The organism is Mycobacterium deserti, assembly GCF_025345615.1.
Taxonomy (GTDB): Bacteria; Actinomycetota; Actinomycetes; order Mycobacteriales; family Mycobacteriaceae; genus Mycobacterium; species Mycobacterium deserti.
On record NZ_JAODWD010000001.1, the window covers coordinates 499304 to 555833 of the forward strand.

Annotated in this window: 54 protein-coding genes, 2 tRNA genes and 1 pseudogene (1 of these 57 only partly in view); 30 read left to right on the top strand and 27 right to left on the bottom strand. The window is 67.8% G+C overall.

What is annotated here, in order from left to right; translation table 11 throughout:
* Together N4S67_RS02525 and N4S67_RS02530 are read right to left on the bottom strand one after the other, a co-directional pair.
* A pseudogene (locus N4S67_RS02525) lies at positions 1-1068 on the bottom strand (hypothetical protein); the annotation flags it as partial.
* A gap of 1206 nt (positions 1069-2274) precedes the next feature.
* The gene (locus N4S67_RS02530; protein WP_260991356.1) at positions 2275-2910 is read right to left on the bottom strand and encodes a TetR/AcrR family transcriptional regulator; all 636 of its coding nucleotides are present in this window, start codon (positions 2908-2910) and stop codon (positions 2275-2277) included.
* Between the two features lie 94 nt (positions 2911-3004).
* Here N4S67_RS02530 and N4S67_RS02535 point away from each other — a divergent pair, with 94 nt between their 5' ends.
* Together N4S67_RS02535 and N4S67_RS02540 are read left to right on the top strand one after the other, a co-directional pair.
* Positions 3005-4315, top strand: a complete 1311-nt coding sequence (locus N4S67_RS02535) for an NAD(P)/FAD-dependent oxidoreductase (RefSeq protein WP_260991357.1) — start codon at positions 3005-3007, stop codon at positions 4313-4315.
* A 429-nt stretch (positions 4316-4744) separates the two neighbouring features.
* Entirely contained in the window at positions 4745-5527 is a 783-nt protein-coding gene (locus N4S67_RS02540) for a hypothetical protein (protein WP_260991358.1), read from the top strand.
* Between the two features lie 332 nt (positions 5528-5859).
* On the opposite strand, the gene N4S67_RS02545 is transcribed toward N4S67_RS02540, so the two are convergent.
* Positions 5860-5933, bottom strand: a tRNA-Leu gene (locus N4S67_RS02545).
* A 163-nt stretch (positions 5934-6096) separates the two neighbouring features.
* On the opposite strand from N4S67_RS02545, the gene N4S67_RS02550 reads away from it, so the two are divergent.
* The 5 genes from N4S67_RS02550 to N4S67_RS02570 all read left to right on the top strand — a co-directional run bounded on the left by N4S67_RS02550 (position 6097) and on the right by N4S67_RS02570 (position 9087).
* Positions 6097-6564 carry a MarR family winged helix-turn-helix transcriptional regulator gene (locus N4S67_RS02550; protein ID WP_260991359.1) on the top strand — a complete coding sequence of 156 codons (468 nt, stop codon included), beginning with the start codon at positions 6097-6099 and terminating at the stop codon, positions 6562-6564.
* Positions 6565-6590: 26 nt separating this feature from the next.
* Positions 6591-7163, top strand: a complete 573-nt coding sequence (locus N4S67_RS02555) for an NADPH-dependent F420 reductase (RefSeq protein ID WP_390893185.1) — start codon at positions 6591-6593, stop codon at positions 7161-7163.
* Positions 7164-7185: 22 nt separating this feature from the next.
* Complete coding sequence (locus tag N4S67_RS02560) at positions 7186-7335, top strand: hypothetical protein (protein WP_260991361.1); 150 nt, start codon at positions 7186-7188, stop codon at positions 7333-7335.
* A 34-nt stretch (positions 7336-7369) separates the two neighbouring features.
* On the top strand, positions 7370-8269 hold the full coding sequence (locus N4S67_RS02565) for a TIGR03620 family F420-dependent LLM class oxidoreductase (protein WP_260991362.1): 900 nt from the start codon (positions 7370-7372) through the stop codon (positions 8267-8269).
* A gap of 134 nt (positions 8270-8403) precedes the next feature.
* Entirely contained in the window at positions 8404-9087 is a 684-nt protein-coding gene (locus tag N4S67_RS02570) for a nitroreductase (protein WP_260991363.1), read from the top strand.
* A 163-nt stretch (positions 9088-9250) separates the two neighbouring features.
* Here the strand turns inward: N4S67_RS02570 and N4S67_RS02575 are convergent, their stop codons facing one another.
* The 4 genes from N4S67_RS02575 to N4S67_RS02590 all read right to left on the bottom strand — a co-directional run bounded on the left by N4S67_RS02575 (position 9251) and on the right by N4S67_RS02590 (position 13063).
* Positions 9251-10837, bottom strand: a complete 1587-nt coding sequence (locus N4S67_RS02575) for a phytoene desaturase family protein (protein WP_260991364.1) — start codon at positions 10835-10837, stop codon at positions 9251-9253.
* Positions 10834-11304 (bottom strand): SRPBCC family protein, encoded by a 471-nt coding sequence (locus N4S67_RS02580; protein ID WP_260991365.1) that lies wholly within the window; start codon positions 11302-11304, stop codon positions 10834-10836. Before N4S67_RS02580 ends, N4S67_RS02575 begins: the two co-directional genes overlap by 4 nt.
* A 12-nt stretch (positions 11305-11316) precedes the next feature.
* A complete protein-coding gene (locus N4S67_RS02585; protein ID WP_260991366.1) occupies positions 11317-12102 on the bottom strand; it encodes an SDR family NAD(P)-dependent oxidoreductase in 786 nt (261 codons plus the stop codon).
* Positions 12103-12172: 70 nt separating this feature from the next.
* A complete protein-coding gene (locus tag N4S67_RS02590; protein ID WP_260991367.1) occupies positions 12173-13063 on the bottom strand; it encodes an alpha/beta fold hydrolase in 891 nt (296 codons plus the stop codon).
* A 43-nt stretch (positions 13064-13106) separates the two neighbouring features.
* Here N4S67_RS02590 and N4S67_RS02595 point away from each other — a divergent pair, with 43 nt between their 5' ends.
* Positions 13107-14987 (top strand): propionyl-CoA synthetase, encoded by a 1881-nt coding sequence (locus N4S67_RS02595; protein WP_260991368.1) that lies wholly within the window; start codon positions 13107-13109, stop codon positions 14985-14987.
* 73 nt (positions 14988-15060) lie between these two features.
* Here the strand turns inward: N4S67_RS02595 and N4S67_RS02600 are convergent, their stop codons facing one another.
* On the bottom strand, positions 15061-16374 hold the full coding sequence (locus N4S67_RS02600; protein ID WP_260991369.1) for an MFS transporter: 1314 nt from the start codon (positions 16372-16374) through the stop codon (positions 15061-15063).
* Between the two features lie 110 nt (positions 16375-16484).
* Between N4S67_RS02600 and N4S67_RS02605 the strand changes: the two genes are divergently transcribed.
* From N4S67_RS02605 to N4S67_RS02615, 3 genes are all read left to right on the top strand, one after another.
* The gene (locus tag N4S67_RS02605) at positions 16485-16769 is read left to right on the top strand and encodes a hypothetical protein (protein WP_260991370.1); all 285 of its coding nucleotides are present in this window, start codon (positions 16485-16487) and stop codon (positions 16767-16769) included.
* 86 nt (positions 16770-16855) lie between these two features.
* Positions 16856-17341, top strand: a complete 486-nt coding sequence (locus N4S67_RS02610) for a DUF4383 domain-containing protein (RefSeq protein ID WP_260991371.1) — start codon at positions 16856-16858, stop codon at positions 17339-17341.
* A gap of 72 nt (positions 17342-17413) precedes the next feature.
* The gene (locus tag N4S67_RS02615) at positions 17414-17842 is read left to right on the top strand and encodes a DUF4383 domain-containing protein (RefSeq protein WP_260991372.1); all 429 of its coding nucleotides are present in this window, start codon (positions 17414-17416) and stop codon (positions 17840-17842) included.
* 10 nt (positions 17843-17852) lie between these two features.
* Here the strand turns inward: N4S67_RS02615 and N4S67_RS02620 are convergent, their stop codons facing one another.
* From N4S67_RS02620 to N4S67_RS02655, 8 genes are all read right to left on the bottom strand, one after another.
* Positions 17853-18791, bottom strand: coding sequence for a Ppx/GppA phosphatase family protein (locus N4S67_RS02620; protein WP_313959918.1), 939 nt, complete (start codon positions 18789-18791; stop codon positions 17853-17855).
* Positions 18788-19279 (bottom strand): DUF501 domain-containing protein, encoded by a 492-nt coding sequence (locus N4S67_RS02625; protein WP_260991374.1) that lies wholly within the window; start codon positions 19277-19279, stop codon positions 18788-18790. Before N4S67_RS02625 ends, N4S67_RS02620 begins: the two co-directional genes overlap by 4 nt.
* Positions 19272-19952 carry an FtsB family cell division protein gene (locus N4S67_RS02630; protein WP_260991375.1) on the bottom strand — a complete coding sequence of 227 codons (681 nt, stop codon included), beginning with the start codon at positions 19950-19952 and terminating at the stop codon, positions 19272-19274. The genes N4S67_RS02625 and N4S67_RS02630 overlap by 8 nt, the downstream gene beginning before the upstream one ends.
* A 3-nt stretch (positions 19953-19955) precedes the next feature.
* Entirely contained in the window at positions 19956-21245 is a 1290-nt protein-coding gene (gene eno, locus N4S67_RS02635; protein WP_260991376.1) for a phosphopyruvate hydratase, read from the bottom strand.
* Between the two features lie 74 nt (positions 21246-21319).
* Positions 21320-22048, bottom strand: a complete 729-nt coding sequence (locus tag N4S67_RS02640; RefSeq protein ID WP_260991377.1) for a lytic transglycosylase domain-containing protein — start codon at positions 22046-22048, stop codon at positions 21320-21322.
* A 105-nt stretch (positions 22049-22153) separates the two neighbouring features.
* Positions 22154-23257 (bottom strand): nucleoside triphosphate pyrophosphohydrolase, encoded by a 1104-nt coding sequence (locus tag N4S67_RS02645; RefSeq protein ID WP_260991378.1) that lies wholly within the window; start codon positions 23255-23257, stop codon positions 22154-22156.
* Between the two features lie 43 nt (positions 23258-23300).
* On the bottom strand, positions 23301-26945 hold the full coding sequence (gene mfd / locus N4S67_RS02650; protein WP_260991379.1) for a transcription-repair coupling factor: 3645 nt from the start codon (positions 26943-26945) through the stop codon (positions 23301-23303).
* Between the two features lie 113 nt (positions 26946-27058).
* A complete protein-coding gene (locus N4S67_RS02655; protein ID WP_260992022.1) occupies positions 27059-27664 on the bottom strand; it encodes a TetR/AcrR family transcriptional regulator in 606 nt (201 codons plus the stop codon).
* Positions 27665-27750: 86 nt separating this feature from the next.
* Here N4S67_RS02655 and N4S67_RS02660 point away from each other — a divergent pair.
* The 8 genes from N4S67_RS02660 to pth all read left to right on the top strand — a co-directional run bounded on the left by N4S67_RS02660 (position 27751) and on the right by pth (position 33718).
* Positions 27751-27822 (top strand) — tRNA-Gln (locus N4S67_RS02660).
* A gap of 19 nt (positions 27823-27841) precedes the next feature.
* Positions 27842-29353 (top strand): bifunctional UDP-N-acetylglucosamine diphosphorylase/glucosamine-1-phosphate N-acetyltransferase GlmU, encoded by a 1512-nt coding sequence (glmU, locus tag N4S67_RS02665; protein ID WP_260991380.1) that lies wholly within the window; start codon positions 27842-27844, stop codon positions 29351-29353.
* A 75-nt stretch (positions 29354-29428) separates the two neighbouring features.
* Positions 29429-30409 (top strand): ribose-phosphate diphosphokinase, encoded by a 981-nt coding sequence (locus tag N4S67_RS02670; protein ID WP_260991381.1) that lies wholly within the window; start codon positions 29429-29431, stop codon positions 30407-30409.
* 1 nt (position 30410) lies between these two features.
* Positions 30411-30758, top strand: a complete 348-nt coding sequence (gene arsC / locus N4S67_RS02675) for an arsenate reductase (glutaredoxin) (RefSeq protein ID WP_260991382.1) — start codon at positions 30411-30413, stop codon at positions 30756-30758.
* Positions 30755-31417, top strand: a complete 663-nt coding sequence (locus N4S67_RS02680) for an LpqN/LpqT family lipoprotein (protein WP_260991383.1) — start codon at positions 30755-30757, stop codon at positions 31415-31417. The genes arsC and N4S67_RS02680 overlap by 4 nt, the downstream gene beginning before the upstream one ends.
* Positions 31418-31436: 19 nt before the next feature.
* Complete coding sequence (locus N4S67_RS02685; protein WP_260991384.1) at positions 31437-32306, top strand: oxidoreductase; 870 nt, start codon at positions 31437-31439, stop codon at positions 32304-32306.
* A 134-nt stretch (positions 32307-32440) separates the two neighbouring features.
* The gene (locus N4S67_RS02690; RefSeq protein WP_260991385.1) at positions 32441-33133 is read left to right on the top strand and encodes a 50S ribosomal protein L25/general stress protein Ctc; all 693 of its coding nucleotides are present in this window, start codon (positions 32441-32443) and stop codon (positions 33131-33133) included.
* A gap of 6 nt (positions 33134-33139) precedes the next feature.
* Complete coding sequence (gene pth / locus N4S67_RS02695) at positions 33140-33718, top strand: aminoacyl-tRNA hydrolase (RefSeq protein WP_260991386.1); 579 nt, start codon at positions 33140-33142, stop codon at positions 33716-33718.
* Here pth and N4S67_RS02700 read toward each other — a convergent pair.
* From N4S67_RS02700 to N4S67_RS02720, 5 genes are all read right to left on the bottom strand, one after another.
* Complete coding sequence (locus N4S67_RS02700; protein ID WP_260991387.1) at positions 33715-34407, bottom strand: cutinase family protein; 693 nt, start codon at positions 34405-34407, stop codon at positions 33715-33717. The genes pth and N4S67_RS02700 overlap by 4 nt on opposite strands.
* Positions 34408-34448: 41 nt before the next feature.
* Positions 34449-35297, bottom strand: coding sequence for an ABC transporter permease (locus N4S67_RS02705; protein WP_260991388.1), 849 nt, complete (start codon positions 35295-35297; stop codon positions 34449-34451).
* The gene (locus tag N4S67_RS02710; protein ID WP_260991389.1) at positions 35294-36259 is read right to left on the bottom strand and encodes an ATP-binding cassette domain-containing protein; all 966 of its coding nucleotides are present in this window, start codon (positions 36257-36259) and stop codon (positions 35294-35296) included. The genes N4S67_RS02705 and N4S67_RS02710 overlap by 4 nt, the downstream gene beginning before the upstream one ends.
* A 65-nt stretch (positions 36260-36324) precedes the next feature.
* Complete coding sequence (locus tag N4S67_RS02715; protein ID WP_260991390.1) at positions 36325-37959, bottom strand: fatty acyl-AMP ligase; 1635 nt, start codon at positions 37957-37959, stop codon at positions 36325-36327.
* 313 nt (positions 37960-38272) lie between these two features.
* Positions 38273-39295, bottom strand: a complete 1023-nt coding sequence (locus N4S67_RS02720) for a 4-(cytidine 5'-diphospho)-2-C-methyl-D-erythritol kinase (RefSeq protein WP_390893242.1) — start codon at positions 39293-39295, stop codon at positions 38273-38275.
* Between N4S67_RS02720 and N4S67_RS02725 the strand changes: the two genes are divergently transcribed.
* Complete coding sequence (locus N4S67_RS02725; RefSeq protein WP_260991392.1) at positions 39290-40087, top strand: serine/threonine-protein kinase; 798 nt, start codon at positions 39290-39292, stop codon at positions 40085-40087. The two genes, N4S67_RS02720 and N4S67_RS02725, sit on opposite strands and share 6 nt — an antisense overlap.
* A 6-nt stretch (positions 40088-40093) precedes the next feature.
* On the opposite strand, the gene rsmA is transcribed toward N4S67_RS02725, so the two are convergent.
* The 3 genes from rsmA to N4S67_RS02740 form a co-directional block, all read right to left on the bottom strand.
* The gene (gene rsmA / locus N4S67_RS02730; RefSeq protein ID WP_260992023.1) at positions 40094-41026 is read right to left on the bottom strand and encodes a 16S rRNA (adenine(1518)-N(6)/adenine(1519)-N(6))-dimethyltransferase RsmA; all 933 of its coding nucleotides are present in this window, start codon (positions 41024-41026) and stop codon (positions 40094-40096) included.
* A complete protein-coding gene (locus N4S67_RS02735) occupies positions 41023-42150 on the bottom strand; it encodes a resuscitation-promoting factor (protein ID WP_260992024.1) in 1128 nt (375 codons plus the stop codon). Before N4S67_RS02735 ends, rsmA begins: the two co-directional genes overlap by 4 nt.
* A gap of 73 nt (positions 42151-42223) precedes the next feature.
* Positions 42224-43078 (bottom strand): TatD family hydrolase, encoded by an 855-nt coding sequence (locus N4S67_RS02740; RefSeq protein ID WP_260991393.1) that lies wholly within the window; start codon positions 43076-43078, stop codon positions 42224-42226.
* A 24-nt stretch (positions 43079-43102) separates the two neighbouring features.
* Between N4S67_RS02740 and metG the strand changes: the two genes are divergently transcribed.
* The 6 genes from metG (at position 43103) to N4S67_RS02770 (ending at position 50334) form a co-directional block, all read left to right on the top strand.
* A complete protein-coding gene (metG, locus tag N4S67_RS02745; RefSeq protein ID WP_260991394.1) occupies positions 43103-44686 on the top strand; it encodes a methionine--tRNA ligase in 1584 nt (527 codons plus the stop codon).
* Positions 44687-44735: 49 nt separating this feature from the next.
* Positions 44736-45974: an NAD(P)/FAD-dependent oxidoreductase gene (locus tag N4S67_RS02750; RefSeq protein WP_260991395.1), complete on the top strand. Its 1239-nt coding sequence runs from the start codon at positions 44736-44738 to the stop codon at positions 45972-45974.
* Positions 45971-46885 (top strand): RNA polymerase sigma factor SigJ, encoded by a 915-nt coding sequence (gene sigJ / locus N4S67_RS02755; RefSeq protein ID WP_260991396.1) that lies wholly within the window; start codon positions 45971-45973, stop codon positions 46883-46885. The genes N4S67_RS02750 and sigJ overlap by 4 nt, the downstream gene beginning before the upstream one ends.
* A gap of 105 nt (positions 46886-46990) precedes the next feature.
* Positions 46991-48166: an NAD(P)/FAD-dependent oxidoreductase gene (locus N4S67_RS02760; RefSeq protein ID WP_260991397.1), complete on the top strand. Its 1176-nt coding sequence runs from the start codon at positions 46991-46993 to the stop codon at positions 48164-48166.
* A complete protein-coding gene (locus N4S67_RS02765) occupies positions 48163-49068 on the top strand; it encodes an RNA polymerase sigma-70 factor (protein ID WP_260991398.1) in 906 nt (301 codons plus the stop codon). The genes N4S67_RS02760 and N4S67_RS02765 overlap by 4 nt, the downstream gene beginning before the upstream one ends.
* A 12-nt stretch (positions 49069-49080) precedes the next feature.
* On the top strand, positions 49081-50334 hold the full coding sequence (locus tag N4S67_RS02770; RefSeq protein ID WP_260991399.1) for an aminodeoxychorismate synthase component I: 1254 nt from the start codon (positions 49081-49083) through the stop codon (positions 50332-50334).
* On the opposite strand, the gene rsmI is transcribed toward N4S67_RS02770, so the two are convergent.
* Positions 50290-51126, bottom strand: coding sequence for a 16S rRNA (cytidine(1402)-2'-O)-methyltransferase (gene rsmI, locus N4S67_RS02775; RefSeq protein ID WP_260991400.1), 837 nt, complete (start codon positions 51124-51126; stop codon positions 50290-50292). The two genes, N4S67_RS02770 and rsmI, sit on opposite strands and share 45 nt — an antisense overlap.
* Here rsmI and N4S67_RS02780 point away from each other — a divergent pair.
* Together N4S67_RS02780 and N4S67_RS02785 are read left to right on the top strand one after the other, a co-directional pair.
* Positions 51125-52693 carry a dolichyl-phosphate-mannose--protein mannosyltransferase gene (locus tag N4S67_RS02780; RefSeq protein ID WP_260991401.1) on the top strand — a complete coding sequence of 523 codons (1569 nt, stop codon included), beginning with the start codon at positions 51125-51127 and terminating at the stop codon, positions 52691-52693. The genes rsmI and N4S67_RS02780 overlap by 2 nt on opposite strands.
* A 130-nt stretch (positions 52694-52823) precedes the next feature.
* Complete coding sequence (locus tag N4S67_RS02785) at positions 52824-53678, top strand: type IV toxin-antitoxin system AbiEi family antitoxin (RefSeq protein WP_260991402.1); 855 nt, start codon at positions 52824-52826, stop codon at positions 53676-53678.
* 59 nt (positions 53679-53737) lie between these two features.
* Here the strand turns inward: N4S67_RS02785 and arcA are convergent, their stop codons facing one another.
* Positions 53738-54949 (bottom strand): arginine deiminase, encoded by a 1212-nt coding sequence (gene arcA, locus N4S67_RS02790; protein ID WP_260992025.1) that lies wholly within the window; start codon positions 54947-54949, stop codon positions 53738-53740.
* Between the two features lie 37 nt (positions 54950-54986).
* Between arcA and soxR the strand changes: the two genes are divergently transcribed.
* Together soxR and N4S67_RS02800 are read left to right on the top strand one after the other, a co-directional pair.
* Positions 54987-55421, top strand: coding sequence for a redox-sensitive transcriptional activator SoxR (gene soxR, locus N4S67_RS02795; protein WP_260991403.1), 435 nt, complete (start codon positions 54987-54989; stop codon positions 55419-55421).
* A 32-nt stretch (positions 55422-55453) separates the two neighbouring features.
* Entirely contained in the window at positions 55454-56050 is a 597-nt protein-coding gene (locus N4S67_RS02800) for an alpha-ketoglutarate-dependent dioxygenase AlkB (RefSeq protein WP_260991404.1), read from the top strand.
* 23 nt (positions 56051-56073) lie between these two features.
* Here N4S67_RS02800 and N4S67_RS02805 read toward each other — a convergent pair whose 3' ends face one another.
* Positions 56074-56530: the 3' portion of a DUF5642 family protein gene (locus tag N4S67_RS02805; RefSeq protein ID WP_260991405.1), read on the bottom strand. Its footprint extends 209 nt past the window's final position; only the last 457 of its 666 coding nucleotides appear in the window; its start codon lies off the right edge, out of view; the stop codon is at positions 56074-56076.

Genomic DNA, 56530 nt, shown 5'->3' on the forward strand with positions numbered 1-56530 from the left:
GAGCGCGAACTCGCCCGCTTCACCGAACTCACCGAGACCGAACTGCGTCAGATCACCAAGGCCACCCAGCACGAACTGCGTGAAATCACCAGTACTGCCAATCCCGAACTGCCCCAGCTCACCCAACGAGCCGAGGACGAACTGCAGGAAGTCACCGACCTCACCGGGACCGACCAGCTGCGCCGACGGCGCCGCGGCAGCCGCGGTGGTGGTCGCCGCCAACGGCGAGAACCCGACCAGCGCGTTGAGCACCGCCTGCACGATGTCGCCCAGCTCACCGAGCGCGAACTCGCCCGCTTCACCGAACTCACCGAGACCGAACTGCGTCAGATCACCAAGGCCGCCCAGCACGAACTGCGTGAAATCACCAGTACTGCCAATCCCGAACTGCCCCAGCTCACCCAACGAGCCGAGGACGAACTGCAGGAAGTCACCGACCTCACCGGGACCGACCAGCTGCGCCGACGGCGCCGCGGCAGCCGCGGTGGTGGTCGCCGCCAACGGCGAGAACCCGACCAGCGCGTTGAGCACCGCCTGCACGATGTCGCCCAGCTCACCGAGCGCGAACTCGCCCGCTTCACCGAACTCACCGAGACCGAACTGCGTCAGATCACCAAGGCCACCCAGCACGAACTGCGTGAAATCACCAGTACTGCCAATCCCGAACTGCCCCAGCTCACCCAACGAGCCGAGGACGAACTGCAGGAAGTCACCGACCTCACCGGGACCGACCAGCTGCGCCGACGGCCCACTGGCCGCTGCCGCGGTCTGCGACATGGTTCCGCCGAAGTTCCCCAAGAAGCCTTGGAGCGCATCGCCCGCGGAGCCGAGCCCGAACTGGGTGAGGTCACCCGCGGACCCGATCGCGAACTGCGTGAGGTCGCCCGTGCCCCCGATGGCGAACTGGGTGAAGTCGCCGGCGCTGCCGATCGTGAACTGGGTCAGCTGACCAAACGAGCCGGCGAAGTAGTTCAGCGCCTCGCTGAGGCTAGTCAGCTCGACCGTCTGGTCGGTGACAGATCTCGACGAGTCGTTCCGCAGAGGATCTGCGGCAGAGACGACGGTCACTGGAGCAACGGTCAGGACGCTTGCTCCGACGATCGCAATGCCGGTAGTGATGTATGGACGAAGTGTAAGTTGCATGTGTTCCCCCTCAATTGGGCAACCGGTAGATAGCAAAGAACTTAGCACGCCGATCAGCGATTTGCGCAACACTGCCACGTCCAATCTCGAATTCGTCACAAATTGGCCATAGCACTCGGCGCCTCCTTAACCGGCGAAGTTAGCCGAAAGCTTTGACCTGCGCGCATGCGCCGACAAGGGGCTCCGACACGGCCCACCGCTGCGATATCAAGATCGCCGTGATCTCCCCGGCTGTCGCGAATAGGGCAGTTTTGCTGTGTCTAATCCATTGCGCGCTTTTTCGGGGAAATCCGCACCGTCGGCCTCGCGCACCGTTTGCCGTCCGTCGACGACGCCCGCGCTTCGCTCGGTCGCAGTGGATCAGACCCGACTCGAGGAGATGGCGCTCCAACATGGACTTTTGTCCTCCCAGGTGCGCCAGGCGGACGCGAAGCCGGTTTGCTGACTGCGCAAGCTGGGGTGGACGACGGGACGGACTCTGATTTCTCGTGCGCGGAGTGCGATCTGAGGCCGAATGCTTAGCCGAGTCAACTGCCGAACAGGTTGCGTTTCACAACCTCGGCCGCTGGCGTTCAGCGGCCAGCAACTATTGGCGCACGGCCTGCTTCCTGCGACGATGCCGCCCATCGCCGGCCATTGCGCCAAGAATGGGTTAACTGATCGACGCCGTCGATCTCAGATTTGCATGCGAACCCGATATCACGCGTTCGCTCGGGGTTGCCACGTCAAGATTTTAGATCGAATTACTTTCCTCTGAGCAAATATGTCGCGTGCAATTTGGGCACATGGATTACCCCGGCGGAGGACCCGCCAAACGTCGATGTTCGAGCCGGGACACCGGTGGCGTCTCGGGTTGCTACTCCAGGGGCGACAGGGGGTGGTCACGACCCGTGCCGCGAGCGGTCGTGGCCGAACCGTCCCGATGGATCAAACAGTGTGCGTAGCGCCTGCGTCGGACCACTGGACGATAGACAGGGGCGGCACAGCGTCGGGACGGTTGCGCGCAATCAGCCGACACTCGACATCGCACGACCGATAGCAAAGAGCTTGGGGCTGTCATTTGGCCAACGGCTGCTGAACCACAGTCGGTCACGTTTGTGAACAGTCCGATTTCGTTGCCGGACAGCGAATTCAGTCCGCTTGAGTTCGTACGCCGCCGGCGTGTGTTTCGAGGTACCGCCGGGCCAGTTCCCCGATACCGACGATTCCCTCGGCAATTTGGACGGCGAGTTCTGTCGCGTCGTCACCGATCCGACCGCGCAGATTGCCGGTACGGGTGAGGCCCGCGAACCCATGTGACAACGACCACCCGGCTACCACAACACCGGTGACATCCTCGTCGGGTGCGGCGTCCAGGCTAACGCGGGCCCCGCCGTACAGAACCGCGAAAGCGGCATCGCGAGCCTCGACGAGTTCCGGATCGTCGGCGCGGTGCAGGTCCGGGCGGAACATCACTTCGAAGTGTCCGGGGTGGGCCAAAGCGAAAGAGATGTAGGCGATCCCGCCCTGAATGAAACCGTCGGGGCCGGTCGCCACGGGCCCGATCGCGGCCGTCGCGAGACGGAATCCTTCGGTGGCGATCGCGGTGAACAACCCGGACTTGTCACCGAACTGGTAGGCCAGCGCGGCATGTGTCACGCCCGCGCGGCGCGCGATTGCACGCATTGACACCCCGGTTGCGCCCACCTGCCCGACTTCTTCGAGCGCGGCCTCAATGGCTGCCTCGCGCAGTCGGCCGTGGTGGTAGGGGCTTGATGTCACGGACATGGTGGTGATCTTAGCCGTCAATCTAACCATTGATAAGTTCCCACGTAAGAGGCAGACTTACCACTGGTTAGTTCGGTACAGGGAGGACAAGGCAATGCGCGGTTTCGATGTGGTGATCGTGGGCGCACGCTGCGCAGGTTCGCCGCTGGCGGTGTTGCTGGCCCGGCGCGGATTTCGGGTGTGTGTGGTGGACAAGGCGCGGTTCCCCTCCGACACGCCGTCGACGCACGTGATCCAACCGGCGGGGGTCGCTGCTCTGGAACACATCGGCGTCCTGGGTCCCGCGTTGGCCGCCGGAGCGGTGCCGCTGGACCGGTTGACCTTGGTCAACGAGGACGTCCGCATCGACGCCACGCTCGACCCCACGGTGTTCCCGCAACCGGGATTGTGTGTGCGCCGCGTGACGCTGGATGCGCTACTGGTCGACGCGGCAGCGACGGCCGGAGCGGACGTGCGCACGGGGGTGCGGGCCACGGACCTCATCGCCGATGGGGACCGGATCGTCGGCGTCGAGACCGACCGTGGGCCGATTCGTGCACGCCTGGTGGTCGGCGCCGACGGCCGCGGGTCTGCGGTGGCGACGGCGGTAGACGCGCGGGAATATCACGTCGTCCCGGGCGGCCGCGTGCCAATCTGGGCGTACTTCGAGGGCGTCGATGACCGGGAGGGCCGCCTACGGCTGGGACGTCTCGGCGAGCACGCTTTCCTTGCCGCACCTAGCGATTCCGGGTTGTACATGGCCGGTATCACCACCGCTCGCCGGCGCCATCTCAGCGGCGATGACGCTTTGCAGGCCGGTATCGCCGGATGGCCGGAGCTTGCCGACGTACTCGCCGGCGGGCGCCGGGTCGGTCCGGTCAGGGTTATGACGCGCTGGCACAGCTACTTTCGGCAGTCCGCCGGCCCCGGATGGGTCTTGATCGGGGACGCAGGCCACTTCAAGGACTTCACCCCTGCCCAGGGCATCGCCGACGCCCTCCGACAAGCCGAACGGCTCACAGCCGACCTGCCCGACGATCTCGCTGCGCCGGCGCTGGTGGACACGGCAACCCGACAATGGTGGCGGTGGCGAGACACTGACGCACATCCGATGTACTGGTTCGCCGCCGATATGGGCGCGCCCGAAACGTCGACCCCGCTGGTCACCAGCGTCCTGCGCGACATCGCGGCCGACCGCCGCGCGATTGTCACGCTGCTACGGGTTCTCAACCACGAGGTTTCGCCGGCGCGACTGCTGCCGCCTGACCGACTTGCCCGCGCCGCCATGCAAGCGCTGCGCGATCGGCCAGACCGGTTGCGTGCCACCGGATCCGAGATCGTGACTGCACTGCGCAGCGAACTTCGACGCCTCCGCGCGCGCCGCGAGACACCGCCGGGGGCGTCGTCGGTACCGGCGCACAGGTAGCCGCCAGGACCGTGACCGGCTTGCGTAGAAGTGCGGTGGAGGTGGAGTAGCGGGCTACTAAAGCCTGCGCCGCAGACCCGTCCTTACGTTGAGGCCGTCCGGCAGGCAGCAACGAAGGGAGGTCCAATCGCGCACCGGTGTGTCTGTTACCGGCGCAGACAGGAATCGACGCTGTATCCAAGAAAGCTTAGGGAAACACCTGATTCAGCGAATCCAGTTCGACCATAGGCTCCAGAAATGCTTGCCCGGGGGGTTCGGAACTGATCCGACCGGTTGAGTAACGCCACGCCAACCACGACTAAGGGAGATGCGATGACGAAAAAACGAATGCCCAAACTCTTTGCCATTGGGGCCGCCGCGGCCTGTATTTTCGGGCTCTTGATGCTAGCGCCGAGCGCTAGCGCCGAAAATCTGCCCAACGGGCTGATTGTGAACTGCACCAAAGACAGCGAGGTGCACGTAACGTGCGTCGTTTCCGGTTGTCCGCGGGTGGACGGCGATTACGTCGTCGACAAGTTGCATTACAGGATCAACGGGGGCGGGCAAGTAGAGCCCAGCTTCAAGTGCATCAACGGTGAGACCGCCAGGGTGGGCTTCGACAACAACAATCAGCCGTTCGACCTCGGCGTTCAGGCCTGCCGCCATCGGGATCTCAGCGAGAACCCGTGCACCCCATGGTCGAACTTCCGTTACACGCCTCCAGCGGCCGCGGAGGTCAAGTGCGGACCGAACGATCAAACTCCGACCGTTCCGGCGGGCAGCAAGTGCGTTCCGAAGACTCAGCCCCCGGTGCAGTGCCCGGCGGGTTCGGCAACGCCGACTGTTCCCGCCGGCGCGCAGTGCGCGCCAGCGGCACTGAAAACCTGCCCTCCGGGTTCGGCCAAAGCGCAGGTCCCGGGTAGCGAGAGCTGCGCTCCGCCTGCGAATGCCGTCACGATGAACATCGGCGGTGGTGCTCTGACGCGGACGGTGTCCGTCACGAACAACTCGGCACTGGCCGCTTCCTGTGCGTACGACGCGAAGGGCACGGGTGGGGTGTTCGCACCCGGGCTGAATCGTCAGATCAACGTCGGGCCCAACGGCAGCACGTCGATCGACGTTCCGGCTCCGCCGCTCGGTAGCACGTATCAGGTGACGCTGACGTGCACCGGCAACTGGGACGGTAAGCAGGTCGAGATCGGCCGCGTCGTGCAAAACGTGAGCAGCTTCTGAAAGTAGGCTGCTAACGGTTAAGATCGCCTGCCCCGGTCCGGCTCCGCCGGGCCGGGGCAGACGCTTCTGTCGCTGTTCAAGTAATCAGCTAGGCCGACAACGGATTTCGCGCTCCCCCCACGTACCTGACCTTCGGCTCGCCTGGCATGTTGGTGTACCTTTCGGGCCGCTCTTCTGCCCGCTCAGTTTTCCATCGACCACCCACGCGCCACTGTCCGGCGCCGTGCGTTCGCTGTAGCGTGGCCGCCGCCTCTAGCTCCCGCAGGGTTGCGCAACGGACGTGACCCGCCCACATGCCGCGCGCGGTATCAGGCCGTCCATCGCCAATACCGTGCCCCCAGTCGGACTCGAACCGACACTGTGCGGATTTTAAGTCCGCTGCCTCTGCCAATTGGGCTATGGGGGCGTCGCAGTCCAAAGGGTAGTTCGGACCAAGTCATCCTCATTCTGACGCTCTGATACCGAGTGCTTCGATCGCCTTGCCCAGCGCATCGGCCACGCCGTTCAAATCGTCGTGAGCAGGCGACCCGCAGCACCAATACATCTCTAGTGCTAGTATCTAGAGCACTATGGAATCGCGCGCTGGAGATCGCCCCACGTCCAAGCAGACGGCCTCGAACAACACGCTGGGCGAGCAACTGTCGTTCGCGCTTTACGGTGCTGCGAACCGGATGATTCGCCTGCATAAGCCCTTCCTCGAGCCGTTGGGCCTGACCTTTCCGCAGTACCTGGTCATCCTGGCGCTGCTCGACAGTGCCCCCCAGACCGTCGGTGCACTTGGTGCCCGATTGGACATGGACACGGGCACGATCACACCCCTGGTCAAGCGCCTGGAAGCCGCCGGAATGGTGTCGCGCGTTCGCGACCGCACCGACGAGCGGCGGGTACTGGTCGACCTGACCGCTGCGGGGCGCGCGCTCGAGTCGGAGGTCCGCAGCGTCACCGACAAGATCAAGTCGGCGTGCCAGCTCGACGACGCCGGCCTTCACGACCTTCGGCGCACGCTCGAAGGCCTCGCATACCCGGCCGTCGACTGACGAACCACCACAACGACGGAGCAAGAATGAAGATTGGCATCGTAGGCGCCGGCAACATCGGCAAGACGTTGAGTCGAACGTTGAGCGCAGCAGGGCACGACGTGAAGGTCGCCAACTCCCGCGGCCCGGAGACGATCGACCCCGTGGCGCTGTCGACCGGTGCCCGCGCCGTCGACGCGGCAGATGCGGCGCGCGACGTCGAGGTCGTCATCTTGTCGATGCCCTTCAACCGCGTGCCAGCGTTCGCAACCGCGCTCTCCGCGGCGCCCGCTGACGCCGTCGTCATCGACACCTCGAACTACTACCCGCTCCGCGATGACCGCATCGAAGCCATCGACGACGGCGAGGTCGAGAGCGTGTGGCTGGCGCAGCAAATCGGACGCCCGGTCATCAAGGCATGGAACGCCATCGGGTCGGCATCCCTGGCCGAGAAGGGCGCACCCGCGGGAACTCCCGGTCGCATCGCCATACCGGTCGCCGCCGACGACGCCGACGCTCGCAAGCTCGGGATGATGTTGGTCGATCAGACCGGTTTCGACGGCTTCGACGCCGGCCCGCTGTCCGAGTCGTGGCGTCGGCAACCGGGCGGCCCGTGCTAGCACCGACCTCACCAGCGAGGAAATGGGAGATGCCCTCGCTACGGCCGAGAAGAATCGACTGCCCAAGCGCCGCGACATCTCCATCGCCGCCATCGCCGAACGCGTTGGCGACGGGACCACGAATCCCGACTCGGACTACGCCGTCCGACTGATGCGCGCAATCTTCATGTGAGCCTGCGCCCCATCCACGAACGAAGGTATAGACGATGACGAACAAGCCTGGCACCATTGACTTTCCATCCAAGATCGGTGTGTTTTGGAACAGCGAGCCCTGGCCGATCCGCGAGGCGCAGAACATGGCTCGCGAGATCGAGGCGCTCGGCTACGGGTCGCTGTTCATGCCCGAGGGCGGCGGCAAGGACGTGCTGGTCGAGTCCGCGGCCTTCCTGAGTGCCACCGAGCGCCTGGTGGTCGGTACCGGCATCGCCAACGTCCACGTTCGGTTGCCCTTGATGGCGGAAAGTGGCGCCCGGATGCTCACCGCCCTGTACCCGGGACGGTTCGTCCTCGGCTTGGGCGTCAGCCACGCTCCCTTCGTCGAAGGCTCGCTGGGCGGTGCCTATCGCAAGCCGCTAGCCATGATGCGCACGTACCTGGACCGCATGAACGCGGTGCCGGCCGAACTCGAGTCCGGCTCACGGCCGACGCGTCTGCTGGCTGCACTGGGGCCCAAGATGATCGAACTCTCGGACGAGCTTGCCGACGGCGCCCATCCGTATCTGGTGCTGCCCGAACAGACGCGAACCACCCGCGCCATCCTCGGTGACGACCGGTGGATCGTCACCGAGCAGGCGGTCGCCATCGGGGGCAGTGTCGAAGACCAACTGCGGCGCGCGCACAGCCACTTGGATCTGTACTCGCGGCTGGACAACTACCGGAACTCCTGGCTGCGACAGGGATTCGACGAAGCCGACCTGGTGATCGGCGGGTCCGAGCGGTTGGCTCGCGCGCTGGTCGGGATGGGGTCAGCCGAGGAGGCGGCCGCCTCGGTCACCGCACATCTGGACGCCGGTGCCGACCACGTCGTCGTGCAGGTTGCCGTCGATGCGCCGACCGATGACCCGCTGCCCGATCTGCGCGCACTCGCAGCGGCATTGGACCTGTGATGCGCGTTGGAGTGACCTACCCGCAAACGGAACTCGGCGGTGACCCAACCGTCCAGCTCCGGTACCTGCCGGAGGCCCACATAGGTGGCAGAACAGCGGCGTTCTCCCGGACTACGAGTGATGAAAGAGATGAAATGACCAGTACCACAACGCCGTTCGTGGACGTCATCCGATCCCGGCGGTCGGCCCGAAAGTTCCTGCCGACTCCCCTGCCGGCGTCGGACATCCGCGCCGTGCTCGAAGATGCACAGACTGCGCCCTCAAACAGCAACACCCAACCGTGGGAGGTGCATGTCGTCTCAGGCGCGCTGCGGGATGCCATCAGCGACGAACTGCTGCGAGCCTACGAAGATGGGCGCGAGTCAGCCGATTTCACGTTCGACTACGGTGACGGCACCTACCTGGAACGGTCACGCGCCCACGGGGCCACGCTGTACCAGGCGTGGGGGATCGGCCGCTCGGACGTTGAAGGCAGACGCGAGGTGGTGCGTGACAATCTGCGTTTCTACGGCGCCCCCCATGTCGCGTTCCTGTTCATGCCCAAGCTTGGTGACGGGGTGCGCACCGCCGGTGATCTCGGTATGTATGCGCAGACGTTGCTGCTCTCGCTGACGGCTCGGGGATATCACAGCATTCCGCAGACCATCCTCGGTATGTACGCCGATGTCGTACGCGACGCCCTCGGCCTGTCTGACGAGCTCAAGTTGCTGTTCGGAATCTCCTTCGGCACAGCTGATCCGGCGGCGCCCGTGAACGACGTGCATATGCACCGCTTGCCCCTCGACGAAAGTGTCGTGCTGCACGGAGTCGCGGACTGATGGCCACTCACTCGTCCAAAAGAGGCGCACAGCAATGACTCTCGACCTCTCTGCCGATGAGGTTCTCGAACTGGCACTGCAGGCACCGACGGGAGCAACGACCCCGTCGGCATCATCGCGACGACATCGCCGACGTCGTGCAATTCGCTGCGGCCCGTCGACGTCACCGGGTGACCAACGACAGCACAGCCTGGTTCAGCCGCCTGCGCGGCCAGCCAAGCAGACCGTCGCCGGCAAGTGCGGCGCGCGCCGCATTACGGCCGCAGATGCCGTGCACCCCGCCCCCGGGTATCGCGGCGGCGCTACCCAGATACACGTTCTGGACCGGTGTTTCGGCCCGACCGAATCCAGGCGCGGGCCGAAAGATCAGCTGCTGAAACAGCTGAGAGGTGCCGCCGTTGACGGCACCCGTGTGCAGGTTCGCGTCACTGGCCTCCAGATCCGACGGCCGCTGCACCGACTTGCCGACCACGCGGTCGGTGAAACCCGGGGCGTGCTCCTCCAGGACGTCGTCGACCCGGGCGGCCAGTCGGTCGGCCGACGCGTCGTCGGCGACACCGCGTGGCAGATGCGTGTACGCCCAGGCGCTTTCGGTGCCCGCAGGCGAGCGGCTCGAATCCGCAGTGGTCATCTGGCCGAACAACATGAACGGCCGCTCGGGCAGCGTCGCGGTGTTCAGGTCCGCCATCCACCTGATCAACCCGTTGTGGTCGGCCCCGAGGTGCACGGTGCCCGCCTCGTTCAGGCTCTTCGAGCGCCAGGGTATCGGCTCGTCGAGCGCATAGTTGATCTTCAACACCGGTGTGTCCCAAACGAAGTGGTCCATGCTCCGTAACACGCCCGCCGGTACGGCCTCGGAGGGCAGCAGGTCGCGGTACAGCCGCGGCGCGGATGTATCGGCAATGACGGCGCGGCGCACCTGGACGGTGTCGCCGCCCGCGGTGTGCACTGCGACCGCCCGGCCACCGCGGACCTCGATGTGATCGACGCGTTGCCGGTATTCGATGCGCGCGCCCGCGGCGCGAGCCCGGTTGACCAACGCGGCGGCCAGCTGGCCCGCCCCGCCCACCGGTACCGGGAAGCCGCCGTCCTGAGCCATCATGATCAACATGTAACCCATCACGCCGCTCCCGGGCGCGTCGATCGGCACGTCGGCGTGCATGGCGTTGCCCAGCAACAAAAGTCGTGCCGCGTCACCGTCGAACAACTGCTCAGCCATCACACCGGCGGGCAGCAGCATCAGGTGCGCCAGCCGCAGCGCTTCGGAGGTGCCCAGCTTGCGCAGTAACGCCGCGGGCCCACGCACCGGAGGGAACGGCGAGAACAGCGTCGAGAGCAACGCCTCCCTGATGAGCAGCCACTGGTCGAACAGCGTCCGCCACCGGTCACCGTCGCCAGGGTGGTGCCGGTCCAATTCTGCTGCGGTGCGGTCGATGTCGCGGAAGATGACCGGCGCATCGTCGTCCTCGGCCGAGCGCGCATGACCCACCACCGCCGGGGAATGCGACCAGACCAGCCCGTGGTCCTCCAGGTGCAGCGCCAGCAGGGCCGGCGAGACCACCGACAGCGGATAGAACGCGCTGTAGAGGTCGCTGACATAGCCAGGGAACAGTTCGGCACTCTTCACCGCGCCGCCGGGTCCGTCCTGCGCTTCGAGCACCACGACGTCCCAGCCTGCATCGGCGAGCATCGCGGCGGCGACCAGCCCGTTGTGGCCAGCGCCGATGACGACCGCGTCCGCGGTGGTCATTCCGGTTCGACGCGCCGCTCGGCGAGCGCAGCCAGTCGATAGGTGCACTCGCGGTTGCGCGGGAACGCGGCCATCAGGGCCAGTCGGCGGGGCACCAGGTTGAGCGGCCCGCCGATGGGTACCTCCGCCATCTCGATGCGGCATCCGTTGTCGGTGTCGTACAGACGCAACGTGATTCGGGCACCTCCGAACGGTCGTCCCCTGGCGTGCAGGACGAGCTCTTCCTCGGGCGTGCACGACTCGACCTCGGTCTCGTCGTCGATCACCACGGGCCAGACGCCGATCGTGTGGTGGATCTTGCTGCCCGGTGCGGGCCAACTGCGGTCGACGGCGCGCATACGGGTGTTGCCGACCACCCATTGCGAGTAGGTCCAACCGTCCGCGATCACGTCCCATACCTGTTTGCGCGTCGCGGTGGTGTCGCGCTTGACCGTCAGCGAGCTGTCTGCTGCGGCGGGTCCCGTCATGGGATCTTCCTTTCAGTTGCTTCCTGTGCGGGTGACGATCAGCCGGTTCGCCGCCGACTTGACTGAGTCGGGCAAGAACGCGTTCGAGATTCCCATCGCCTTGGAGAACAGCGATGCCGCAACGACCTTGCGGTCACCCCTCATCAACGCGTCGTAGCCCTGTTTGGCGACTCGCGCCGGCTCATCTTTGGGCATACGCCCGAGCACGGTGTCGGTCATACCGGCGCGACGGAAGAACTCGGTGCGCGTCGGGCCCGGCATCAATGACGTGACGGTGACGCCGGTGCCGCGCATCTCGTCGTGCAGCGCCTCGACGAACGACTGGACGAACGACTTCGACGCGTTGTACATCGTCTGATTCCAGCCGGGCATGCCCGCGACGATCGACGATGTGAACAACACCTTGCCCTCGCCGCGCTCGGCCATGTCGCGCAGCACGAGTTTGGCCAAGTGCACCGTCGACCGCACATTGAGGTCGACGATCGCGAGATCCTCGTCGAGATCCCGGTCGACGAACGGACCCTCGCCGCCGATGCCGGCGTTGAGCGCGGCCACGTCGATGCGGCGACCGCCCGCGGTGACGCTTCGATAGAGCCGCTCCACCTCTTTGGGTTTGCGCAGATCGACTTGGACCGCCTCGACCTCGACGCCGCCGCCTCTGAGCTCTTCGGCGCTGGTCGCGATGGCGGGATCGTCGGCGGCCACGATCAGGTCATAACCATCGGCGGCGAGCAGTTTCGCCAGTTCCAACCCGATACCGCTGGAGGCGCCGGTGATCAGGGCACAGCGTTTATCCACGTAGGCGGGCTACCCGACGCGGGGGACGGTAAACGCCTCGCAGGCCGGTACGGACGGTTTGCGGGCAGTCTCAGGCAGTTTCGGCGGCGAGCGCGATCAGCTTCGCCCGCACCAGATCGGGCCGTTCGTCGAGGATGAAGTGCCCGGCGTCGACGCCTTCGAAGGTGTAGTCGTCCGCATTCGCGGTCTCCGCTGCGGCCAGCGACGGGTGCACCGCACTGTCGCCCAGCCCGAACAACGCGCGGATGGGCACGGTCGCGCGGCGGCTCTCCCGACTGCGCGCTCCGGCGGGCACTTCGCGCAGCAGGAACGTGCGGTACGTGTCGGTCGCGGCGCGGGCGGCCACCGGGTCGCGAAAGCGGTCGACGTACACCCGAGCGGTCTCGCGATCCAGTGCGGACGCCGACGAGAAGACCCGGTGAAGGAAGTCACTGCGACGTTGCAGCAGGACTCCGATCGTCGATACGGGCACCTGATACCAGAACCGCCACGCGTGCGGCGCCACCGTCTTGAGGTCCACCCACGGGTGAGCCATGTTGAGCGCGAGATAACCGTCGATGCGCTCCGGCGCGCGCAGCACCATGAGGTGCCCGACGAACCCGCCCCAGTCGTGGCCGACCAGCAACACCCTGTCGAGGCCGAGCGCGTCGAGTAGCGCGAGCACATCGCTGGCCACGTCCTCCTTGGCCCACCGGTGCGGCGGTGGCCCGGACCAGCCGTAGCCGGGCAGATCCGGCGCGATGATGCGCAGCCCATCCGGCGGGTCGGCGAGCAGATCGCGATAGACCCAGTGGTGTTGCGGCCAGCCGTGCAACGCGACGACCGGACGGGCATCCGGCGGGCCGGCCTCGGTGACGTGAAACCGCACGCCGCGAGCCTCGACGAAGGATCGGCGCACCCCCGGGATCGACGGCGGGCCGTCAGTGCTCGGTTGTTGCTCGCGCGAGCGCTGGTCGGCCATGGATCGGACTATAGAGAAGAGCCCGTCGCGCTACCGTGCCGGTATGGGCGGATACCGAGAATTGTTTGAGGCCAGCCTCGCGGATCCGGCGTCGTTCTGGGCCGATGCGGCGGCCGCGGTGACCTGGACCCGCGAACCGCAGCAAGTGCTCGACGACACCAACCCGCCGTTCTACCGGTGGTTCCCCGACGGGGAGCTCAACACCTGCGCCAATGCGCTCGACCGCCACGTCGAGGGTGGCCGCGCCGAGCAGCCCGCGCTGATCTACGACTCCCCGGTCACCGGGTCACAGCGCACGTACACCTACCGGGAACTGCTCGACGAGACGCAGCGCTTCGCGGGCGCGTTGGCCAACCTCGGCGTCGGCAAGGGCGACTGCGTCGTGATCTACATGCCGATGGTGCCCGAAGCGGTGATCGCGATGCTGGCCTGCGCGCGGCTGGGCGCTGTGCACTCGGTGGTGTTCGGCGGGTTCGCCGCGCACGAGCTCGCGGCCCGCATCGACGACGCCCGCCCCGTCGTCGTGGTGTCGGCGTCGTGCGGTGTTGAACCGACCCGCACCGTCGACTACAAACCGATGCTCGACGCGGCGCTGGAGATCGCCGAACACGACACCGCGACATGCGTGATCCTGCAGCGCGAGCAGCGGCCGTCCGAGTTGATCACCGGCCGTGACCACGACTGGCGCGAGCTGATGGCTTCCGAAGACACGGCGCCCCCGCACGCCCCCGTGCCGGTGGCCGCCAACGACCCGCTGTATGTGCTCTACACGTCCGGCACGACGGGCAAGCCGAAGGGCATCGTCCGCGACAACGGCGGGCACGCGGTCGCGCTGCTGTGGAGCATGCGCAACATCTACGACACCGAACCGGGAGACGTGTACTGGGCGGCGTCCGACGTCGGCTGGGTCGTCGGCCACTCCTACATCGTCTATGGCCCACTGCTTCTCGGCGCGACGACCGTGCTCTACGAAGGTAAGCCCGTCGGCACACCGGACGCGGGCGCGTTCTGGCGCGTGGCCGCCGAGCACCGCGTCAAGGTGATGTTCACCGCGCCGACGGCCATCCGCGCGATCAAGAAGGAGGATCCCGACGGCGCCGCGCTCGCCCAGTACGACCTCTCGGCGCTGCGGTACCTGTTCCAGGCCGGTGAACGCCTGGACCCCGGCACCTACCACTGGGCCTCGGAGCGGCTCGGCATCCCGGTCGTCGACCACTGGTGGCAAACCGAGACCGGCTGGTCCATCGCGGCCAATCCGATGGGGCTCGAGGTGCACGAGGTCAAGCCCGGCTCGGCGACCGTACCGATGCCCGGCTACGACGTGCGGATCCTGCGTCCCGACGGGTCGCGGTGCGACGCGAACGAGGAAGGTGCGATCTGTGTGCGCCTGCCGCTTCCGCCGGGGACGCTGCCGACGCTGTGGGGCGACGACGACCGGTACGTCGCGGCGTACCTGTCCGCATTCGACGGCTACTACCTCACCGGCGATGGAGGTTACCTCGACGAGGACGGCCACCTGTTCGTGATGGGTCGCACCGACGACGTCATCAACGTTGCGGGACACCGTCTTTCGACGGGATCCATCGAAGCGGTGTTGGCCACCCATCCCGCCGTTGCGGAGTGCGCGGTGATCGGGGTCGCCGACGACGTCAAGGGTCAGGTGCCGCGCGGTCTCGTCGTGCTCAAAGCGGGCGCATCGGCCGATCGCCTGGAGGACGAGCTCGTCGCGGCGGTGCGCGAGAACATCGGCGCGGTGGCGAGTTTCAAGACCGTCGACGTGGTGGCGGCGCTGCCGAAGACACGGTCGGGAAAGATCCTGCGCAAGACCATGCGCGGCATCGCCGACGGCCGCGAGGAGCCGGTGCCGTCGACCATCGAGGATCCAGGTGTGCTGGACAAGCTCAAACCTATTCTGCGCGCCTAGACATCCCTCGCGAGCAGACGCAAAACTGCCTGAAATTCGCTAGAAACGTGCAGGTTTGCGTCTGCTCGGCCGGTTACGTGAGGGACGTACGCGCAGGCGCCTTTACTCCGAGCATCAGGACCAGCCCGAGAACCAACACCGTGCACAGTCCACCGAGGCCGGCCCGGTCGCTGCCGAACATATCGATGAAGGTGAAGAACAGCCACGGCGCCAAGAACGACGCCGCCCGCCCGGTCATCGTGTACAGGCCGAAGGTCACGCCTTCCTTGCCTTCGGCCGAAAGCCGCAGCATCAGCGCTCGCGCCGACGCCAGGATGGGGCCGACGCACAAGCACAACAGCAGTCCACAGATCCAGAACGGCAGCGGCCCCGACTGCGTCAGCAGCACCAGGCCGACGGCGATCATCGCGACGAGCGCGGCGATGATGAGCGGCTTTGAGCCCACCCGGTCGTCGAGCAAACCGCCGAGCACGGCGCCGGCCGCGGCGATGACCGACGCGCACACCCCGAACACCAACACGTCCGCCTGCGACACCCCGTATACCGAGACTCCCAGCACGGCGCCGAATGCGAACACGCCTGTGAGCCCATCGCGGAACACCGCGCTCGCACCCAGGTAGTAGACGACGTTGCGGTCGCGTCGCCACTCGTTCCTCACCTCGTTGAACACCGCGACGTAGGCGCCGAGAAGTCCGGGCGTGCTGCGGGGTTCGACGGAGGCGGTGGCGCCTCGGGCGGCTAGCAGCAGCGGGCACGCCAGGCCGGCGAACCATGCCGCCGCCAGCACCATGGCCGCCCGCACGTTCTCGCCGTCGGCGGCCGCAACGCCGAGCAGGCCGCGCGTGTCGCCATCGCCTGCGATGAAGCCGACGTAGACGATCAGCAGCAGCACGACGCTGCCGACGAACCCCGCGCCGGAACCGAGGCCGGATATCCGGCCCGAGTTCTTCTCCGTCGACAGCTGGCTCAGCATCGCGTTGTACGGCACCGTCGCCAGGTCACTGCATGCCGCGGTACCGGCCAGCAGCACCAGGCCGGGAAGCAGATAGTGATAGTCGGCCCGAATCAGGCTCATCGCCGCGGTCAGCGCGACGACCATCCCGGTGAGCACTACGAGGGCGGTGCGACGGCGCTTCGGGTCGTTCACCCAGACGCCGGTCACGGGCGCGAGCGCCGCGATGACCACGCCCGCAACGGTCATGACTTTGCCGAGCCAGCTCGCGGGCGTAGTCGATCCCGGCAGACCCGATCCCACCTGCTCAGTCAGGTAGACCGAGAACACGAACGTGATCACCACGGCGTTCACACCGGTGGCGCCGCAGTCCCACAGCGCCCACGCCAGCACGCGGGATCGCGAGGTCAGCGGTTCGGTGGAGCGCAGGATCATGAGCGGACGCTACCGTCTGATGCCCGCGGCGGGCCGCCGACATGACTGTCCCGGCTTCGCGTTCGGCGGTCGATTGGCCTGCGGACATAGGCTCGGTTACGGTTGCCGCGATGGCCGGTTTCAGCGTGCTCACCGACGACGACGCGGCGCGGGCGTCCGATCTCGCACAAGCGGCATACTTCAGGGACGCCCTGGCCGATCACCGGTCGCTGATTCACGCCGAGATCGTGAGGCAAACCCGAGCGTTGGACGCGCTGTCGACGAAGTCGGACGCTATCGCGATCACCAGACTGCGTCGCGAGATCCGGGCGAACGAGGCCGAATGCCGGGATCTGGACCGGATGATCGAGGCACTGGACCAGCGGTTCTCGGTTGCGGGCGCGAACCGCCCCTAGCACCTGCAGATTCGACCGCTGCGCCCGGTTTGCGGCGGGCTCCCCCGGGTAGTTCTCAGCTCGCTACTTCGAGGGAAGGAACGACCATGGCAACCAATCGATCAGCCGGCTCACTCCGCGGATACACCACGCCACTGCAGAAGGCGGCAGCCGCTGTCGGCGCGGTGTTCCTGCTCGTCGGAATCCTGGGCTTCATTCCGGGGATCACCACGAACTACGACACCATGACTTTCGCCAGCCACCACTCCAACGCGTTGCTGCTCGGCATCTTCGCGGTGTCGATTCTGCACAACCTCGTCCACCTCGCCTTCGGCGTCGCCGGGTTGCTGATGGCGCGCACCTTCGGCGGGGCCCGCGCGTACCTGATCGGCGGCGGCGTCATCTACCTGGTGCTGTGGCTGTACGGCTTGCTCGTCGACCGGCACAGCCCCGCCAACTTCGTGCCGGTCAACATGGCCGACAACTGGCTGCACCTCGCTCTGGCGGTCGGCATGATCGGCCTCGGAGTGCTGTTGTCGCGCAACGTGACCGCACACCGGACGGCCAGGGGCACCCCGCCGAACGTCACATAACGGCGCCGGATTAGCCGCCGACAGGGCGGGGTATCTCTTGGTCTGCGTATCCGTCAATAACCGGAGATGGTGATGAGGGACAAGCCTAAGTACATGGCCGTCCAGGGGGCCGCCTTGATCGTCGGCGCGGCGTTGATCGTGTTGGGCGTCTTGGGCTTCATCCCTGGCATCACCACCGACTACGACCGCCTTGAGTGGACCGTCCCGCAGTCCACGGCGAAACTGTTCGGGCTGTTCGTCACCTCCGGTGCGCACAACATTGTGCACGTGGGGATCGGCGTTCTCGGACTGATCATGGCGCGCACTTATGCGGCCGCGCGGGCGTACTTCCTCGGCGGCGGGGTGGCCTACCTCGCCCTGTGGGGCCACGGCCTGATCATCGACCACGGCACCTGGCTGTACTTCGCGCTCGGGGTCACCATGGTGCTACTCGGGCTGACGCTCGCCGGCCAGCATGACCCGACGAAGCGCCGAGGCCGGGCCAGGGCCACCCGTAGTTGAGTGCCGCCGCTCAGGCGATCGACAGCGCGATGCCGTCGAGGATGTCGTGCTCACTGACCACGAGTTCGTCGATGCCCGCCCGCTGCCCCAACACCTGCGCCAGTTCCTCGACGATGATCGCCCCTCCGCCGATGACGTCGACTCGGCCCTCGTGCATCGGGCCCAGCGCGGCACGCTGGGCGCGCGTCATCGCGATCAACTCGTCGCAGACGGCCGTCAGCTCGCTGAACGGCACGCGTGAGAGGTGGATGGCCTCGGGGTCGTAGGTCGTCATCTTCTGCGCCAGCGCCGACAGGGTGGTCATCGTGCCCGCGACGCCGACCCAGGTGTGCGCGCGTTCGACGGGCACCTCTTGCAGCGCGGTGGCCAGGCCGTCGCGGACCACCGCGCGCGCCCCCGCGATTTCGTCGGCGGTCGGCGGGTCGGAGTGCAGGCAACGCTCGGTCAGGCGCACGCAGCCGATGTCGGCCGAGAAGCTGGCCTGCACGTCGTGCTCGCCGAGCACCAGCTCCGTCGACCCGCCGCCGAGGTCGACGACGACGAAAGGTGCCGCGGCCGGGTCCAAGTCGTCCACGGCACCGTGGAACGACAACGCGGCCTCCTCGGTGCCGGTGATGACCTCGGCGACCGCGCCAGGCGCGACGGTGCTCAGCGCCGCGGTGGTCATCGCGAAGAAGTCGTCGCGGTTGGCGACGTCGCGGGCTGCCGATGTGGCGACCATCCGCACCGCGGACACCTCGAAGTCCCGCATGAGCGCGGCGTAGTCGGCCAGCGCGGCCTGGGTGCGCGCCAGCGCATCGGGTGCGAATTGTCCAGTGGCGTCGACACCTTGGCCGAGCCGCACGATCCGCATCTCGCGGTGTACGTCGCGCAGCCTGCCGTCGACCACGTCGGCGATCAGCAGCCGGATCGAATTGGTCCCGCAATCCACGGCTCCCACGCGTTTCATGCCCACCGCCCCTTCTCGATGATGCCCGCCATCTGCGGGTCGTCGGCCAACAACGCCAGCGCCTCGTCCCCGAACGGGTTCACACCCGGCCCCTTGGCCAGCGAATGCGCGATGAGCACGTGAAGACACTTCACCCGGTCGGGCATTCCGCCACCGGAGAACGTGGTGCCCAGCGGGTCGATCGCGTCCCGCTCGGCGAGGTAGGACTCGTGCGCCCTGCGGTACGCGGCGGCCACGTCGGCGTCGGTCTGCAGCCGCTCGCTCATCTCGCGCATCAGTCCCGACGACTCGAGTCTGCTGGCCGCCGCCGTCAGCACCGGGTGGGTCAGGTAGTACAACGTCGGAAACGGGGTTCCGTCAGGCAATCTCGGCGCCGTCTTGACCACGCCCGGCTCGCCGTTGGGGCATCGGTACGCGATGTCGAGGACGCCGCGGGGTTCCCGGCCCAGCTGCCGCGCGACGGCGTCGAGATCGGGCTGCTCAACCACCGGGACCGGGCGGGGCGGGTAGCGGCGGCGGCGCGCCGGGTGCGGGCGGCGGAACGGGCGGGGCGACGCCGGGCGAAATACCGTGTGGCTCATCGGCGATGGTGTGCCACAGCGCGGTGTACCACGGCTGGTCGGGATCGGCGGCCTGCGGTTCGGAACCGGGCGTGCCCGGAACCGCGGTGCCGGGCGGCAGCTGCACCTGATACGGGATCTCGCCGGGCATCACGAACCCGAGCCGCTCACGCGCCTGTGCCGCGATGAACACCGGATCGGCGAGCTTCACCTTCTGCTGTTCCAATTCGGTGATCTGCGCGCGCAATTGCGCTTCGGACGCCTTCAGCTGCTGCATTTCGGTGCGCTGTCCGAAGTACGTGCGGACCGGGCCGGCGATGGTCAGCGTCAGCACGCACACCACCGCGGCGAGAATGGCCGCCCGCCGCGCCGCGGACCCGAACCGCTGCTCGGACTGCTGTTCGGCCGACACCGCAAGGGATTCGGTGATCGTCGGCTTCGACTCCACATCCGCAGGAGGACGCTTGTCCACCGTCCTCGGCTCACGACGCGCGGTGACACCGGGACGACCGCGGCCCGAGTCGGCGGCCTTGCCCGGCTTCCCCGGTCGGGAGGAAGCCGATGACCGTCGCTTCGGGTCAGGCCGCTTCGACTCGGGCACAGGCTATTTCGTCTCCAAGGAATAGCGTGGGAACGCAAGGTCGCCTGCGTAGCGGGCGGCGTCGCCGAGGGTTTCCTCGATGCGCAGCAACTGGTTGTATTTGGCGACCCGCTCGCTGCGAGCAGGCGCACCGGTCTTGATCTGTCCGCTACCGACCGCGACGGCGAGATCGGCGATCGTGGTGTCCTCGGTCTCGCCACTGCGATGGCTCATCATCGTCCGGTAGCCGCTGTTGTGCGCCAGCGCCACCGCGTCGAGCGTCTCGGTCAACGTGCCGATCTGGTTGACCTTCACCAGGAGTGCGTTCGCGGCGCCGCGTTCGATGCCGTCCTCGAGGCGTTCGGGGTTGGTGACGAACAGGTCGTCGCCGACGAGTTGGACGCGGTCGCCGATGGCTGTCGTCAGCGCCACCCAACCGTCCCAGTCGTCCTCGGACAACGGGTCCTCGATCGACACCAGCGGGTAGGACTCCAGAAGTTCGGCGTAGAACTGGCTCATCGCCTCGGCGGTGCGCACCTCGTTCTCGAACGTGTAACCCTGTCCGTCGGTGAAGAATTCGGTTGCCGCGACGTCGAGCGCCAGCGCCACATCCGAGCCCGGGGTGAACCCGGTCGCGTCGATGGCCGACAGAATCAGGTCCAGCGCCGCCTTGGTGTTAGCGACGTCGGGGGCGAATCCGCCCTCGTCGCCCAGACCCGTCGCCAGGCCCTGCTTCTTGAGCACCGACTTCAGTGCGTGGTATACCTCGGTGCCCCACCGCAGCGCCTCTTTGAACGACGGTGCGCCGATCGGGGCGACCATGAACTCCTGCACGTCGACACCGGTGTCGGCGTGGGCGCCGCCGTTGAGGATGTTCATCATCGGCACCGGCAGGATGTGTGCGTTCGGACCGCCGATGTAGCGGAACAGCGGCAGCGCCGCGGACTCCGCCGCGGCCTTGGCCACCGCCAGCGATACCCCGAGAATCGCGTTGGCGCCCAGCCGCGACTTGTCGGGTGTGCCGTCGAGGTCGAGCAGCGCCTGGTCGATCAGCCGCTGGTCGTCGGCGCTCAGGCCGATGACCGCGGGCGCGATCTCGTCGAGCACCGCCTGCACCGCCTTGTCGACGCCCTTGCCGCCGTAGCGGGTGCCGCCGTCGCGCAACTCGACCGCCTCGTGCTCACCGGTGGAGGCGCCCGAGGGCACCGCGGCGCGGGCGAAGGTCCCGTCGGTCAGGGCCACCTCGACCTCGACCGTCGGGTTTCCCCGGGAATCGAGGATCTCGCGAGCTCCGACCTGCTCGATGATGGGCACTGGCGCCTCCAGGGTTGCGTTTGAACGGGTGTCAGCGGCTTTGAGCCTAGAGGTTGTGGGCTGGACCGGCGTGCTCAGAGGGGGCGTCCATCGGCGTAGGCCGTCGCCCAGTCGCGAACCGTGCGGGCGTAGGAGTCCGACAGGTTGTAGGCGCGCAGCGCGTTCATCCAGCCGCGTGGGGAGGCGAGGTCCTCGCCGCGGAAGCACAGGTAGCCGGCCGCCGACAGCGCCGCGTCGTCGAAGTTGTCCGGGCTGATCACGCCGTCGTTGTTGGCGTCGACGCCGTAGAGCTTCCAGGTGTCGGGGATGAACTGCATCGGGCCCATCGCCCGCGCGTACGTCGGGTCGCCGTCCTGGCCCCCGTCGTTGTCGACGATCTCGAGGTTGCCGTTGGTTCCGTCGAGGCGCACGCCGCGGATCGGGGGCTCCACATCGCCGTTCGGCTCGATCGCCGCGCCGCGGTAGGTGCCGTGGTGGCTTTCCACCTGACCGATGCCCGCCAACGTCGTCCACTCGAGGCGGCAGTCGGGGTTCTCCACCTCCGCGACCCGCGCCGCGTACGCGTAGGCCTCCAGCGCGGCCACCGGCATGCCGAGCGCGGGCGCGCGCTCGGCCGCCCACTCGCGCAGCTGATCAGCCGGCCGACCCTTGGCGTGGGTGTCGACCTTCGGCACCGGGTCGCCCGCGGGCGGGGGAATTCCTTCGGGAATGGGTGTGCCGAGCTGCCACGAACAGCTCGAAGCCAACAGCAGTGCCGTCGCGGCTAACACGGCGACAGCCCGCAGCCAACGCACTGGCGACACCGGACTCCCTCGCACCCCAACTTCGTTCCTGCCATAGTCCCACGCGCGCGCAGCGGTTCGGCAACGACGTACCGGTCGACGACATGAAAGGCCAGGTGAGCGCCCTTATTTGGACTCGGCGATCTCCGCCTCGTCGGGTGTCGCGGCGTCGGAGCGGGTGCCGTTGGCATCCGTGACGTCGTCCGCGGCGCTGTCGTCGAGCGCCGGTTCCGGCACCTCGGCCGGCGCCGGCTCGGTCGACTCGACGGTGGCGTCCTCGGTGCCCTCGTCGGTCGGCCAGTGGGCGCGCCACTCCTGTTCGGTGATGTCTCCGAGAGGGGCGGAGTCGAGTTCCTCGGGCACGTCGTCGCTGCGGCGTCCCGCGGCGACCGCCTGCTCGGTGTGGCGCACGGTGTCCATGAACTCCAGAACCGCCGACCGCAGGACGTTCTCCGCGTCGACGCCCGCGGTCACACTGACCGAGGTGATGCCGGCCGGGATCAGGTCGGCGGGCAGACCCGCCTGCGTGACGCGTTCGATCACCTTCTGCGCCAACATCAAAGCGGGTTGACCGGTCGGCACGTCGTCCATCGACGAGTTCCGCCTCTTCTCCAGCGCCTTGCGCTCCTCCCACTGCGCCAGCTGCTCGTCCAACGAGATGGCCTCGCCGGCCAAGACGGCGGGCACCCGGTTGCCGAGCTTGCGCACCAGCGAGTCCGCGACGTCGTCGATCGTGAACGAGTTCTGCGGCGCATCCTCGGCGATGCGGGCGTGGAACAGCACCTGCAACAGCACGTCACCGAGTTCGTCACGCAACTCCTCGGCGTTGCCGCCGCGCACGGCGTCGAACACCTCGTAGGTCTCCTCCAGCAGGTAGCGACGCAGCGAATCGTGCGTCTGCTCGCTTTCCCACGGGCCTGCGGTGCGCAGCTTGTCCATCATCGCGACCGCGTCGACCAGCCGCTCCCCCGACGCGGGCTCCGGCGCCGCGATCAGCTTGTCCCCGGCCGCCAACCGCGCTTTGACCGCGGGATGGTCGGGATCCGACGACAGCAGCACCGGCGCCGGGTCTTCTTCGTCGGCGCCGGTCATGCACGGCCGCGCCGCGGGCAGCGACCACGGCACCTTGATGGGCATCTCCTCGGTGTATTGCACGTCACCGGTGAGCAGGTCGATCGCGTCGACGGGGATCAGGGCCGGGCGGCGGGGGTCGACCAACACGACGGTCATCGGGATGACCTCCTCGCTGTGCATGCTGCGCGCGAACGGCAGCTCATCGCCGCAGTTCCTGACCCGACCCCGACTTCGTTATATCAACACTTTCCAGCGGTTTTCCATCGAGGGCCAACACCAGGCCTGCGACCATCCGCACCAGGTCAAGATCACGAATGCGGGGTGCGCCGACGCTGTCGCCGGTTCGCGGAATCGGCACTTGAATCGTCGATGTCGTCGCCCGGTAGCTCGCGCTCGGGTACATCCGCTTGAGCCGGAGTTGCTGAGAATCCACCAACTGCAACGGCGAGAGACGCAGCGTCGACGCGGACACCGAACTGATCTCGGTGATGCCGTAATGGCGGCACAGCAGCCGTAGCCGCGCCATCGCGACCAGTCGCTGCGCCGGTTCGGGCAGCGGTCCGTAACGGTCCACGAGTTCGTCGATCACCGCGTCGACACCGGCGTCGTCCGGCGCCGCCGCCAGCCTGCGGTACGCCTCCAACCGCAGCCTGTCACTGCCGATGTAGTCCGGCGGCAGATGGGCGTCGACCGGAAGGTCGATGCGGACGTCCTTCGGTTCCTCGGCCGTGGCAACGGTTTTGCCGTCCGCGGCCGCGCGGTATGCCTCGACCGCCTCACCGACCAGCCGGACGTAGAGGTCGAAACCCACGCCTGCGACGTGGCCGGACTGTTCGGCGCCGAGCACGTTGCCGGCACCGCGGATCTCGAGGTCCTTCAACGCCACGGCCATCCCCGCGCCGAGTTCGTTGTTCTGCGCGACCGTCGCCAGCCGGTCGTAGGCCGTCTCGGTGAGCGGAACCTCGGGCGGATACAGGAAATAGGCGTAGCCACGTTCGCGGCTGCGGCCCACCCGGCCACGCAGCTGATGTAGCTGGGACAGGCCGAACGTGTCGGCCCGCTCGACGATCAACGTGTTGGCGTTGGAGATGTCCAGGCCGGTCTCGACGATCGTCGTGCACACGAGGACGTCGTATTCGCGGTTCCAGAAGCCCTCGACCGTGCGTTCCAGTTGTTCCTCGGGCATCTGTCCGTGCGCGACGACGACGCGGGCCTCGGGCACCAGTGCGCGCACCCGTGCGGCGGCCTGGTCGATGGAGCGGACGCGGTTGTGGATGTAGAACGCCTGCCCGTCACGCAGCATCTCGCGGCGCAGCGCCGCGGCGACCTGTTTGTCGTCGTGCGGCCCGACGTAGGTGAGCACTGGATAGCGCTCTTCGGGCGGGGTCAGGATCGTCGACATCTCGCGGATGCCCGCCAGGCTCATCTCCAGCGTGCGCGGGATCGGGGTCGCGCTCATGGTCAGCACGTCGACGTGGGTGCGCATCGACTTGATGTGCTCCTTGTGCTCGACGCCGAATCGCTGCTCCTCGTCGACGACGACCAGGCCGAGGTCCTTCCACGTCACGCCGGTCTGCAGCAGCCGGTGCGTGCCGATCACGATGTCGACGCTGCCGTCCTTCATGCCCGCGAGCACGGCTTTGGACTCGGCGGGCGTGGTGAACCTCGACAGCCCCTTCACGGTGACCGGGAAGCCGGCCATCCGTTCGGAGAACGTCTGCAGGTGCTGGTCGGCCAGCAGCGTCGTGGGCACGAGCACCGCGACCTGTTTTCCGTCCTGCACCGCTTTGAACGCGGCCCGCACCGCGATCTCGGTCTTGCCGTAGCCGACGTCGCCGCAGATGACCCGGTCCATCGGAACGGGCTTTTCCATGTCGGACTTCACTTCGGTGATGGCGGTCAGCTGGTCGACGGTCTCGGTGAACCCGAACGCGTCCTCCATCTCGGCCTGCCACGGGGTGTCGCGGCCGAACGCGTGGCCTGCCGAAGCCTGCCGTTTGGCGTACAGCGACACCAGTTCGGCGGCGATCTCGCGCACCGCGCGGCGGGCTTTGGTCTTGGTGTTGGTCCAGTCGCTGCCGCCGAGCCTGCTCAGCGTCGGCGCTTCACCGCCGACGTAGCGCGACAGCTGATCCAGCGAGTCCATCGGCACGTAGAGCTTGTCGGTGCCGCCGCCGCGCTTGCTCGACGCGTACTCGAGCACCAGGTACTCGCGGCGGGCGCCGCCGACGACGCGCTCGGTCATCTCGACGAACCGGCCGATGCCGTGCTGGTCGTGGACCACCAGGTCGCCCGCGGTGAGCGCCAGCGGGTCAACGACGTTGCGGCGTTTGGCGGCCAGCTTCTTGCCCTCGGTGGCTGTCGCCCGGTTTCCGGTGAGGTCGGTCTCGGTGATCACCACGAGGTTCGCGCCCGCGATGACGACGCCGTCGTGCAGCGGCCCCTTGAGCACACCGACGACGCCTTCCTTGAGTACCGATCCGGGCTCCAGAAGACCTGCGGGCGTGTCTGATTCGGCCAGCTGCTCGACGATGCGCTGTGCGGTCCCCGCGCCGGGGGTGACTACGGCGGCGTAACCACCCGTCGCGACGTGGGCGCGCAGCATCGCGAAGATGTCGTCGATGTTGGACTGCTGGCCGCGCGCCGACGGCGCGGTGCGGATGTCGAGTTCAAGCGCGGACTCGTCGGACAACTGGCTCAGCGTCCACCACGGGTGCTCACCCTCGCGGGCCGCCGTGCGCGCCTCGTCGATGCCGATGAAGCCCGAGGCGCCCATCGCCTCCAGGTCGATCGGTGCGTCGCCGCCGACCGCCGCCGTCGACCACGACGCCTCGAGGAACTCGCGGCCGGTCTTGATCAGGTCGGCGGCGCGGGTTCGGACCTTCTCGGGGTCGCAGATCAGCAGCGGCGTGCCCGGGGGCAGGTGAACGGGCAGCGTGACGAGTTCGGTGGGACGCAACAGCGGCAGCAGCGCCTCCATCCCGTCGACGGGGATGCCCTCCGCCAGCTTGGCCAGCATGTCGGGCACGCTGCCGTGCACTGCGTTCTCGTACGCGGGGTGCTCGCGGGCCAGTGCCGCTGCCCGGGTGCGCACGTCGTCGGTCAGCAGCAGTTCGCGGCACGGCACAGCGATCAGCGCCTCGACGTCGACCTCGGCGATCGACCGCTGGTCGGCGACGGCGAACATCCGCATCTCGGAGACCTCGTCGCCCCAGAACTCGACCCGCACGGGGTGTTCGTATGTGGGCGGGAACACGTCGAGGATGCCGCCGCGCACTGCGAACTCGCCGCGCTTGGCGACCATGTCGACGCGCGTGTAGGCCCGTTCGACGAGGCGGAAGATGACGTCGTCGAATTCGACCTCGGCGCCGACGGTCAGCGTCACCGGTTCGATGTCGGCCAGGTCGGGGGCCATCGGCTGCAGCAGCGAGCGGGCCGTGGTGACCACGACACGCAGCGGCGGCCCGAGGCGCTCGTCGTCGGGGTTCGCCAGCCGGCGAAGCAGCATCATCCGCGCGCCGACGGTGTCGACCCCCGGGGACAGGCGCTCGTGCGGCAGCGTCTCCCAGGACGGGAACATCGCCGCCGCGTCGCCGAACACGCCGCGCAGTTCGGCGGTCAGATCGTCGGCTTCGCGGCCGGTGGCGGTGACGACGAGAAGCGGGCCGGCCTGCGCGAGGGCGCACGCCGCGAACAGCCGGGCGCTGGCCGGGCCGTTCAGGGCGAGATCGGCGGGCCTGTCGGCGGCACGGCGGGCGACCTCACTCAGGGAGGGGTCACGCAGCGCCAGGTCAACGAGGCCCGCGATCGGGGTATGGACACGAATGGTCCCCGATGCGGTCATGATGCATCCATCGTAGGCAAGTCCCCGTCGTCGCTGATTTCTGCGTCAGCGTCGCTCTTCGGGCGAAAACACAACGCTGGTGCAGAATTCGGCGATACCCGGCAGGCGGGGTCCTACTCGTCGACCAGTTGCGGGTCGTCCTCCAGATGCATCAGCCCGTTCCAGCACAGGTTGACCAGATGCGCGGCGACGACCTCCTTCTTCGGCTCGCGCACGTCGAGCCACCACTGCGCGGTCATCGACACCGAGCCGACCAGCGCCTGGGCGTACAGCGGCGCCATGTCCGGATCGAGGCCGCGGCGGGAGAAGTCACCGGCCAAAATCGACGAGACCTGGTTGACGGCCTCGTTGAGAAGAGTCGAGTAGGTGCTGCCGGATGTGATAGCCGCCGGGGAGTCGCGGATCAGGATGCGGAACCCGTCGGTGCGCTCGTCGACGTAGGTCAGCAACGCGAGCGCGACGCGTTCGATGCGCAGCCGCGACCGATTGTTGGTCATCTTGGTCAGCGACGAGGTGATGCCGTCGAGCAACGCCGACATCTCGCGGTCGACGACCACGGCGTACAGGCCTTCCTTGCCGCCGAAATGCTCGTACACGACGGGCTTGGACACGTTGGCCCGCTGCGCGATCTCCTCGATCGAGGTGCCCTCGTAGCCGCGCTGGGCGAACAGCGATCGCGCCACGTCGATCAGCTGATGGCGCCGCTCCGCACCGGTCATCCTGGCGCGGGGCGCACGCACTTCCTTGTCCAGCGCAGCCACGCCTTCGAGGGTAGTTGCTTCGACTAGCATCACTAGCTGATCAATCCGTCGTGGTGTAATCGGCAGCACCTCTGATTTTGGTTCAGATAGTTCAGGTTCGAGTCCTGGCGACGGAGCAAGCTAAGGATCTCTCTCATGACGAACCAGCATCGCGAAGCCGCGGTCGTGGTCTTGGCGGCCGGCGCCGGGACCCGCATGCAGTCGGACACCCCGAAGGTGCTGCACACCCTGGCCGGCCGCAGCATGGTCGCCCACGCGCTGCACGCGGTGGCCAAGGTCGCCCCGCAGCACCTGGTCGTGGTGCTGGGCAAGGATCGTGAACGCATCGCACCGGCTGTCGACGAACTCGCCGGTGACCTGGGCCGCAGCATCGACATCGCCGTGCAGGAGGAACAACTCGGCACCGGTCACGCCGTGGCGTGCGGGCTGGCCTCGCTGCCGGAGCAGTTCGCCGGCGTCGTGGTCGTGACGTCAGGCGACGTGCCGCTGCTCGACGCCGACCTGCTGGCCGACCTGATCGAGACTCACAGCGCCGAACACGCCGTCGCGACCGTGCTCACCACCACGCTGCCGGACCCGACCGGTTACGGCCGCATCCTGCGCACGCAGGACCGCGAAGTGATCGGCATCGTCGAGGAATCCGACGCCAGCCCGTCGCAGCGGGCCATCACCGAGGTCAACGCCGGGGTATACGCCTTCGACGTCGGCGCGCTGCGCTCGGCGCTGGGCCGGCTGGGCAGCGACAACGCCCAGCACGAGCAGTACCTGACCGACGTCATCTCGATCATCCGCTCCGACCACCAGATCGTGCGGGCCAAGCACGTGGACGACTCCGCGCTGGTGGCCGGCGTCAACGACCGCGTGCAGCTGGCCGAACTGGGCGCCGAGCTGAACCGCAGGATCGTGGCCACCCATCAGCGCAACGGGGTGACCGTCATCGACCCGACGACCACGTGGATAGACGTCGACGTGACCATCGGCCGCGACACCGCGATCCAACCCGGCACCCAGCTGCTCGGCGCGACCCGCATCGGTGCGCGGTGCGTCATCGGACCCGACACGACGTTGGCCGACGTCACCGTCGGCGACGCGGCGTCGGTGGTCCGCACCCACGGCGGGCAGGCGGTGATCGGCGCGGGCGCGGCGATCGGCCCGTTCGCCTATCTGCGGCCGGGGACGGTGCTGGGCGATGCCGCCAAGGTGGGCGCGTTCGTCGAGGTGAAGAACTCGACGATCGGCGCGAGCACCAAAGTGCCGCACCTGACCTACGTCGGGGACGCCGACATCGGCGAGCACAGCAATATCGGCGCATCGAGTGTCTTCGTCAACTACGACGGCGAGACCAAGAGCCGCACCACCATCGGCTCGCACGTGCGCACCGGCTCGGACACCATGTTCGTGGCGCCGGTGACGATCGGCGACGGCGCCTACACCGGCGCAGGCAGCGTGATCCGCGAGGACGTGCCCCCCGGCGCGCTGGCGGTGTCGGCGGGTCCGCAGCGCAACATCGAAGGCTGGGTCGAGCGCAAGCGGCCGGGATCGGCGGCAGCCGCCGCAGCGGCGGCGGCATCGGGCCGCGCACCTGGCGAAGCGGTGGGCCGCGCATCTGGCGAAGACGACAACGCGGACGACGCCGCCAGGCCGTGAACCGGTTGCCGATCGTTCGCGCTCTGGCTACCCGTACGATGAGGCCGTATCGATCCCCCAAGCAATGAGGGCACCGTGGGCACCGAGTGGACCGACAATCGCAAAAATCTCATGCTCTTCTCGGGTCGCGCGCACCCCGAATTGGCCGAGCAGGTAGCCAAAGAGCTCGACGTGCCGGTCACCGCGCAGACCGCCCGCGACTTCGCCAACGGCGAGATCTTCGTCCGGTTCGACGAGTCGGTGCGCGGCTGCGACGCGTTCGTCCTGCAGTCCCATCCGGCGCCGCTGAACACGTGGTTGATGGAACAACTGCTGATGATCGACGCGCTCAAGCGCGGCAGCGCCAAGCGGATCACCGCGATCCTGCCGTTCTACCCGTATGCGCGGCAGGACAAGAAGCACCGCGGCCGCGAACCGATCTCGGCCCGCCTGGTCGCCGACCTGCTCAAGACCGCGGGTGCCAACCGAATCCTCACCGTCGACCTGCACACCGATCAGATCCAGGGCTTCTTCGACGGCCCGGTCGATCACATGCGCGCGCAGAAACTGCTGACCGGTTACATCGCCGAGAACTACGCCGACCACGACATGGTGGTCGTCTCCCCCGACTCCGGCCGCGTCCGCGTCGCGGAGAAGTGGGCCGACTCACTCGGCGGCGTTCCGCTGGCGTTCATTCACAAGACGCGAGATCCGTTGGTGCCCAACCAGGTCGTGTCGAACCGCGTCGTCGGTGACGTGCGCGGCAAGACGTGCGTCCTGACCGACGACATGATCGACACCGGCGGCACCATCGCCGGTGCGGTCAACCTGCTGCGGCAGGACGGCGCCAGCGACGTGATCATCGCCGCCACGCACGGGGTGTTGTCGGATCCGGCGGCTCAGCGTCTTGCCGACTGCGGCGCCCGCGAGGTGATCGTGACCAACACCCTGCCGATCGGCGAGGAGAAGCGGTTCCCGTCGTTGACGGTGCTGTCGATCGCGCCGCTGTTGGCCAACACCATCCGCGCGGTGTTCGACAACGGTTCGGTCACCAGCCTGTTCGACGGGTCCGCCTAGCGTGCCTGCCGAAACGCGTATCTACCACAACCCGAAGTGCTCGACCTCACGCAAGACACTGGACCTGTTGCGCGACAACGGCATCGAGCCCGAAGTCGTGCAGTACCTGAAGACGCCGCCGACGCGCGCGGAGCTGGCGACGATGATCGCCGACGCGGGTATCGGCGTGCGAGCCGCGGTGCGCAAGCGTGAGTCGCTCTACGCCGAACTGGGTTTGGCCGACGCGTCCGACGACGAACTGCTCGACGCCCTGGCCGAGCACCCCATCCTGATCGAGCGGCCCTTTGTGACGACGCCCAAGGGCACCCGGCTGGCGCGGCCGATCGACACGGTGCGCGAGATTCTGTGACGGCTCGGCACTGCGTGATCGCGGCGCTGATCGTCGTAGGCGCCTCGGGCTGCGCCACGGAAGCCCCTGACTACCAGTCGATTCTGTCGACCACCCCCACTACGGCTACGACGTCCGCCACGGAAGCGCCAGAACCCGTCGCGGCGTATCTCGACCGCGTAGGGGTGTCGGGTGACCCCGTCGTCGCCCCCGACAAGATGCCCGACCTGACGGTGACCTTGCCGATGCCCGCGGGCTGGCAGCCGTACCACAACCCGAACTTCGCGCCGGGCACCAAGGTGATCGCCAAAGGCGAGACGTATCCGATCGCGATGCTGGTCGCGCTGCGGCTCAACGGGAACTTCGATCCCAACGAGGCGGTCAAACACGGTTATGCCGACGCCGAGATGTCGCAGAACTTCAAACGCCTCAATGCGTCGACGGACAACTGGAAGGGTTTTCCGTCGTCGATGATCGAGGGCAGTTACGACCTCAACGGCGCGCGGATGCACAGCTACAACCGCATCGTGTTCGCGACCGGCGCCGCGCCGGCCAACCAGCGTTACCTCGTGCAGTTCACGGTCACCGGTTATGCCGAGAAGGCCGTCGAGGAGGCGCCTGACATCGAGAAGATCATCGGCGGCTTCAATGTCGCGGTGCCCAAAGCGCCACCGAAGTGACCGCATTAGGGTTTGCGTCATGAGTCAGTGGACCTCTTCGGATCTGCCGTCATTCGCCGGACGCACCGTCATCGTGACGGGCGCCAACAGTGGCCTGGGCCTTGTCACCGCAAGCGAGTTGGCCCGCGTCGGCGCCAAAACGATCCTCGCCGTGCGCAATACCGCCAAAGGTGACGAGGCGGCCGCGAGCATGACCGGCGATGTCGAGGTCCGCAAGCTCGATCTGCAGGACCTGGCGTCGGTGCGCGCATTCGCCGACGGCGTGGACCACGTCGACGTGCTGGTGAACAACGCCGGAATCATGGCGGTGCCGTATGCATTGACCGTCGACGGCTTCGAGAGCCAGATCGGCACCAACCACCTCGGTCACTTCGCGCTGACGAACCTGCTCCTGCCCAAGATCACCGACCGCGTGGTGACGGTGTCGTCGCAGATGCACATGCTGGGCTACGTCAGCCTCAAGGACCTGAACTGGAAATCGCGGCCGTACTCGGCATGGCTGGCCTACGGGCAGTCCAAGCTGGCGAACCTGCTCTTCACCAGCGAGTTGCAGCGACGGCTCGACGCGGCCGGATCGCCGTTGAAGGCGCTGGCCGCCCATCCCGGATACTCGGCGACCAATCTGCAGGGTCACACCGGAAACCGGTTCGGCAGCAGGATTTGGGACGCCGGTAACCGGTTGCTGGCCACCCCCGCCGAGTTCGGCGCCCGCCAGACGCTTTACGCCGTCGCACAGGATCTTCCCGGCGACACGTTCGTCGGCCCCAAGTTCTCGATGTGGGGCACGACGGGCAACCACTGGCGCAGCCCCCTGGCCCGCGACGCCGGCAAGGCCACCGGACTGTGGGAGCTGTCCGATCAGCTCACCGACACCAAATTTCCGCTCTAGGCGGCATCTGCGCTACCCTCGGCAGCGCGTCACGGCGAGGGTGGTAACGACCACCGTTATCGACGGAACACGCAGCTTCGAGCTTGCGACCCTGGCCGTGCCCGACACCAACGACCGGCACAGGAGCAACGCACATGGCCAAGACCGCGGCCCGCAACACCAACAATCTGACCGCTTCGGTTCGCACCGAGACGGGTAAGGGCGCCTCGCGCCGCGCCCGCCGCGAGGGCAAGGTGCCCGCGGTGCTCTACGGCCACGGGACCGACCCGCAGCACCTGGAACTCAACGCCCGCGACTTCGCCGCCGTGCTGCGCCACTCGGGAACCAATGCGGTGCTGACCCTCGACATCGACGGCAAGGAACAGCTCGCGCTGACCAAGTCGCTCGAGATCCACCCGATCCGCCGCAACATCCAGCACGCCGACCTGCTCGTCGTGCGTCGCGGCGAGAAGGTCACCGTCGAGGTCACCGTCGTCGTCGAGGGCGAAGCCGTCCCGGGCACTCTGGTGACCCAGGACGCGAACACCATCCAGATCGAGGCCGACGTGCAGTCCATTCCGGAGCAGTTGACCGTTTCCATCGAGGGCGCCGATGTCGGCACGCAGTTCACCGCCGACGCCATCGAGCTGCCGTCGGGCGTGTCGCTGATCTCCGACCCCGAGACGCTCGTGGTCAACGTGGTCGCCGCGCCGACGGAAGAGGAGCTCGAGGCCGAGGGCGGCGGCGCATCGGTCGAGGAGCAGGCCGCCGAGGTCGCCGAGGCAGAGGCCGAAGCCGAGGGCGAGGGCGAGGACGCCGGGGCGGCGGCCGCCGAAGAGTCCGAGTAAGTCGGCATGGCCGATTCACTACTCGTGGTCGGCCTGGGCAACCCGGGGCCGCAGTACGCGACCACCCGGCACAACCTCGGATTCCTCGTCGCCGACATCCTCGCCGACCGCATGGGCTCGGGGTTCAAGGTGCACAAGAAGTCGGGCGCTGAGGTGGTCACGGGCCGCCTCGGCGAACGCCCGGTGGTGTTGGCCAAGCCGCGGACCTACATGAACGAGTCGGGACGCCAGGTGGGCCTGCTGGCCAAGTTCTATTCGATCCCGCCGGCGGACGTGGTGGTGATCCACGACGAACTCGACATCGACTTCGGCCGCATCCGGTTGAAGTCCGGCGGTGGAGTTGCGGGCCACAACGGCCTGCGGTCAGTCGCCTCTGCGTTGACTAGCAACGACTTTCAGCGCGTCCGCATCGGCATCGGGCGTCCGCCCGGCCGAAAGGACGGGGCGTCGTTCGTGTTGAGCACCTTCACCTCGGCCGAATGGAAGGACGTTCCGACGATCTGCGAACAGGCCGCCGACGCCACCGAACTTCTTGTGACGCAGGGGCTGGAGCCCGCGCAGAACACCGTGCACGCCTGGGGCTAGCCGGTCCGACCCGCCAGCGTGGTGACCGGCGCCGTAGTGGCGAGCCGGTCGGCGACGAACTGCGCTGCCTGCGTTGCCATTCCGGACTGGACATACAGGCTGTGCGCGGCGACGTCGTTGCCGTTCGAACACACCGGGTCGGCGCCGTTGCACAGGTCGATGGTCTTACCGCCGTAAGCCGGGCTCAGCGTGGTGAGCGGACCGCCGAGCAGCCGGATCGACGGGTTGCCGAAGACCGCGACGGCGGCGACATGGTCGGCGACACCGGCAGGTAGGGGTCGGGTGAACCCCAGTGTCGGGGTCTGAGCCAGCGCGAGCGCGTCGATGACCGCGGCACCCTGCGAGTACCCGCCGAGCACGATGCTGGTGTCGGGGCAGGTGGTCGCGATGTTCTGCACGAACAGGCTGGCATCGTTCGCCCCGTCGGCGGCACGCAGGAAGTCGCGCGTGGCCGGGTAGTTGACGGCGTACACGTCGACGGACTTGTCGGGCACGCGCGAGCGCAGTTCGTCGACGAACGCGTCGCCCACCCGCCCGATACCGACCGGCTCGCCGGTACCCCGGGCGAACACCACCTGAACGTCAGGACACGAATCTGCATGTGCGGTCGCGGTGACCGCGGGTGCGACGAGCGTCGCACACGAAACAATCGCTGCGGCAACGCCGATCAGCACCCGATTCATCTTCATGATCGGAGCAAACGCCGGAGCCGGTAGTTTTCATCCCGGGCCTAGTCGGCCGTGCGGCGGGCATAGGCCCGCAGCGCGAACGGCGCGATCACGGCCGTCATGGCCAACGACCACAGGATTGTGGCGAGCACGGGATGGTGCAGCGGCAACTGCGCCTCGGGCGGGGCGGGCGGACCGTTACCCCACAACTCCCGCATCGCCTGTGCCAGCGACGAGACGGGATTCCACTCGGCGATGACCCGCAGCCAGTGCGGCATCGGCTCGGTCGGCGCAAACGTGTTGGCCAGGAACGTCACCGGGAACAGCACGGTGAACATCACGCCGTTGACCGCCTCGACCGAGCGCATCAGCGAGCCGATGAGAATCCCGAACCAGATCATCCCGAAGCCGAACACCAGGATCAGCGCGAACGCCAGAACCGCCTCGGCCACACCGCCGCGGATGCGCCAGCCGATGCACAGTCCGGTGATGGCCATCACCACCACACCGAGCGACGAATGCAGGAGGCTGGCGACGCTGCGGCCGATGAGCACCGCGGAGCGTCGGATCGGCAGTGACCGGAACCGGTCGATGATGCCCTTCTCGACGTCGGCGGTGATGCCGGTGGACACCACGAATGCGGTGAAGACGATGGTCTGCGCCTGGATTCCCGGCAGCAGGAACTCCCGGTAGGACGCGCTACCCCTGGTCGCGATCGACGCACCGAAGACGAACGCGAACAGCAGCACGAACATGATCGGCTGCACGGTCACGTCGCTGAGCATCTCCGGCATCCGCTTCGTGTGAATCATGTTGCGCTTGACCATAATCCATGACTGCTGAGCGATGTTGGTCGGCCGGATCTGCGGTCGGTCGGTAGCGATACGTGGCTTCTGTTCGGTGACCGTCATGCGCCCGCCACCTCCGCTTGCTGCTCTGCGCGGTGGCCGGTGAGCGACAGGAAGACGTCGTCGAGGCTGGGCCGCGACAGTCCGATGTCGTCGACCTCGATCGCGCTCTCCTGCAGCCAGCCCGCCACCCGAGTCATGTCGGCGATGCCGTCGGCCGCCGCGGTGAGCTTGCGAGCACCCACATCGACGTGAACTTCCGCGCCGGTGCGGGCCAGCAGCTCACGGGCCGCGGGCAGGTCGGTGGCGCGCGAGACCGTCACCACCAGACTGGAGTTGCCGGCCTGCTCCTTGAGTTGCAGTGGCGTGCCCTGCGCGATGATCCGGCCGTGGTCGATCACGACGATGTCATCGGCCAATTGGTCAGCCTCCTCGAGATACTGCGTGGTCAACAGCAGCGTGGTGCCTTGGGCGACCAGGTGGCGCAACATGTCCCACAGGTCGCTGCGGCTGCGCGGATCAAGTCCGGTGGTGGGCTCGTCGAGGAACAGGACCGGCGGCGACGCGATGAGGCTGACCGCCAGATCGAGCCTGCGCCGCATGCCGCCCGAGTACGAGCGCACCGGCCGGTCGGCAGCATCGGCGATGGCGAACTGTTGGAGCAGTTCATCTTCCAACCGCGCCAGGTCCTTGCGGCGGATGCCGTACAGGCCGCCGATCATCCGGATGTTCTCGCGACCGGTCAGCAGTTCGTCGACGGTGGCGACCTGTCCGGTGAGCCCCATGTTGCGGCGCACCATGTCCGGCTCGTCACGCACGTCGTATCCGGCGACGCGGGCTGTGCCGCTGGTGGGCTCGGACAGCGTGGTCATCATCCGCACCGTCGTGGTCTTGCCCGCGCCGTTGGGCCCGAGCAGGCCCAGCACGGAGCCGGGCGGGACGGTGAAGCTGACCCCGTCGACCGCGCGGTTCTCGCCGAACTGCTTGACGAGATCGATCGCCTCGATGGCGGGTGCAGTGGACATGACACCGACGGTATCGACAGCCCCCGACACGGGGCCAGTCGATTAAGAACCGGGCGTCGGCGCGACTAGGTGACGAGCGACACCGAGTTGGAACGGCGCAACTTGCCCGACGGGGTCTTCGGGATCGTGCCCGGCCCCAGCACCACGACGTTGCGCGGCCGCACATCGACCTCGGCCACCACCTCGTGAGCGACCTGTCGTTCGATGCGGTGCACCTCGTCCGGGTCCTGCCAGGCGTTGGACTCGACCGCGACGGCGAACGTCTCACGCGAGTGCCCGGCATCCAGGCGCACCGCGACCGCGCAACCCGGCCGAACGCCCTCGACGCGGCCCGCGGCCCGCTCGATGTCAGTCGGGTAGATGTTGCGCCCGGCCATGATGATCACGTCCTTGACGCGGCCGCACACGATGATGTTGCCTTCCTCGGTGATGTAGCCGAGGTCGCCGGTGTCGTACCAGCCGTGCTCGTCTTGGGCGGGGATGAAGCCACCCATGGTGATGTAGCCGGGTGTCAGCGACTCACCGCGCAGCTCGATCACTCCGACGCCACGCGGCGGCATCACGTTGCCGTGCTCATCGATGACGCGCGCCTCCAAGTCCGTCAGCAGCGGGCCCAGCGAGGCCAGCCGACGGGTATTGCCCTTGGTGGCGGGCACGGCGCGGCGCAGCGCGGCCAGCAGGTCGGCGTCAACCTCGTCGACGACCAGACCGGCACCACACGGGGAGAACGACACCGCCAGCGTCGTCTCGGCCATTCCGTAGGCCGGCAGGATCGCGTCGGGGCGAAGGCCGAACGGCTTACCCGCGTCGAGCAGATCCTCGACGTCGGCGGGCTCGACGGGCTCGGCGCCCGAGAGCGCGAACCGCAGCGTCGACAGGTCGAACTGACCCGGCTCGGCCTGCTTGCGCAGCCGCTTGGCGAACAGCGCATAGGCGAAGTTCGGCGCCGCGGTCATGGTGCCCTTGTACTTGTCGATCAGCTTGGCCCACAGCAAGGTGTCCCGCAGGAAGTCCATCGGGGTGACCTTGACCAGCTCGGCACCGAAATACATCGGGATGGTCAGGAAGCCGACCATGCCCATGTCGTGGAAGCAGGGCAGCCAGCTGACCATGACGTCCTTCTCGACGTCGTACTCGGCGCCGATGAACATCGCCTCGGCGTTGGAGTAGATGTTGCGGTGCGTGATCTGCACGGCCTTCGGGGAGCCGGTGGAGCCGGACGTCAGCTGCATCAGCGCCAGATCGTCCTCCCCGACCTCGACGGGGTCGATCGGCTCCGAGGCCAGCAGGTCGGCGACGGTGAGGACCTTGATGCCCTTCTCCTCGAGCACTGGGATGGCCACCAGGAACGGCTCGGAGACGATGACGGCCTTCGCCTCGATCATGCCGATGACCGTCATGGTGTCCTCGGCCCAGATGACGAGGTCGGTGCGCGGGGTGGGCTGGTGCAGCATCGTGAGGCTGGCGCCGCGCATCCACAGGCCCTGCGCGGTCGGGGCGATCTCGACCGGGAAGCCGGCCAACACGCCGACGGCGTCGCCGTGGCCGATGCCCGCGGCCGCGAGACCCCCCGCGATGCGGCGGGCTCGCTCGTGAACCTCACCCCAGGTATGGCGGACCGGCTCGTGTGGCTCACCGGTGACCATGCCCGTCGTGACGGTGCGCGCGTTGCGGTACATCTTCTCGGTGAACCTGCTCACGACGACCTCCTTGGCTTCAGAGCAAAGGCCCTGAGGTTATGCTCCGCCTGCTCAGCGGCGTTTTCGCGTAGGCGCGCACACGAATTGGGCGCGGTTGTGTCACGAAACGGTGAGGTAGCCGACAGACGCTTGTATCCGACGATGCGCCCACCGAGGTTGACGGTAGGCGAAGTGGGCGCGTCCGAAGCTTGACCGCTAGTTTTCACCGCGCATCATCTTAAGCAACTCTTAAGTAGCCGCCAAACTGTCACGGTAAATGAGGTCTGGGTCACACCTGTTCGTGACCGGATCGATGCGTCGTCGGCGCCCGCGTCTACACCGATGTCGTCGGCGCGGGCACCACGCGGGCCCCGTGCACCGGTCCACTGGCCACCCGCACGGTGCGGCAGACGCCCGCGTCGGCCAATTGGATTCCGACATCCATTGCCGATGCGGCCGAGGTACAGAGGAACGCACACGTCGGCCCCGACCCCGACACGATGCCCGCCAGCGCGCCCGCCTCGGTGCCCGCCTGCAGCGTGCGGCCCAACCCCGGATCCAGGCTCAGCGCGGCGGGCTGCAGATCGTTGCCGAGCAGCGGTGCGAGCTCCGCGGGGTCCCCGGAGGCCAGCGCGGCCAAGACCGGCTCGGCATCGTCGAGCCGTGGCGGCGTCTTGCCTGCGGTGTCCCGCAGCCGGTCGATCTCGGCGAACACCGCGGGCGTCGACAAGCCGCCGTCGGCGAACGCGAGCACCCAGTGGAACGTGCTGCGGGCCAGCACGGTGGCCAGTTCCTCACCGCGGCCCGTGCCCAGCGCGGTGCCGCCGTGCAGCGCGAACGGCACGTCGCTGCCCAGTTGGGCGGCCAGCACGTGCAGATCGCGCCGCGGCACGCCCAGCTCCCACAGCTCGTTGATCGCGACCAACACCGCGGCCGCGTCGGCGCTGCCGCCCGCCATCCCGCCGGCCACCGGAATCGACTTCTCGATGCTGATCGCCACGTCCGGTGCCCGGCCGACGTGCTCGGCCATCAGCTCGGCGGCCCGCCACGCGAGGTTGCGTTCGTCGGACGGCAAAGATTCCACACCTTCGCCCGACATCTCCAGCGACAGCATGTCGGCGGTGCGGACGGTGACCTCGTCGAGCAGCGACACGGCGTGAAAGACAGTGGTCAGTTCGTGATAGCCGTCCGAGCGCAGATCGCCGACCTCCAGATAGAGGTTGACCTTGCCAGGCACCCGCACGGTGACCGAACCGGTGGGAACCCACTCGGATGCGGCGCTTCCGTCGGACACGGACCCGACACTAACGGTCGGGGCCTGTTCCCGGTCGCCGAACCCTACGCTGTGAAGGTGCATGGCCCAGGTGAGGTGTTCGGGGGCTACGTCATCGAAGGTGTCCTCGGCCACGGCGGTTACGCGACGGTGTATCGAGCCCGCCACGGCTCGGCCTCCGGCGGCGCGGTGGCCCTCAAGGTGCTCGACGAGCAACACCGGCACCTGGCCCAACTCGCCCGCCTCCGCCGCGAATTCGACTTCGCCCACCGGCTCGACCACCCGCATGTGATCACGGTGTACGAGCGCGGGGCGGGCTGGTTGTCCATGGAGGTGGTATCCGGCGGCAACGCGGCGGCCCTGCCGACGGTGCCGGATCGGCTTGCCGCACTGACGCAGATCGCCGACGCACTGGACTACATCCACAACCACGGCATCGTGCACTGCGACGTAAAGACGGCCAACATCCTTGTGCACCAGGACTTCAGACGCGACGGCGCGGTGCTCATTGACTTCGGCGTGGCATGCGCTGTCACCGACGACATCGGCTATCAGGCCGACCACATCGAGGCGTCCATACCCTACTCGGCTCCCGAACTGCTCACCGGCCACGCGCCGAGCGGCGCCACCGACGAGTACGCGCTGGCGTGTACCGCCGTCGAACTGCTTACCGGCACAACGCCGTTCACCGCGGACAGCCGACTGGGCCAGATACGCGCGCACCTGCACAGCGCGCCGCCGCGGCGATCTCGCGAAATCGACTGGCTGCCACGGGTTTTCGACGCGATACTGGCCAAGGCGATGGCAAAGCGTCCACAGGACCGCTATCGGTCCTGCCGCGAGTTCATATCGATGGTCGCCCGTGCGCTGCGCTGAGTGAGCCTAGATCGCGCTGACGGAGTCGTCCTGCTCGTCGCTGACGGCGGCCTTCGGCGCTTCGACTTTCGGCGTGTCGCTGACACCCGAGCGCTGCAACAGCCGCACGAAGTCCGCGATCGACAACGTCTCGCCACGGCGCGACGGGTCGATGCTGGCTGCCAGAAGCCGCCTGGCCGACTCGTTGCCCGAACCCGCCCATTCGGCGAACGCGTTGCGCGACGTCTTGCGCCGCTGCGCGAACGCGACGTCGATCAGCTTGAACACCTGACTGCGGAAGGTCGCGTCGGTGGGCCACGGCGAAGCCTCATAGCGGTCGATGCGCACCAGACCCGAGTACACGCGCGGGATGGGCCAGAACACCGTGGGCGAGACCATGCCGTAGCGGCGGACGTCGCCGTAGAAGCGGACCTTGGCGCTGGGCACGCCGTACTCCTTGCCGCCCGGTTCGGCCGCCAGCCGCTCGGCGACCTCGGCCTGCACCATGACCATCACGGTCCGGATGGAGGGGAACTCGGCGAGCAGATGCAGCAGCGCGGGGACCGCGACGTTATAGGGGAGATTGGCGACCAGCGCGGTGGGCTCGTCGGGCAGATCCGTCCGGTTCAGCGTCAGGATGTCCTGATTGACCACCGTCAGCCGATTGATCTCGCTGTGCGAATGCTCGGCGATGGTGATGGGCAACTGGCGTGCCAACAGCGGGTCGATCTCCACGGCCGTCACCCGTGAACCCCGGTCGAGCAGGGCCAGCGTCAGCGACCCGAGGCCTGGCCCGACCTCGAGGACGTGGTCATGGCGGTTGACACCGGACGACGACACGATGCGTCGCACGGTGTTGGCGTCGTGGACGAAGTTCTGGCCAAACGATTTGCGAGGCCGAAAGTCAATCTCTTTCGCCAGGTGTCGTATCTCGGTCCGCCCGAGTAGTCGAATGGTCAGCGCGTCCCAATCTTCCCGCTGCACGTCGGCCACGCGCCCCAACCTTGCCGCGCCCGGGTGACCTCAGCAATCGCGATTTGCTCTTCTCTTGTTGCCAGATCGGCCCTCGCAGCATACCGCAGACCCCCGTTGCGCTCCCACGTGTTTTGATCAAATTGGACACCCCCGTAAAAACCGTTGCCGGTATTGATGGCCCAATTACCTCCCGCTTCGCACCGCGAGAGCGCGTCCCAGGTGGCGCCGTTGGAGACCGGCGGCACCTCCGTGCCGGGTTTCGCGCCGATTCGCAGAACACCGTCACGGGCTGGTGCGACAACGACATTGGCTACTGGCAGCCTGCCGGTCTCGACTCCGTTGACCTTCGCGACCGCGAAAGTGACGTCCTGGGTGCCCGGCATTCCGGGGTCTTCGACGACCTGACGGCTCATGTTCAGCGTCACGTCTTCGATCCGTTTATTGGCCGGCGGCAGCGGTACACGCTCGGTGATTTTCTCGATTCGGACCCGGGTGACCGAGATTCGCATGCCGTCGACGACGGGTGCGGACGCCGCCGGCACCACTTTGTCCTTTTGCTGGAGCGGCGCTCCCGCGGCCTCCAGAAGGCTCGCGACGTTCGGTGCGGCGAGCCGTACGGTGCGCACTGCGCCACCGTCGTCGAGCTGCACGGTCTTGGCGCTGACCACCGGAAGGGACATCCCCGCCAGCGGGACGCGGCTTCCGCGCGACGCCGCCGCGGGCGCCTTGTCGGTCATCTGCAGCTGCGTGAGCGCCTCGTCGACGGTGGACGCAGTCGTCCACACCTGCCTGCTGTCGCGGCCGTCGAGCGACACCTGCAGCGGACGGCTGCGACGCAGCACGATGGTCTCGGACTGGCTCACCGGCTCATCGGCGGCGGGGTACAGGTCGTCGCGGTCGCCGACATCGAACCCGTTCTCCTCGACGACGTCGATCACCCGTGACTTCATCGTGGGCACCGTGATGGAGGCGCCGTCGACGGTGAGCGTGACGGTTTTGTGCGCGGCGACGGCGTAACCGCCCGCGAATGTCAGCGCCAGCAGCATCGCAGCGACAAGAAGCCGCAATACGGGCGAGCGCGATTCGTCAATTTTCGTGAGTATGTTCAAAACCTGATCTATCCCCGATGAGCGGCCCGAGCCAACGGCTCGGTATTCGGTCACCGAACGGTAACGAAAAGGCCTACGACCAGCAACTCGCCAGTCCGTAGACGCGGGCTGCCGTCGAAGTGGTTTCCTGCGCAACATCGGCAGCGTGCCGGCCGAGCAGCCCGGCAAGCGCGCGCACCGTGTAGGGCAGGCAGTACGGCTCGTTGGGCGCGCCGCGGAACGGGTGCGGAGTGAGGAACGGCGCGTCGGTCTCGACGAGCAGTTGCCCGGCCGGGATCAGCGGCGCCGCTTCGCGCAGTGCTTTGGCGTTCTTGAAGCTCACGGTCCCCGACAGGCTCAGTAGCCAGCCGTTGTCGACGCACGTGCGCGCCATCTGCGGCCCCGACGAGAAGCAGTGGAAGATCACCGTTTCGGGAGCGCCCTCGGCGGCCAGCACGTCGAGCACGCCGTCGTCGGCGTCGCGGTTGTGGATCATCAACGGCTTACCGGTGCGCTTGGCCAGCTCGATGTGCCACGCGAAGGCGTCGCGCTGGGTGTCGGGCGCGGCGCAGCCGTCGAGCTTGCCGGGCCAGTAGTAATCGAGCCCGGTCTCGCCGATGGCCACCACCCGAGGGTGGTCGGCCAGACGCTCGATCACGGTCTTGGCTTCGTCGGTGAGAGCGTCGGCGCGCGTCGGGTGCAGCGCCACGGCGGCGTACACGCGCTCGTCGGCGTCGGCGGCCTCGGTGACCCAGCGGGCCGACTCCAGATCATCGGCGATGGTCACAACGGCCTGCACCCCGACGGCCGCCGCCCGATCAAGGATCGCGGTGACGGCGGCCGCGTCCGTCGCGCCGCACGCATCGAGATGGGTGTGCGCGTCGATCAACGGGGTGAGCGGCTCGGGCGGTGGCGGCGGTTCCCGTCTGCCTGACGGCTTCTCACTCACGCCCACACCATAAGCTGACCCCAAATGGCTAATCACTCTCCCGGGGCGCAGGCGCCCACCCAAGGGGTGCCGTTCTACATCACCACCGCGATCGCCTATCCCAACGGCAGCCCGCACATCGGGCACGCATACGAATACATCGCCACCGACGCGGTAGCGCGGTTCAAGCGACTGGACGGATACGACGTCCGGTACCTGACGGGCACCGACGTGCACGGGCAGAAGATGGCCGAGACCGCCGCGGCCCAGGGCATTCCGACCGCCGAGTTGGCCCTGCGCAACTCCGACGTGTTCCAGCGGATGCAGGAGAGGCTCAACGTCTCGTTCGACCGCTTCATCCGCACGTCGGACGCCGACCATTTCGAGGCGTCCAAGGAGATCTGGCGGCGGATGAACGATGCCGGCGACATCTACCTCGATTCGTACAAAGGGTGGTACTCGGTGCGCGACGAAGGATTCGTCACCGAGGCCGAAACCACCGTCGGCCCCGACGGAGTGCGGGTGGCCACCGAGACCGGCGCCCCGGTGACCTGGACCGAGGAACAGACCTACTTCTTCCGGTTGTCCGCCTACACCGAGCGTCTCCTCGCGCACTACGAGACGCACCCCGAGTTCATCGAGCCGAACGTGCGACGCAATGAGGTGGTCAGCTTCGTCTCCGGCGGGCTGCGCGACCTGTCGATCTCGCGCACCACCTTCGACTGGGGCGTGCCGGTGCCCGACCATCCCGATCACGTCATGTACGTGTGGGTCGACGCGTTGACCAATTACCTGACCGGCGCGGGCTTTCCGGACACGTCGTCGGAGTCGTTCCAGCGGTTCTGGCCTGCCGATCTGCACATGATCGGTAAGGACATCATCCGATTCCACACCGTCTACTGGCCCGCATTTCTGATGTCGGCCGGTATCGAGTTGCCGCGAAGGGTGTTCGTGCACGGGTTCGTCCTCAACCGCGGCGAGAAGATGAGCAAGTCGGTCGGCAACGTCGTCGACCCGATCGCTTTGATCGACGCGTTCGGAGTCGACCAGGTGCGCTACTTCTTTCTTCGCGAGGTGCCGTTCGGCCAGGACGGCAGCTACAGCGAAGACGCGATCATCGGGCGTATCAACGCCGATCTGGCCAACGAGTTCGGCAACCTGGCGCAGCGCTCGCTGTCGATGGTCGCCAAGAACCTCGACGGCGCGGTTCCGGCGCCCGGTGAGCTCAACGCTGACGACACCGCGCTGCTGGAGGCCGCCGACGGGTTGATGCAGCGGGTGCGCGGGCATTTCGAGGCGACGGCCATGCACCTTGGGCTGGAGGCCATCTGGTCGGTGCTCGGCGCGGCCAACCGCTACTTCTCGGCGCAGGAGCCGTGGGTGTTGCGCAAGTCGGACTCCGACAGCGACCAGGAGCGGTTCCGCACGGTGCTGTTCGTGACGCTCGAGGTGGTGCGCATCGCTGCGCTGCTGAGCCAGCCGGTGATGCCGGACTCGATGGGCAACCTGCTCGACCTGCTCGGAGCGCCGCAGGACCGGCGGACCTTCGCCCATATCGCCGACCGGCTGACACCGGGTACGCCCTTGCCCGCCCCGGCCGGGGTGTTCCCGCGCTACCAGGTGCAGTGACCTGGGTCACGTTCTGTCACGGTCGGGCAGCGGCCGGTGTCTTGAGGGCATGAACGAAAACAACACACCAGACACCTCGCGGCTCGCCGCGGCTACCAAGGTCGTCGTCATCGGCGGCGGCTACTCCGGAACACTGGCGGCCAACCAACTGCGGTTGCGCGGCGACGTCGACATCACGCTGGTCAACCCCCGCCCGAAGTTCGTCGAGCGGATCCGCCTGCATCAACTGGTGGCCGGCAACTACGACGCATGCGTCGACTACGGCACCCTGCTCGGCGAGGGCATCCGACTTGTCGTGGACACCGCGACCCGCATCGACAGGGCACGCAGCGTGGCGCTGGCGTCGGGACGAGAGTTGGACTACGACTACGTCATCTACGCGGTCGGCAGCACCGGCGCCGTCCCGGCGTCCGTACCGGGCGCGGCCGATTTCGCCTATCCGGTAGCAGAATTGGAGCAGGCGCAGCGAGCGCGTGCCGCAATCGACAAGTTGCACCAGGACGCACCGGTCACGGTGGTCGGGGGCGGGCTGACCGGTATCGAGGTCGCCACCGAGCTCGCCGAGCAGGGTCACAAGGTGACGTTGGTCTGCGGCGGTCAACTGGTGCCGTCGCTGTCCGCGGCGGGCCGGCGATCGGTCGCCAAAGTGCTGGCCAAGCTGCGGGTCGCGGTGCTCGAGGCCGACGTCGTGACCGAGGTCCGCTCCGACGCTGTGGTCTTCGCCGACGGCGCCGTGCGCCCGAGCGCGCTGACCATCTGGACCGCGGGCTTCGGCGTGCCGGAGCTCGCGGCCGCCAGCGGCCTGCGCACCGACGCGATGGGCCGGCTACTCACCGACGAGACGCTCACCAGCCTGGACGACCCCCGCATCGTCGCCGCGGGTGACTGCGCCGCCCCGTCGGGCGACCCACTGCGGATGTGCTGCGCCACGGCCTCTCAGCTGGGTCCGCAGGCGGCCAACACCGTGCTGAGCCGGATCGCGGGCGCCGAACCCGCGCCACTGGAGTACGGCTTCGCCGGGAACTCGTGCACCAGCTTGGGCCGCCGCGGCGGCATCGTGCAGTTCGGCCGCAGTGACAATACGACGATGAACGCGTACCTCGGCGGCCGCGCGGGCGCGATCGTGAAGGAGGCCATCTGCAAGGGCACGATCTTGGGCCTGCGACTCCAGGCCCGCAGACCCGGCTCGGCGTACTGGTACAAAGGCGGTCCACGGCCTGAGAAGCCGGCGTTCGGCGATGAGCGCTCGCGCGAAGAGCAACACACCGAGGTGGTCACGGGAACGTGACGACGACCGGCTCGACCGGCGGCGAACACGCCGAGCGGTTCACCCACCTGCGCCCCCTGCTGTTCACGATCGCCTACGAGATCCTGGGTTCGGCAACCGAATCCGACGACGTGCTGCAGGACAGCTATCTACGGTGGGCCGATGTGGACCTCGCGACGGTGCGGGACACCAAGTCCTATCTGGCTGCGCTGGTGACCCGTCAGGCGCTCAACGCCAGGCGCGAGAGCGCCCGCCGCCGTGAGGACTACATCGGGCCGTGGCTGCCCGAGCCGCTGCTCCTCACAGAAGACGATGCCTCCACGGATCTGGTTCTCTCCGAATCGGTTTCGATGGCCATGCTGGTGCTGCTCGAAACGCTCACCCCGGACGAGCGCGCGGTGTTCGTCCTGCGGGAGGTCTTCGGCTTCGACTACGACGAAATCGCCTCCGCGGTCGGGAAGTCCGCGGGCACGGTGCGGCAGATGGCGCACCGTGCCCGCGAGCACGTGCATGCCAGGCGTCGGCGGTTCGGACCCGTCGACGCGAAGTGGACGGCACAGATCACCGACCGATTCCTGACCGCGGCACACACCGGCGACGTAGAGGGTTTGCTCTCGCTCCTCGCGCCGGACGTCACGTGGACGGCCGACCACGGCGGCAAGGCCAGGGCCATACGGCGGCCGGTGGTGGGCGCCAAGAAGGTGGCGGCCCTCATCGCCCAGTTCTTCCGGGCGGCGCCACAAGCCGTGCCCGACATTCGCTTCGAGACGGCGACCTACAACGGCGCCCCAGCGGTCATCGCTTACAGCGGCGGCCGGGTCCAAGGCATGTTCCTGGTCGAGGTCATCGAGGGCAAGATCACCAACTTCTACGCCGTGGTGAATCCGGACAAGCTCGGCGGGATCACGGTCCCCCGCGCGATCAGCCGGTAGTGACGTCGGCCACACCGGCGGCAAACCTGTCACACTCTCGATGTGCGCGGTGTCTCAAGGCCAGACCGGCTCAACGGTGAGCTGGAAGACCGAAGGAGACCGTAAATGACCGAAGGACAGATCCGCGCCGTCGTGATCGGCGGTGGCTACGCCGGCGTGATGGCCGCCAACCGGCTGTGCAGCACCGACGGGGTCGCCGTGACCCTGGTGAACCCGCGCGCGAAATTCGTCGAGCGGATCCGGCTGCACCAGCTGGCGATCGACAATGACGACGCGACCGAGGACTACGCGACCGTTCTCAACGCCGGCGTCCGCCTCGTCGTCGACGGAGCCGAGCGCATCGATGCCGCGGCGCGCCGTGTCGAGCTGACCTCCGGCGGATCGCTCGAGTACGACTATCTGGTGTATGCCGTCGGCAGCACCGGCGCCGTGCCCGACTCGGTGGCCGGGGCTCGCGAATTCGCCTATCCGCTCAGTGAACTCGAGCAGGCGCAGCGGTTGCAGTCCCGGCTGGCCGACGTCCCCTTGTCGGCACCGATCGTCGTCGTCGGCGGCGGCCTGACCGGCATCGAGGCGGCCTCCGAGTTCGCCGAAGCGGGACGTTCGGTGACCCTGGTCGGCGCCGCGCTGGCGCCGTCGCTGAGCAAGCCCGGCCGTCGTTCGGTGGCCAAGCGGTTGCGCAAGCTCGGGGTCGAGGTGATCGAGGACTCGGTCGCCGCGGTGACCGCGGACGCGGTTGTTCTCGCGAGCGGACGGGCACTGCCAAGTGCGGCGACCGTCTGGACGGCCGGTTTCGGAGTGCCCGACCTGGCTGCGGCCAGCGGACTGAGCACCGACGCGCTGGGCCGGCTGTTGACCGACGAAACGCTCACCAGCATCGACGATCAGCGGATCGTCGGCACCGGCGACGCGGTGTCGCCGTCGGGCCTGCCGTTCCGGATGAGCTGCCAGGCCAGCCTGCCGCTGGGCGCGCAGTCGGCCAACACGGTTCTGAGCCGGATCGCGGGCACCGAACCGGCCGGTATCAGCGTGCCCATGACGGCGCAGTGCATCAGCCTCGGCCGCGGAGCGGGCACACTTCAGTTGCAGCACAAGGACGACACCCCGGTGGGCATCTACATCGGCGGCAAGGCGGGCGCTTTCATCAAGGAGCAGGTGTGCCGGTGGACCCTGAAATGGATGGCCGGCGAAGCGGCGAAGCCGGGCTCGTACAAGTCGCAGAAGGGTCCCGACCGCGGCCCGCAACTGACCGAGGCCGCGGCGGTGGTGTCGAGCCGATGAACACGCGGCCGGGTGACGAACACGCCGAACGGTTCACGTTGCTGCGACCGCTGCTGTTCACGATCGCTTACGAGATCTTGGGCAGCGCAACGGAATCCGACGACGTGCTGCAGGATAGCTACCTGCGCTGGGCCGAGGTGGATCTCGCGGCGGTGCACGACACGAAGGCCTACCTCGCCCAGCTCGTCACCCGGCAGTCGCTCAACGTGCTGCGGGCGCAGTCCCGCAGACGTGAGGACTACATCGGCCCGTGGCTGCCCGAGCCGCTGCTGCTCGAGACCAAGGATGCCTCCACTGATGTGGTGCTGGCCGAGTCGGTTTCGATGGCGATGCTGGTCGTGCTCGAGACGCTGACCCCCGACGAGCGCGCGGTCTTCGTGCTGCGCGAGGTGTTCGGTTTCAGTCACGACGAGATCGCCTCGACGATCGGCAAGTCCGCGAGTGCGGTGCGCCAGATGGCGCACCGCGCGCGCGAGCACGTGCAGTCGCGCCGCAAGCGCTTCGAACCCGTCGACCCGAAGATGTCGATGGAGTTGACGACGCGGTTCTTCACGGCGGCATCGACAGGAGATGTCGACGGGCTACTGGAGATGCTCACCGAGGACGTGGTGTGGACCGCCGACAGCGACGGCAAGCGCAGCGCGGCCCGTCGACCCATCCTCGGCGCCGAGAAGGTCGCCAGGGTGATCATCGGTCTGGTGCGCGTCGCCGGGGAGAACGGCCGCATCGAGCCGGCCATGTACAACAACTCCCCCGCGCTCAAGCTCTACCTCGGCGACAGCTTCGAGGGCATCGTCACCGTCGAGATCACCGAGGGGCGCATCTCGCACTTCTACGCGATGCGCAACCCTGACAAGCTCGGCGGCGTGGACATCCCGCGGGAGATCAGCCGTAGCGTCTGACAAGCTGACACGGTGCTGATCGAGTGGCTCGGCGACCTGGGCGGCGCCCCGTCGGTGCTGCGGGCCGTCGCCGCCTCTGCCACACGTCTGAGACTGCCGCCGCCCGCCGCATTGATCGGCGACTGGTTCGACTCCGGTGCCGTCATCGCACCCTCGGTCCCGATGGCCCCTGTCGGGGTGTCCGAGGTGTTCGAGGTGGGCGCAGGCTCGGCCGTTGAGGCGGTCGGCGGCGGGTGGTTCGGCTACCTGTCATACCCCGACGCGGCTGCCGACGGGCGGGGACCGCGGGTGCCCGAGGCTTGCGGTGGCTGGTCGGACTGCGTGCTACGCCAGGACCGCGACGGTCAATGGTGGTTTGAGAGCCTTACGGACACAACGGTTCCGGGCTGGGTGGCGGACGCCTTGGCCGAGCAGCCGTCACCACGGCCGGCGCACATCGCCTGGAGCGGGCCGGATCAGGCGAAGCACCGCCGCGGTGTGCTGGCGTGCCTGGAGGCGATCGCGGCCGGTGAGGTCTACCAGGCATGCGTGTGCACGCAATTCAGCGGCCGGATCGACGGCACACCGATCGACTTCTTCGTCGACGCGGTGGCGCGCACGTCGCCGGCACGCGCCGCCTATGTGGCGGGCGAATGGGGCGCGGTGGCGTCGCTGTCGCCGGAGCTTTTCCTGCGACGTCGCGGCAGCGACGTGACGTCGAGCCCGATCAAGGGCACCCTGCCGCGCCACGCCGACCCCGCGGAGTTGCGTGCGTCGGTCAAGGACGTCGCCGAGAACATCATGATCGTCGACCTGGTGCGCAACGACCTCGGCCGGGTGGCGCTGACGGGCAGCGTGACGGTTCCGGAGTTGTTGGCGGTTCGTCCGGCACCCGGCGTGTGGCATCTGGTGTCGACGGTGGCAGCGCGCGTCGACGTGGACGTGCCGATGGCCGCGGTGCTCGACGCGACGTTCCCGCCGGCTTCGGTCACCGGCACGCCGAAGACACGCGCCCGCCGACTACTGGCCGGATGGGAGTCGCATCGGCGTGGAGTGTATTGCGGCACAGTAGGTTTGGCCTCTCCCGTCGCGGGGTGCGAGCTGAACGTCGCGATCCGGACGGTTGAATTCGACGCCTCGGGCAACGCGGTGCTCGGTGTCGGCGGGGGAATCACGGCCGATTCCGATCCCGACCGCGAGTGGGACGAATGCCTGCACAAGGCGGCGGCGATCGTCGACGCCTCAGCCGCGAGCCCGCAGGACGGCGTCGTACAGCTCGCGCCGTGAGGGGGCGCCGGGGTGCGCGGACACCACCTGCGCGCACGCATCTTTGACGCGGGCACCGTCGGCGAGGAGTTCATTGACCTCGGCCACCAGCGTCTCCAGATCGGCACGCGGCGTCGCGCCGGCCAGCACGACTGTGATCTCGCCGAGCACGCCGTCGGCCGCCCATTCGGCGAGTTCGCCCAGCGAACCGCGGCGGATCTCCTCGTGCGTCTTGGTCAGCTCCCGACAGACCACCGCTCTGCGCTCGGGTCCCAGCACGTCCACGGCGCTGGCGAGCGTGTCGGCGAGCCGCCTGGGCGACTCGAAGAACACACACGTGCGGGCCTCGGCGGCCAGCTTGGTCAGCCAGGCAGCGCGCGCGCCGTGCTTGCGGGGGGCGAAACCCTCGAAGCAGAACTTCTCCGACGGCAGGCCCGAGACCGCCAACGCGGTGGTGACCGCCGACGGACCCGGCAGGCAGGTGATGGCCAACCCCGCCTCGACGCACGCGGTGACGAGGCGGTAGCCGGGGTCACTGATCAGCGGCATGCCCGCGTCGCTGACCAACAGGACCGTCGCACCGCGGCGGATCTCGTCGACCAGCGCGGGCACCCGCGTCGCCTCGTTCTGGTCGTACAGACTGACCACGCGGCCGGTCATGGTGGCGCCGACCGCGGTGGCCAATGTGCGGATCCGGCGGGTGTCCTCAGCGGCGACGACGTCCGCGCTCTTCAGCGCGTCGACCAGCCGCGCCGACGCGTCCGACGGCTGGCCGAGCGGCGTGGCGGCGATACGCAGTCGGCCGGTGCTCATGGCCGACAGCCTACGATCGAGAACCGTGACCGCCCCCGCTACCGAAGCGTCGCGCGCGGTCCCCGTCATCAGTCCCGCCCCCCTGAGGCCCGCCGCCGACTTCGGACCGGTCGACCGTATGCAGGGCTGGGTGATGACCGCCGTCATCACCGCGCTGGCGTCGCTGACGCGGTTTTTGAACCTCGGTTCGCCGACCGATGCCGGCACACCGATCTTCGACGAGAAGCACTACGCGCCGCAGGCCTGGCAGATGCTGCACAACCACGGTGTCGAGGACAACCCCGGCTACGGGCTGGTGGTGCATCCGCCACTGAGCAAGCAGCTGATCGCGATAGGCGAGGCGTTGTTCGGCTACAACGGGCTGGGGTGGCGGTTCTCCGGCGCGGTGTGCGGCGTCATCGTGGTGTTGCTCGTCGCGCGTATCGCGCGGCGGATCAGCCGCTCCACGCTGGTCGGCGCGATCGCGGGTCTGCTGTTGATCGCCGACGGGGTCAGCTTCGTCGCGGCGCGCACCGCGCTGCTCGACGGTTTCCTCGTGGTGTTCGTGGTCGCAGCATTCGGCTGCCTGATCGTCGACCGCGATCAAGTGCGCGAACGCATGCACATCGCCATGCTGGAGGACCGTATCGGCGAGACGCCGTGGGGCCCGCGGCTCGGCGTGCGGTGGTGGCGGTTCGGCGCGGGTGTGCTGCTCGGATTGGCGTGCGCGACAAAGTGGTCGGGCCTGTACTTCATCGTGTTCTTCGGGTTGATGTCGGTGGCGTTCGATGTCGCCGCGCGGCGGCAGTACCGGGTGCCGCGGCCATGGCTGGGCACGCTGCGCCGCGACGTCGGCCCGGCGCTGTACGCGCTGACGCTGATTCCGTTCGGGGTGTACCTGGCGTCCTACACCCCGTGGTTCGCCTCGGAGACCGGGGTGAACCGGCACGAGGTGGGGCGGTCGATCGGTCAGGACAGCATCCTGCCGCTACCCGACGCGGTGCGCTCGCTGTGGCACTACACCCACGCGGCGTACAAGTTCCATGCGGGTTTGACCAACGCTGACGGCAACCACCACCCGTGGGAGTCCAAGCCGTGGACGTGGCCGATGTCGTTGCGGCCGGTGCTGTACGCGATCGACAACCAGAACGTGCCGGGCTGCGGCGAGCAGTCGTGCGTGAAGGCCGTGATGATGGTCGGCACGCCGGCGATGTGGTTCATCGCGGTGCCGGTACTCGCGTGGGCGGTGTGGCGGGCATTCGTCAAGCGCGACTGGCGATATGCGGTCATCCTCGTTGGCTACGGTGCGGGATTCCTGCCCTGGTTCGCGATGATCGACCGGCAGATGTACTTCTTCTACGCGGCGGTGATGGCGCCGTTCCTGGTGCTCGCGATCGCGATGATCCTCGGCGACATCCTGTACAAGCCGAATCAGAACGACGAGCGCCGAAAACTCGGGCTCATCGCGGTGAGTTGTTACATCGCGCTGGTGCTGACGAACTTCGCATGGATGTACCCGATCCTGACGGGTCTACCGATCTCGCAGGCGACCTGGAACATGCAGATCTGGCTGCCGTCCTGGCGCTAGTAGGAGCGCGGCTCGGCGCCTCGCTCTCAATATTGCAGCCACAGCTGTGACTCGAGGTTATCCACAGCCGTGCGCGCAATATCGCGCCGCGGCGGCTTTTGTGTCGGGGTGTCTCACCACGATTCGCGTCATGGAAGAGGTCTTCGTCGGTAGCGCCGCCCTGGCCGACGGCTGCCTCACGCGCGCGAATCTGCGGTGGAACTATCGCGCCATCTATCCCGACGTCTACGCGTCGAAGGTCGCCCCACCCTCGCTTCGAGCGCGAACCATGGGCGCCTTTCTCTGGTCAGGCCGCAACGGCGTCGTTACCGGGCTCGCCGCGGCGGCGCTGCACGGTGCGCGGTATGTCGACGACACCGTTGCCGTCGAATTGATCTGGCGCTGCGGGCGGCCACCGCGCGGCATCGTCGTCCGCAACGAGCGCCTCGACGCCGACGACATCACGACCGTCGACGGCATGCTCGTGACGACTCCTGCGCGCACGGCCTTCGACATCGCGCGACATCTGTCGCGCGACCGCGCGGTGCGCCATCTCGACGCGCTGGCGCGCGATACCGGCATCGAGGCGTCGGAGGTGTTGCTGCTGTCCGAGCGCTACCCGCGGGCGCGCGGCCTACCGCGAGCGCGTGTCGCACTTCCGCTGATGGACGGCGGAGCGCAATCGCCGCAGGAGACGCGGTTGCGGCTCATCCTCATCGACGACGGTTTGCCGCCGCCTCGCACGCAGATCCACGTGAGCGACGGCCTGCTCAACGCCTACATCGACATGGGATACGACGAACCGAAAGTCGGCTTCGACTACGAGGGCGCCCACCACAGCGAGAACCGGAGTCAATACGTTCACGACATCGGCCGGGCCGAGCTGCTCGACCGTGAGGGGTGGATCGACATTCGAGTCGTCGCGGAGCACAGCAGGCGATTCATCCTGCATCGCGCGTACGAAGCGTTCGCTCGCCGCCGCTGGAATCCGCGAAGATTGCGGTGAGGGTTGTGGATTGGGCGTAGCCGCAGCCGTGAGTGCAAAATTCGCGCCAGGACCGCGACTCAGAGGGGGTCGCGGGCCGCGGGGCAGCTCATACAGCGTGGGCCGCCGCGGCCGGTGCCCAATTCGGACGCCTCGATGTGCAGCACCTCGATACCCGAATCGGCAAGCCTGGCATTGGTTTCGGCGTTGCGTTCGTAGGCCACCACGACACCGGGCGCGACCGCCAGCGTGTTGTTGCCGTCGTCCCACTGCTCCCGCTCGGCCGTCACCGGGTCGAGGCCCGTCGCGATCACCCGCAACTTCTCGATCTGCATGGCGTCGGCGGCCGCCCGTACGAACGGAAGCTCGTCGTCGATGCGCACACCGCCCGAGCCGTCGCGGTGAATCGTGAAGGCCATCAAGGAGTCCACGATCGCTGGGTACATCACCACCGCGTCGACGTCGACCATCGTGCACACCGTGTCCAGATGCATCTGGGCCCGTTCCTGGGCGATCGGCACCGCCAGCACGGTGTGCGCCAGATTGTCGTCGAACAGACTGCGCGCCAAGGCCTCCGCGCCAGCAGGCGTCGTGCGCTCGCCTACGCCGACCGCGACCACGCCAGGCGACAGCAGCAGGACATCACCGCCCTCGACCGGCGCAGAGCGCGACTCATAGGCCCGCCGCACACCCAGGAATCGCGGGTGGTGGGCGTAGATCACATCGGTCAGCGACGTCTCGCGCACCCGCGCAGGCAGTGCCAGCGAGGTGATCGCCGCCCGCGGCCCGATCCAGAACGACGAGTCGCGGGTGAACAACAGATTCGGCAGCGGGTCGATGACGAAGTCCCCGCCGTGGTGCATCCGGCGCACCAGCGACAGCTCGCCGCCGTCGAGCGGCAACTCGTTGAACGTCATGCCCGCCATGAGCACCCGCGCCAGCGGCGCGGGCGCCAGTGTGCGCAGATACTCCGAGAGCTCCTGCGCCAGCGGCAGTCCCAGCCGACGCGGGTCAACCGCCGCGGCGATGCCGTGCATCCGGGCCGCCCCGCTGTGCGACAACGCCTCGGTCAGCAGATCGGCCAGCAGCAGCACCTCGACGCCGCGCTCGCGCAGCAGCGCGGCGAACGCGTCATGTTCGCGCTGCGCCTTGGCCACCCACGGCAGCCCGTCGAACAGCAGCGCGTCGTTGTTGCGGGGGGTCAGTCGCTGCAATTCGGCACCCGGGCGGTGCAGAATCACCGTCCGCAGCCGTCCGACCTCGGAGTCGCAGCCCAACGTCACACCTAGCACCGTAACCCCCACAGCCGCCTCAATTATGGTTGAGGTTATGGAGAAGATCGGTGAACTCTCCCCCGGCGAGATGTCCGCTCGCAGCGGCGTCGCGGTCTCGGCACTGCACTTCTACGAGCGCGAAGGGCTCATCTCGAGTCGCCGCACCAGCGGCAACCAGCGCCGCTACGCACGCGAGACGCTGCGCCGCGTCGCCTTCATCCGCATGTCGCAGCGGCTCGGTATCCCGCTCGCGCGCATCCGCGAAGCGCTCGCCACCCTGCCCACCGATCGCGTGCCCACCAGCAAGGACTGGGCGAAACTGTCCGCCGGCTGGCGTCAGGACATCGACGACAGGATTTTGCACCTGCAGCGCCTGCGCGACAACCTGGCCGGCTGCATCGGCTGCGGGTGCCTCAGCCTGAAGACCTGCGCGCTGTCCAATCCCGGCGACATGCTGGCCGCCGAGGGTCCCGGCGCGTCAAGGCTGTAGAAATCGAACGCGTGTGCGATAGACTCGCCGCCATGGAGCTGGCTCTTCAGAGCTCGCTGTTCGAGCACGCCGAACGGCGCCATCTCGGCGACGGCGCCTGGATCGACTTCCGGTCCGGTTGGCTGGGCGACGCCGACTCGCTGTTCGCCGAACTCGAACGCGACATTCCGTGGCGCGCCGAGCGCAGGCAGATGTACGACCGCGTCCTCGACGTGCCCCGGCTTGTCAGCTTCCACAACCTGGTCGACGGGCCGGTCCCGCACCCCCGGCTCAAGCAGATCCGCAGGCGGCTCAACGACGCCTACGCCGGTGAGCTCGGCGAGCCGTTCACCACCGCGGGGCTGTGCCTGTACCGCGACGGCGACGACAGTGTGGCCTGGCACGGCGACACCGTCGGCCGCAGCAGCACCGAGGACACCATGGTCGCAATTGTCGGCCTCGGCGCCACAAGGACTTTCGCGTTACGCCCGCGCGGCGGCGGCAAGTCGTTACGGATTGCGCACAGCCACGGCGACCTGCTGGTGATGGGCGGATCGTGCCAGCGCACCTGGGAGCACGCGATCCCGAAGACGACGCGGCCGGTCGGGCCCCGGATCAGCATCCAGTTCCGGCCGCACGACGTGCGCTGAGACCGCGCACGCGAGGAGCAGAATCAACCGCGTACCGCGGCCACCGCGGCCGCCAACAGGTCGCGCGCACGCCGCGTGTCGACCGGGGCGACGGGTTTGTTGGGTTCGACCAACGGGTTCGCGGTCACGATCACCAGGTATGTGCCGAAACTCGCGACGTAGTTGAAGAGCTCCCCGGTGCGCGGTTTGCCGTCGATCACCGTCTGCAACACACGATGCGTGCCAAGTGTCTGCGCGCCGTCGATCTGCGGGGCCTCGACCACCTCGGCCAGACCGCGCACCCCGCCCCCGGCGAAGCCCACCTTGCGGCAATTCTCGGCGGGCGCGTTGACCGCCGCCTCCTGCGACGTCTCGACGGCGATCGCGATGAAGCGGTTACCTGCGCCTTCGGCCGTCGTGGCGGCCATATTGCCCTGCGCTCCGGCGGGCACCATCTGTTGGTTGGCGAACGACGCGCAGTCCGGCGGGTCGAAGGTCATC

Coding starts and splice junctions, on each gene's coding strand:
- N4S67_RS02605 (WP_260991370.1), top strand. CDS start 16,485: ATGGCCGGTTTCAGCGTGCTCACCGACGACGACGCGGCGCGGGCGTCC.
- N4S67_RS02590 (WP_260991367.1), bottom strand. CDS start 13,063: ATGGCCGACCAGCGCTCGCGCGAGCAACAACCGAGCACTGACGGCCCG.
- soxR (WP_260991403.1), top strand. CDS start 54,987: ATGGAGAAGATCGGTGAACTCTCCCCCGGCGAGATGTCCGCTCGCAGC.
- N4S67_RS02720 (WP_390893242.1), bottom strand. CDS start 39,295: ATGCACCTTCACAGCGTAGGGTTCGGCGACCGGGAACAGGCCCCGACC.
- N4S67_RS02595 (WP_260991368.1), top strand. CDS start 13,107: ATGGGCGGATACCGAGAATTGTTTGAGGCCAGCCTCGCGGATCCGGCG.
- N4S67_RS02765 (WP_260991398.1), top strand. CDS start 48,163: ATGAACACGCGGCCGGGTGACGAACACGCCGAACGGTTCACGTTGCTG.
- mfd (WP_260991379.1), bottom strand. CDS start 26,945: ATGACCGCATCGGGGACCATTCGTGTCCATACCCCGATCGCGGGCCTC.
- pth (WP_260991386.1), top strand. CDS start 33,140: ATGGCCGATTCACTACTCGTGGTCGGCCTGGGCAACCCGGGGCCGCAG.
- N4S67_RS02620 (WP_313959918.1), bottom strand. CDS start 18,791: ATGAAACGCGTGGGAGCCGTGGATTGCGGGACCAATTCGATCCGGCTG.
- N4S67_RS02530 (WP_260991356.1), bottom strand. CDS start 2,910: ATGTCCGTGACATCAAGCCCCTACCACCACGGCCGACTGCGCGAGGCA.
- N4S67_RS02615 (WP_260991372.1), top strand. CDS start 17,414: ATGAGGGACAAGCCTAAGTACATGGCCGTCCAGGGGGCCGCCTTGATC.
- N4S67_RS02785 (WP_260991402.1), top strand. CDS start 52,824: ATGGAAGAGGTCTTCGTCGGTAGCGCCGCCCTGGCCGACGGCTGCCTC.
- N4S67_RS02600 (WP_260991369.1), bottom strand. CDS start 16,374: ATGATCCTGCGCTCCACCGAACCGCTGACCTCGCGATCCCGCGTGCTG.
- N4S67_RS02565 (WP_260991362.1), top strand. CDS start 7,370: ATGACGAACAAGCCTGGCACCATTGACTTTCCATCCAAGATCGGTGTG.
- N4S67_RS02550 (WP_260991359.1), top strand. CDS start 6,097: ATGGAATCGCGCGCTGGAGATCGCCCCACGTCCAAGCAGACGGCCTCG.
- N4S67_RS02800 (WP_260991404.1), top strand. CDS start 55,454: ATGGAGCTGGCTCTTCAGAGCTCGCTGTTCGAGCACGCCGAACGGCGC.
- N4S67_RS02610 (WP_260991371.1), top strand. CDS start 16,856: ATGGCAACCAATCGATCAGCCGGCTCACTCCGCGGATACACCACGCCA.
- N4S67_RS02760 (WP_260991397.1), top strand. CDS start 46,991: ATGACCGAAGGACAGATCCGCGCCGTCGTGATCGGCGGTGGCTACGCC.
- N4S67_RS02710 (WP_260991389.1), bottom strand. CDS start 36,259: ATGTCCACTGCACCCGCCATCGAGGCGATCGATCTCGTCAAGCAGTTC.
- glmU (WP_260991380.1), top strand. CDS start 27,842: ATGACGAACCAGCATCGCGAAGCCGCGGTCGTGGTCTTGGCGGCCGGC.
- N4S67_RS02705 (WP_260991388.1), bottom strand. CDS start 35,297: ATGACGGTCACCGAACAGAAGCCACGTATCGCTACCGACCGACCGCAG.
- N4S67_RS02535 (WP_260991357.1), top strand. CDS start 3,005: ATGCGCGGTTTCGATGTGGTGATCGTGGGCGCACGCTGCGCAGGTTCG.
- N4S67_RS02575 (WP_260991364.1), bottom strand. CDS start 10,837: ATGACCACCGCGGACGCGGTCGTCATCGGCGCTGGCCACAACGGGCTG.
- rsmI (WP_260991400.1), bottom strand. CDS start 51,126: ATGAGCACCGGCCGACTGCGTATCGCCGCCACGCCGCTCGGCCAGCCG.
- N4S67_RS02750 (WP_260991395.1), top strand. CDS start 44,736: ATGAACGAAAACAACACACCAGACACCTCGCGGCTCGCCGCGGCTACC.
- N4S67_RS02555 (WP_390893185.1), top strand. CDS start 6,591: ATGAAGATTGGCATCGTAGGCGCCGGCAACATCGGCAAGACGTTGAGT.
- metG (WP_260991394.1), top strand. CDS start 43,103: ATGGCTAATCACTCTCCCGGGGCGCAGGCGCCCACCCAAGGGGTGCCG.
- N4S67_RS02690 (WP_260991385.1), top strand. CDS start 32,441: ATGGCCAAGACCGCGGCCCGCAACACCAACAATCTGACCGCTTCGGTT.
- N4S67_RS02700 (WP_260991387.1), bottom strand. CDS start 34,407: ATGAAGATGAATCGGGTGCTGATCGGCGTTGCCGCAGCGATTGTTTCG.
- N4S67_RS02560 (WP_260991361.1), top strand. CDS start 7,186: ATGGGAGATGCCCTCGCTACGGCCGAGAAGAATCGACTGCCCAAGCGC.
- N4S67_RS02655 (WP_260992022.1), bottom strand. CDS start 27,664: ATGACCGGTGCGGAGCGGCGCCATCAGCTGATCGACGTGGCGCGATCG.
- N4S67_RS02685 (WP_260991384.1), top strand. CDS start 31,437: ATGAGTCAGTGGACCTCTTCGGATCTGCCGTCATTCGCCGGACGCACC.
- N4S67_RS02580 (WP_260991365.1), bottom strand. CDS start 11,304: ATGACGGGACCCGCCGCAGCAGACAGCTCGCTGACGGTCAAGCGCGAC.
- N4S67_RS02570 (WP_260991363.1), top strand. CDS start 8,404: ATGACCAGTACCACAACGCCGTTCGTGGACGTCATCCGATCCCGGCGG.
- N4S67_RS02780 (WP_260991401.1), top strand. CDS start 51,125: ATGGCCGACAGCCTACGATCGAGAACCGTGACCGCCCCCGCTACCGAA.
- N4S67_RS02645 (WP_260991378.1), bottom strand. CDS start 23,257: ATGACCGTCGTGTTGGTCGACCCCCGCCGCCCGGCCCTGATCCCCGTC.